The sequence below is a fragment of the Ramlibacter sp. G4-7 genome (assembly GCF_057784995.1).
The window spans coordinates 111,623-166,221 of sequence record NZ_JBYNTT010000009.1 but is presented as its reverse complement, the minus strand read 5'-3'; the positions used below and the strand labels follow the sequence as shown (position 1 = coordinate 166,221).

Below are 54,599 nucleotides of genomic sequence, written 5' to 3'. Positions count from 1 at the left end.
CCCGCTGGCTACTTCGCGTCGATGACTTCGGCCGCCGTGCGGAACGCATCGAGGGCGGCGGGGAAGCCGCAGTAGACGCTGGCGTGCAGGAAGATCTCCTGCAGCTCAGCCGGCGTGACGCCGTTGTTGAGCGCGCCGCGGACGTGGATCTTCAGCTCGTGCATCTTGCCCAGGCCCACGAGCATGGCGACCGTCACGATGCTGCGCGTGCGCAGGTCCAGGCCGGGGCGCTGCCAGGTGTTGCCCCAGGCGTGCTTGGTGACGAGCTCCTGAAGGGGCGCAGTGAAGTCGGTCACCCTGGACAGCGAGGCGTCGACGTAGGCGTCGCCGAGCACTTGCCGGCGGGTCTTCAGGCCAGCCTGGGTTTCGGGGTCGTTGGAGAGTTGCAGCATGGGGGGCTCCGATCAGCGAGGAAGGGGGCGAGCATACGCTCGCGGTTTCGGCGGGGTTAGCTGGTCGCTCCCCACCACCCTGCGAGGCGGCGTGCTGGCGGTCCTGCCCTTCCGTTACCCTCGCGGATCAAGGAGACGAAGCATGCCCCGCTACCCCGCACCCGAACTCAAGGACCTGCCCGAGGACATGCGCCAGCGCATCCTGGAGGTGCAGGAAAGGAGCGGCTTCGTGCCGAACGTGTTCCTCGCGCTGGCGCGCCGCCCGGCCGAGTGGCGGGCCTTCTTCGCCTACCACGACGCGCTGATGCTCAAGGAAACGGGCTCGCTCACCAAGGGCGAACGCGAGATGATCGTCACCGCGACGAGCGCGGCCAACAGCTGCCTCTATTGCGTGGTGGCCCACGGCGCCATCCTGCGCATCTACGAGAAGAAGCCGCTGGTGGCCGACCAGGTGGCGGTGAACTACCGCAAGGCCGACATCACGCCGCGCCAGCGCGCGATGCTCGACTTCGCCATGAAGGTCTGCCTGCGCTCGCACGAGATCGAGGAAGCGGACTTCGAGGCGCTGCACCCGCACGGCTTCGACGACGAGGACATCTGGGACATCGCGGCGATCACGGCCTTCTTCGGCCTCTCCAACCGCATGGCGAGCTTCTCCAACATGATGCCCAACCCGGAGTTCTACCTGCTGGGGCGGGTGCCGCGCGAGAAGAAGGCGGGCTGAACGCAAGAGGCCGCCCGGAGGCGGCCTTCTCACGCAGGCAGCCTCCTCACGGGAAGCGCGGTTGCAGGCGGTCGCCTTGCGGCACCGGGAAGGGGAAACCCAGTTTCACGGACTGGCCCCGCACGCGGTTCTGCGCCTGGCACTTGGACGTGCAGGTGGTCGCCGGCGGCGCGACCTCGATCGCGTCCTCGCCCGTCACGAAGCCCATGCGACCGCCGCTGGCGACGTCCCAGATGGAGCGGCCGCCGCAATGCTGGACGGTCCGCGTGCCGGTCACACGCGAGGGAAAGGTGTTGCTGCACGCGGGCTCGTTGACGCGGGTCGCCACCTGGGGGCTGTCGCGGGCAACGAAGCGCCGGGAGAAATCGTTGGCGATGTTGATCCGGGGCGTCACCACCACCGTGATGTCCTTGTACGGCACCGTGTCGCCTTCCCGCGCGCGGAAGTTCGCGTTGTCGAAGTAGAAGGGCGTCAAGGTCGTCGCGGCTTCGGCCAGCACGTGCGTGATGCGCGTCGCCGTCCCGTCGCTGCGCTGCGGCTCCATCTGGAACACGCCGCCCGTGGCGCAGTCCTTCGCCTGGATCTTCATGGACAGCCCGGTGCCCAGGCGCGTCAGTTCCAGCACCTCGCCGTCGAGGACGAGCTCGATCGCGGAAGTCAGCACGAGACCCCGGTGGTCCGGCGTCTTGCTCGCCCACACGGGCGTGGTCATGCCGCCCGTCATGTCGAGGGGATTGGTGGTGGGCAGGAACTGGTAGTTCTGGATGGCGAACGTGGCCGCCACCACGTCGAAGCGCACGTACTTTCCGACCACGGAGAAGGTGCCGGTCACGCCGGGAATGTCGGTATCGACCGTGCCGCTGCGGCCGAGGACGGTGAAGCCGCCGCCTTCGCAGCCGGCGGAAGTCGCCGCGGGCGCGGGGAGCGCCAGCAGGGCTGCGGCGAGCAGCCCTGCCGATTTGAGCAGCGCAGGCCATCCTGCCTTGCGCGGGTTCGGACTTGTCATGCTTGTCTCCTGGACAACCGCAAGAAGCGCCATGCGGGGCGACGCTGCCAGTGGCGGCGCGACGCCATTCGATGCGCTTTGGTGCTGGTCCGCAGGTGACGCCCGCGCAAGCTCGGCTACGAAATGTGCGGTTTGCCCACTTACCCCGCGTCACCGACGCAACGGGAATAAACAATCGCTCAGTCAAGCAGCCCGCGGAACCACTCCGGCATCGGCACGGACTTCTGCTTCGGGAAGTCCACCCACACCGTGGTGGCGCCGCCGGAGGCATAGACAACACCCGGATCGTCGGCCCGCTCTATCGTCGCCCAGCTCTCGAAACTGCTGCGGCCGGGATCACTCGCGTACATCTTCACCACGATGTCGCCCGGGTACTCGAGCTGCTTGTGGAAGTTGCAGAACGCGTTGACGATCAGCGGCCCTTCGCCCCGGGGATTGACGGTGCAGCCGATGCGCTGGAACCAGTCGAGGCGTGCGACTTCCAGGTAGCGGAAGTACAGCGTGTTGTTCACGTGGCCCATGGCGTCCATGTCGCCCCAGCGGATCGGCATCGCCAGGGTGTGGACGAGCTTTTTCTTCTCCGGCAGTTCCAGCTTCATGCGCGGCTCAGAGGCTGAAGCCGTCGTCGGCGGAGATCACGGCGCCGTTGATGAAGTGGCTGCGGTCGGACGCAAGCATGAGCAGCGCCGAGTCGAGGTCCTCCGGCTTGCCCACGCGCTTGCGCGGCAGCATCTGCACCAGCTTCTGGCCCTGCTCCGTCTGCCAGTGGTGATGGTTGATCTCCGTGTCGATGTAGCCGGGGCACAGTGCGTTGACGTTGATGCCGAAGCGCCCCCACTCCAGCGCGAACGCCTTGGTCATGTGCACCACCGCCGCCTTGCTCATGGCGTACACGCCGATCTGCGGCAGCACGCGCAGCCCCGCCGCCGAGGCGATGTTGACGATGTGCCCGCCGGTGAACGTCCCGGGCGCGGCGCCCCTGGCACGCGCCAGCATGCGCTTGCCGACTTCCTGCGCCACGAAGAAGGCGCCCCGCACGTTGGTGTCGAAGACGTAGTCGAAGTCCTCTTCGGTCACGTCCTGGATGCGCTGGGTGGTGCTGACGCCGGAGTTGTTCACCAGGATGTCGATCGAACCCATCTCCGTCTCGGCATGCGCCACGGCAGCGCGGATGCTCTCCACGCTGGTCACGTCCAGCCCCACGACGTGGGCATCGCCGCCCTCGCTCTCGATCTGCGCCCGCAGGTCCTTCAGCTTCTCGATGCGGCGCGCCGCCAGCACCACGGCGGCGCCCGAGCGCGACAGCACGCGCGCGAACTGCGCGCCCAGGCCGCTCGACGCGCCCGTGACGAAGGCGACACGGCCGGACAAGTCGATGCTGTAAGCCACGGGGAATCCTCTCTCTAGAATGGGTTGGCACGATCGTTCGTTCCCGGACGGCCGCGCATTTAGAATCCGCAGGCTCTGCGGCAACGGACCGCGCGCGCGCTCGAACCATTATCGACGAGACCCCCATGACGCAAGAAGAAATCCTGGCCCAGTTCGGCCCCCGTGAAGCGATGGAATACGACGTGGTCGTCGTCGGCGGCGGACCCGGCGGTCTCGCGACCGCGATCCACCTCAAACAGATCGCGGCCGACGAGGGCAAGGAGATCTCGGTGGTCGTGCTCGAGAAAGGGTCCGAGCCCGGCGCCCACATCCTCTCGGGCGCGATCGTCGATCCGCGCGCGCTCGGCGAATTGTTCCCCGACTGGAAGGCGATGGGCGCGCCGCTGAACGTGCCGGTGACCGAGGACATCTTCCTGTTCCTGGGCGAGAACGGCGCCAGGCGCGTGCCCAACTTCATGCTGCCGCCCAACTTCGGCAACCACGGCAACTACATCGTCAGCCTGGCGAACGTGGTGCGCTGGCTGGCGCAGCAGGCCGAGGCGCTGGGGGTGGACATCTTCCCCGGCTTTCCCGCAGCCGAAGTCCTCTACAACGAGGACGGCTCCGTCAAGGGCGTGGCCACCGGCAACATGGGCATCGGCAAGGACGGGGAGCCGACCGAGAACTTCCAGCTCGGGATGGAACTGCACGCGAAGTACACGGTCTTCGCCGAAGGCGCGCGCGGCCACCTGGGGCGCCAGCTCATCTCGCGCTTCAAGCTCGACGAGGGCCGCGACCCGCAGAGCTATTCGATCGGCATCAAGGAAGTGTGGGAGATCGATCCTTCGCGCCACGAGGCCGGCCTCGCGCTGCACAGCGCGGGCTGGCCGCTGGACGAGATGACCTATGGCGGTTCCTTCCTGTACCACATGGAGGACAACCAGATCGCCATCGGCTTCGTGGTGGGGCTGGACTACGCCAATCCCTACCTGTCGCCCTTCGAGGAATTCCAGCGCTTCAAGACGCACCCCAACATCCGCTGGTATTTCGAAGGCGGCACGGCCAAGCGCCTGGGCTACGGCGCACGCGCGCTCACCGTCGGCGGCCTCCTGTCGCTGCCCAAGACGGTGTTCCCGGGCGGCGCGCTGGTCGGCGACGACGCGGGCTTCCTGAACGCCTCGCGCATCAAGGGCAGCCATGCGGCGATCAAGACCGGCATGCTGGCCGCGCGCGCGGCCTACGACGCCGTGCAGGCCGGCCGCCAGCACGACGAACTCACGGCCTACCCGGAAGCGTTCGAGCGGTCCTGGCTGTACACGGAACTGAACAAGGCGCGCAACTTCAAGCAGTGGTTCAAGAAGGGCCGCTCGGTGGCGACCTTCATGACGGGCATCGAGCAATTCGTGCTGCGCGGGAGCATCCCCTGGACGCTGCACCGCGAGCGGCCGGACCACACCTACCTGAAGCCGGCGGCCGAGTGCAAGCCGATCGTGTATCCCAAGCCCGATGGCAAGCTGACCTTCGATCGCCTGTCCTCGGTGTTCATCTCGAACACCAACCACGCCGAGGACCAGCCGCCGCACCTGACGCTCAAGGACCCGAGCGTTCCCGTGGACGTCAACCTGCACAAGTTCGGCGGCCCCGAGAGCCGCTACTGCCCCGCCGCGGTCTACGAGTTCGTGCAGGAGGACGGCAAGGAGCGGCTGCAGATCAACGCGCAGAACTGCGTGCACTGCAAGACGTGCGACATCAAGGACCCGACGCAGAACATCGTGTGGGTCACGCCGGAAGGCGGCGGCGGGCCGAACTACACGAACATGTAAGCTTTTTGCAAGCGGCGCCGGCCCGGCGCTTCGTTTGCAGCGGCGGCGCTCGGTGTTACTCCCGTGGCGAGCCGATGACGCACTGCGGCATGATGCGCCGTCCAAGACGCATATCCCACCAGGAGACACCATGAAGTACACGAGGCTCTTCGCCGTCCTCTCGGCCGGCCTGCTGGCCAGCTCGCTGGCCGCCGCCCAGACGACGATGAAGATCAGCATCTCCACCGCCCAGAACTCGCACCAGGGCGTGGCGATCGACACCTTCGCCAAGGAGGTCGAGAAGCGCACCAACGGCCGCTACAAGGTCCAGACCTTCTACAACGGCGCCCTGGGCGGCGAGCGCGAATCGATCGAGGCGGTGCAGCTGGGCACCCAGGAACTGGCGTTCTCCTCCACGGGCCCGGTGCCGAACTTCGTGCCCGAGACCAAGATCCTCGACGTGCCCTTCCTGTTCCGCGACAAGGCGCATGCGCGCGCGGTGCTCGACGGCCCGATCGGCCAGGACCTGCTCACCAAGTTCGACAGCAAGGGCTTCAAGGCGCTGGCCTGGGCGGAGAACGGCTTCCGCCACATGACCAACAGCAAGCGGGACGTGAAGGGGCCGGAAGACCTCAAGGGCCTGAAGATGCGCACCATGGAGAACCCGGTGCACATCGCCGCCTACAAGGGCTTCGGCATCATCACCACGCCCATGGCCTTCCCGGAAGTGTTCACCGCCTTGCAGCAGGGCACCGTGGACGGCCAGGAGAACCCGCTGTCGGTGATCATCTCGGCCAAGTTCGACCAGGTGCAGAAGCACCTGTCGCTGACCGGCCACGTCTACTCGCCCTGCATCTTCGTGATGAACAAGGCCGCCTTCGACAAGCTGTCGGCCGCCGACAAGCAGGCCTTCCTCGACGCCGCCAAGGAAGGCACCAAGGCCAACCGCGCCCGCGTGGACGAAGACGACGCCAAGGGTGTCGCCGACCTGCGCGCCAAGGGCATGACCGTGACCGAAGTCGACAAGAGCAAGTTCGTCGCGGCCCTGGCCCCGGTGAACGCCGAGTTCGAGAAGCAGTTCGGCAAGGCCAACCTGGACAAGATCCGCGCCGTGAAGTAACGCGACGGCCACCCAGCCATGTCACAGAAAGGCCCGCACACGCGGGCCTTTTCGCGAAGAACAACGAGGGCCCCGTGAAAGAAACCTTCCTGCGCATCGAGCGCTTCAGCAGCAGCCTGTCCATGGCCGGCGCCTGCGCGATGCTGGTGGTCGCCAGCGCGCTGGGCATGTTCCAGATCGTCACCCGCTTCGTGCTGGAGCAGCCGGCGGAGTGGAGCGAGATCCTGATCCGGCTGGCGCTGATCTGGATGGTGTTCCTCGGCATCCCCACGGCCTTTCGCCACGGCGCGATGGTGAGCGTGGACGTCCTGTACCGCTGGAGCCCGCCGCGCCTGCGCCGCTTCCTCGACTGGATGGTGGCCGCGGCCTCCATGGCCCTGATCCTGGTCATTCTCTGGTACGGCTGGGACTACGCCCAGCGTGGCCGCGTGCAATCGATGGCCGGCCTGGAATCGATTTCCATGTTCTGGGGCTACCTCGCCCTGCCGGTGGGCGCCCTGTTCTGCATCCTGGGCATCATCGGCAACCTGCTCGACCCGATGCGCGAAGAACTGGAGACCGCGCAATGACGTCGGCCATGCTCGCCACCATGGTGCTGTGCTTCGCGCTCAGCGTCTCGGTCGCCGTCTCGATCGGCCTGTCCGCCATCCTGGGCATCCAGGTGGGTGGCGCCAACATGCTCATCTCCGTCAAGGAGATGTTCAACTCCATCAACAAGTTTCCGCTGGCGGCCATTCCCTTCTTCATCCTGGCCGGCAACCTGATGGAAACCGGCGGCATCTCGCGCCGCCTGGTCGAATTCGCCAAGAGCATCGTCGGCGGCGTGCAGGGCGGACTGCCCATGACCTGCGTGCTGACCTGCATGATCTTCGCGGCGGTCTCGGGCTCGTCGGTGGCCACCACCTTCGCCATCGGCGCCATCCTGATCCCGGCGCTGATCAAGCACGGCTATCCCACCAGCTACGCGGCGGCGCTGCAGGCCACCAGCGCGGAGCTGGGCGTGATCATCCCGCCTTCGATCCCCATGATCCTGTACGGCGTGAGCGCCGAGGTGTCGATCGGCGAACTGTTCATTGCCGGTTTCGGCCCGGGCCTCCTGATCGGCGGCGCGCTGATGCTGTTCTGCTGGGCGTGGTGCAAGTACAAGGGCTGGGGCAAGAACGACGGCGACGGCCGGCTGCCCTTCGGCAAGGCCTTCGTGCAGGCCGGCTGGGCGCTGCTGATGCCGGTGATCATCCTGGGTGGCATCTACGGCGGCATCTTCACGCCGACCGAGGCCTCGGCCGTGGCGGTGTTCTACGCGCTGGTGGTGGGCATGCTGGTGTACCGCGAGATCAGCATCACCGCGCTTTACGGCATCCTGCGCAAGTCGGTCATCTCGTCGGCCGTGATCATGTTCATCATCGCCAACGCCGGCCTGTTCGCGTTCCTGATCACGCGCGCCGGCGTGCCGGAGGCGATCGGCCACTGGCTGGAGGGCGTGCTGAAAAGCCCGGCCATGTTCCTGCTGGGCGTGAACCTGGCGCTGTTCATCATCGGCATGTTCATCGAGACCAGCGCGTCCATCATCGTGCTGGCACCCATCCTCGCGCCCGTGGCCGTGCACTTCGGCATCGACCCGGTGCACTTCGGCCTGATCATGGTGGTGAACCTGGCCCTGGGTATGATCACGCCGCCGTTCGGCGTGAACCTGTTCGCCGCCTGCACGGTCGCCAGGATCTCGCTGGACCGCATCATCACGCAGCTCATTCCGTTCGTCCTGGTGGTGCTGGGCTGCCTGATGGTGATCACCTACGTGCCGGGCCTGTCCCTGGGCCTGCGCGACCTCGTCTACAGCAAGTGAATTTCTTTCCATGAAGTACCCCCTCCCCCGCGGCGCCCGCCGCGCCTTCCTCGCGTCCGTGCTGGCGCTGGCCGCCTCCGCTTCGCTGGCCGCCTGGCCTGACGACAAGACCGTGAAGATCCTCGTGCCGTGGCCGGCCGGCGGCGCCACCGACCAGGTCGGCCGCATGCTCGCGCAGCCGCTGTCCCAGGCCCTGGGCGTACCGGTGATCGTCGAGAACAAGGGCGGCGCCGGCGGCGTGATCGGCACCCAGCAGTTCGTGCGCGACAAGGACGTGCACACCATCCTGCTGGCCACCAGTTCCACCAACGCCGCGGCGCCGCACCTGTACGCCAAGCTCGGCTACGACGCGATCGCCGACTTCACGCCGGTGGTGGCGCTGTGCGAGATCCCCAACGTGATGGTGGTGCCCGCCAAGTCGCCGTGGAATTCGCTGGCCGACATCGTCAAGGCCGCCAGGCAGGCACCGGGCAAGTACACCTACGGCTCGGCCGGCATCGGCGGCTCGCAGCACCTGGCCGGCGCGCAGTTCAAGACCGCCGCCAACGTCGACATCCGCCACGTGCCGTACAAGGGCAGCGGCCCGGCGGCCCAGGACCTGATCGCCGGGCACATCGACATGATGATCGACACGGGCTCGCTGGGCAGCATCCGCGGCGGGCTGTTGCGGCCGCTGGCCGTCGCTTCCGAGAAGCGCCTGCCGGCGCTGCCCAACGTGCCGACCTTCAAGGAAGCCGGCACGCCGATGCTCGCCTCGGCGTGGTACGGCTTGATGCTGCCCGCGAACGCGCCGCCGGAAGCCGTGGCGCGGCTGAACGCGGAGGTCAACAAGATCCTGAAGACGCCCGAGATCCACGACAAGCTGGTGGGCATGGGCGCCATCGTCCAGGGCGGCACGGCGGCCGAGTTCGCGAAGTTCTCTGCTTCGGAAGTCAAGCGCTACGAGGCCATCGTGCGCGATTCGGGCGCGCCGAAGGAGTGAGGCTACAATCCGCGCCGTCAGGAGAGAGTTCCGGCTCGACGGAACCGCCGAAGGCGCAACAACGCTCAGGCACCCAGGACTGACAAGCGCCCCGCTTCGGGGCGTCACCTTGCTGGAGAGAGGCCGCGGCGCACCGCCGCGGCCCACCGAAGGAGCAACCCTCGATACGAGGCGAATCTCTCAGGTAAAGCGGACAGCAGGGGCCCGCCCATCGTGTGTACGATGGTCCCTCGCCCCTGTGGAGCACACGTGTCCGCTTCTTCAGAAGAGCTTCGCAAGACTCCCTTGCACGCGCTGCACCTCGAGCTCGGTGCGCGCATGGTCCCCTTCGCCGGCTACAGCATGCCGGTCCAGTACCCCGCCGGCCTGCTGGCCGAACACCGCCACACGCGCGACAGCGCCGGCCTGTTCGACGTCTCGCACATGGGCCAGCTGCAGCTGCGCGGGCCCGAGGCGGCGGCGGCCTTCGAATCCCTGATGCCGGTGGACGTGATCGGCCTCGCGCCGGGCAAGCAGCGCTACGGCCTGCTGCTCACCGACGAGGGCACGATCATCGACGACCTGATGTTCGTCAACCGCGGCGACCACCTGTTCGTGATCGTCAACGGCGCCTGCAAGGACGGCGACCTCGCGCACCTGCAGGAGCGCGTCGGGCGGCGCTGCGAGATCGTGCCCATGTTCGATCGCGGCCTGCTCGCGCTGCAAGGCCCCAAGGCCGTGCACGCGCTCAAGGCCGTGGTGCCGGGCGTGGAGAACCTGGTGTTCATGACCGGTTCGCAGTTCCGCTGGAACGGCGCCGACCTGTTCATCACCCGCAGCGGCTACACCGGCGAGGACGGATTCGAGATCTCCGTGCCCGCGGCGCAGGCCGAGGCGCTGGCGCGCGCCCTGCTCGCGCAGCACGAGGTGAAGCCGGTCGGTCTGGGCGCGCGCAATTCGCTGCGGCTGGAAGCGGGGCTGTGCCTGTACGGCAACGACATCGACACGACGACGACGCCGGTGGAAGCGGCGCTCAACTGGGCGATCCAGAAGGTGCGCCGCACCGGCGGCGAACGCGCCGGCGGTTTCCCGGGCGCGGACAAGGTGCTGGGCCAGCTCGATGGCACGGTGCCGCTGCCGCGCAAGCGCGTGGGGCTCGTCGCCCTCGAACGCATCCCGGTGCGCGAGCACACCGCGCTGCAGGCCGCCGAAGGCGTGGCCCTCGGCGAAGTCACCAGCGGCCTGCTCGCGCCCACCATCGACAAGGCGATCGCCATGGGCTACGTGCCCCCGCACCATGCCGCCGTCGGCCAGCGGGTGCAGGCGCTGGTGCGCGGCAAGCTCGTACCCATGGAAGTCAGCGCCATGCCCTTCGTCCCCAACCGTTACTACCGCGGCTGAAGACCGCCAGACAGGAGAACACCCATGACCGTCAAGTACACGCCCGAGCACGAGTGGATCCAGCTCGAGGACCACGAGGCCGCCGTCGTCGGCATCACCCTGCACGCGCAGGATGCGCTGGGCGACGTGGTCTTCGTGGACCTGCCCGAGGTGGGACGCAGCTATGCGAAGGGCGAGGTTTCCGGCGTGGTGGAGTCCGTCAAGGCCGCGGCCGACGTGTACATGCCCATCGCCGGCGAGGTCACCGAGGTGAACGAGGACCTGCGCGCGGACCCGTCGCTGGCCAACAAGGACCCGATGGGAAACGGCTGGTTCTTCAAGATCCTGATCAAGGACATGAGCGAATTCGACGTGCTCATGGACGAGCCGGACTACAGGAAGTTCGTGAAGACGAACGCATGACAGCGTGTCGTCCCGGCCTCGCGCCGGGGTCCATGAGGCGGTCGGTCCGCCGCCCCGTGGATCGCGGGCCAAGCCCGCAATGACATGGTTCGAGACAGTCGCAGGAACAAGTCCCCCATGCTGATGCAATCCGCCCGGCCGCTCGGCGAGCTGGAAAACCCCACCGAGTTCATCCCCCGCCACATCGGCGTGGACGAGGCCGACGAACGCCACATGCTGTCGGTGATCGGCGAGGCCTCGCGCCGCGCGCTGATCGAGAGCATCGTGCCGCGTTCCATCGCGCGCACGCACGGCATGCAGCTGCCGGCGCCGGTGACCGAAGCCGCGGCGCTGGCGGAGCTGCGCGCCATCGCGTCGCGCAACCAGGTGTTCCGCAGCTTCATCGGCCAGGGCTACTACGGCACCTTCACGCCCGGCGTCATCCTGCGCAACATCCTCGAGAACCCGGCCTGGTACACCGCCTACACGCCTTACCAGGCCGAGATCAGCCAGGGCCGCATGGAAGCGCTGGTGAACTTCCAGACCATGGTGTGCGACCTCACCGCCATGCCGATCGCCAATGCGTCCATGCTGGACGAGGCGACCGCCGCGGCCGAGGCGATGACCCTGGCCCGGCGCAGCGTCAAAAGCAGGAGCAACACCATCGTGGTGGCCGGCGACTGCCACCCGCAGGTGATCGAGGTGGTGCAGACGCGCGCCGCGCCGCTGGGGATCGAGGTGGCTCTCGCGAATTCGCACGAGGAGTGGAAGCAGCGCCTGGCCGGCGACTACTTCGCCGTGCTGGCCCAGTACCCGTCCACCAGCGGCCGCATCGACGACCTGAAGGCGGACGTGCAGCAGGCGCATGCGAAGCAGGCCGCCTTCATCGTCGCCGCCGACCTGCTGGCGCTGACGCTGCTGGCGCCCCCCGGCGAGTTCGGCGCCGACATCGTGGTGGGCACGACGCAGCGCTTCGGCATGCCCATGGGATGCGGCGGTCCGCACGCCGCTTACCTGGCGTGCCGGGACGACTTCAAGCGTTCCATGCCGGGCCGGCTGGTCGGCGTCAGCGTGGACTCGCACGGCAACCCCGCCTACCGCCTCGCCCTGCAGACGCGCGAGCAGCACATCCGGCGCGAGAAGGCCACCTCCAACATCTGTACGGCGCAGGTGCTGCCGGCCGTGGTCGCCAGCATGTACGCGGTCTACCACGGCCCGCAAGGCCTCAAGCGCATCGCGCAGCGGGTGGCGAGCTACACCGCCATCCTCGCCAAGGGCCTGGAGCAACTCGGGCACAAGCCGCGCGCCGCCGGCTTCTTCGACACCTTGTCGCTGCACACGGGCGAGGCCACCGACGCTTTCATCGCCAAGGGGCACGCGCTGCGCGTCAACCTGCGCAAGGACTGGGGCGAGTACATCTGCATTTCCCTGGACGAGACGACCACGCGCAAGGACGTCCAGCTGCTCTGGTCCATCTTCGCCAGGCCGGGCCAGGCCCTGCCCGACTTCGCGCCGTTCGAGAAGGGCATCGAGCCGGGCATCCCGCCGGAGCTGCGTCGCACCAGCGAGTTCCTCACGCATCCCGTCTTCAACACGCACCACAGCGAGACCGGGATGCTGCGCTACATCCGCAGCCTCTCGGACAAGGACCTCGCGCTGGACCGCAGCATGATCCCGCTGGGCAGCTGCACCATGAAGCTCAACGCCACCAGCGAGATGATTCCCATCACCTGGCGCGAGTTCGCCAACGTGCACCCGTTCGCGCCCCGCGACCAGCTGCAAGGCTATGCCGAGCTCGACGAGCAGCTGCGTGCGTGGCTGTGCGAGGCGACGGGCTATGCGGGCATCAGCCTGCAGCCCAACGCGGGCTCGCAGGGCGAGTACGCGGGCCTGCTGGCCATCCGGGCATGGCATGCCAGCCGCGGCGAGTCGCACCGCGACGTCTGCCTGATCCCCTCCTCGGCGCACGGCACCAATCCCGCCAGTGCCCAGATGGTGGGCATGCAGGTGGTGGTGACCGCCTGCGACGACAACGGCAACGTGGACCTGGCCGACCTGAAGGCCAAGTGCGAGCAGCACAGCGACAAGCTCGCCTGCATCATGATCACCTACCCGAGCACGCACGGCGTGTTCGAGCAGCAGGTCAAGGAGCTGTGCGCGCTGGTGCACCAGCACGGCGGCCGCGTGTATGTCGACGGCGCCAACATGAACGCGCTGGTGGGCGTGGCCGCGCCGGGCGAGTTCGGCGGCGACGTCAGCCACCTGAACCTGCACAAGACCTTCTGCATCCCGCACGGCGGCGGCGGCCCCGGCGTCGGGCCGGTGTGCGTGGTGGAGGACCTGGTGTCCTTCCTGCCCGGGCACAAGGCCGGCGGCCTCGCGACGCATCCCGTGGGCGCCGTGTCGGCCGCGCCCCTTGGCAATGCGGCGGTGCTTCCCATCAGCTGGATGTACTGCCGCATGATGGGCGCGCAGGGCCTGACGCAGGCCACCGAAGTCGCGATCCTGTCGGCCAACTACATCAGTGTCCGCCTGCGCGAGCACTACCCCACGCTGTACGCCAGCCCCAACGGCCACGTCGCGCACGAGTGCATCCTGGACCTGCGGCCGCTGAAAGAGAGCTCCGGCGTCACCGCGGAAGACGTGGCCAAGCGGCTGATCGACTACGGCTTCCACGCGCCGACGCTGTCCTTCCCCGTCCCCGGCACGCTGATGGTGGAACCCACCGAGAGCGAGACGCTGGAGGAGATCGACCGCTTCGTCGACGCGATGATCGCCATCCGCGCGGAGATCCGCCGCGTCGAAGCCGGCGAGTGGCCGCAGGACGACAACCCGCTGAAGAACGCGCCGCACACGGCGGACTCGCTGATGGTGGCGCAGTGGACGCGCCCGTATCCGCGCGACGTGGGCGCCGCCATGCACGACCCGAAGGCCGGCTCGGGCCGCCAGCTGAAGTACTGGTCACCGGTGGGCCGCGTCGACAACGTCTACGGGGACAGGAACCTGTTCTGCAGCTGCGTGCCGATGTCGGCGTACGAGTGATGCGCCGCTGGTGCGCAGCGAAGCTGCACACCCTGCATGCACGGTTCGACGGCGATCGAACGGTTCGCTGACCCGCAGGGTGTGCAAGGCGCGGCCTTGCGCACCATCCCATGTTCCAATGGCCGCCGATGGAACTGATCCTCACCGTCGCCCTCGGCGCCGCCCTCGCGGGCTTCGTCCAGGGCCTCTCCGGCTTCGGCTTCGGCCTGACCGCGATGTCCATCTGGGCGTGGACGCTGGAGCCCAGGCTTGCGGCCTCGTTGTCCCTGTTCGGGGCGCTGGTGGGGCAGCTGATCGCCGCCCTCACCGTGCGCCGGGGCTGGGACTGGAAGACGCTGCTGCCCTTCGTGCTGGGCGGACTCGCGGGCCTGCCCCTGGGTCTCTATCTCCTTCCCCGCCTGGACGTGCCCCTCTTCAAGGCCACGCTGGGCCTGATGCTGATCGTCGTCTGCCCGCTGATGTTCTTCGCCGCGCAGCTGCCGCGCGTGCGCGGTGGCGCGGCCGGGGACGCCGTGGCGGGCGCCGCGGGTGGCGTGATGGGCGGCCTGGGGGGCTTCACCGGCGTGGTCCCTACCCTGTGGTGCACCGTGCGCGGCTTCGACCGCGACCGGCAGCGCGCGGTCATCCAGAACTTCAACCTGTCCATGCAGGTGGTCACCTTCGGGGGCTACCTGGCCACCGGCATCCTGGAGCCGCGCATGTGGCCGCTGCTGGCCGTGGTGGCGCCGGCGGTGCTGGTGCCGGTGCTGCTGGGCGCGCGCCTGTACCTGGGCATCAGCGACCTCGCCTTCCGCAAGGTGGTGCTGGGCCTGCTCACGGCCAGCGGCGTCGCCCTGCTGGCCGCCTCCGTGCCGGGGCTGCTGGCGCGTTAGCCCCCTCTTGAAAGTGGCGCGGACGATCCCTAACTCGGGATCGCCCGACGCGCTGAAAGGAGGAAAAGCATGGGTGCCTTGTTCCATTCGCCCGCGGACCTGTTCGCGGAACTCAACCGTATGCAATCGATGCTCGACCAGGTGTTCCCCACGGCGGGATCCGGCATCCGTTCGACGGCCGGCGCCACGTTTCCCGCCGTCAACGTGGGCATCACCCCCACGGCCGTGGAGGTCCAGGCGCTCGCGCCCGGCCTCGACGCGTCCAGGCTGGAGATCACGGTGGACCGCGGCCTGCTGGTCATCGCCGGGGACCGCAAGAGCGAACTGCCGCCGCAGGGCGAGCGCGCCAGCGTCTATGCGAACGAACGCTTCACCGGACGCTTCCGCCGCGTGATCAGCCTGCCCGAGGACGCCGATCCCGCCCGCGTGGATGCGAACTACCGCGACGGCATCCTGCGCATCACGGTGGCCAAGCGCGCATCCTCGCTGCCGCGCCGCATCGAAGTGAACTGAAGGAGACCGCCATGAGCAACACCTTGCAGACTTCTTCCGCCCAGCGCGCCCCGGCCGCCAACGAGCCGGCGCCGCAACAGCGCTTCGTCGTGCCGGCCGTGGACGTGTACGAAGACGAATCCTCGATCACCCTGCTGGCCGACCTGCCGGGCGTGCCCCGCGACCAGCTGCAGGTGCGGGTGGACGGCGACAACCTGGTGCTGGAAGCGACCGCCGCCACGTCCGGTCCCGAGGACATGGAGCTGGTCTATGGCGAGCTGCAGTGCGCCGCCTTCCGGCGCCAGTTCACGCTGAGCCGCGAGCTCGACACGGCCCGCATCGAGGCGCAGTTGCGCGACGGCGTGCTGCGCCTGACCATTCCCAAGGCCGAGGAAGCAAAGCCGCGCCGCGTGCAGGTGCAGGTGGGTTGAGGCGCGAACGGCGCGCCCTCGCGCGATGGCCGGGGCGCGCCGCGCGCGGGCACAATGCCGGCAGCGGCGGATCCCGCCGCGCGAGGGAACACCGTTGGCCCTGAAGGCATTCCTGGTCGAGGACCAGCCCGCCATTCGCGACAGCCTGATCGAGGCGTTGCGCGAGCTCTCCGGCATCGAGCCGGCGGGCTGGGCCGCGACCGAAAAGGCAGCGACCGACTGGCTGCGCGATCCCTCGCATCACTGGGACATCGCGATCATCGACCTCGTGCTGGAGCCGCGCGGCGGCAGCGGCTTCGGGGTGCTGCAGGCGCTGCGGCAGCGCGACCCGGTCAAGAAGGTGGTCGTCCTCACCGCCACCGCGAACCCGCAAGTGCGCCACCGCTGCGAAGCGATGGGCGCCGATGGCGTGTTCGACAAGGGGATGGAGACGGAGGCGCTGCTGGATTACTGCGTGAAGCTGGCGCGGGCGGCGGGCGGGCATTGAGCTTGCACGGCCAGCGCCATCGCGCCCGCCCCCTCACCCTTCCTGCGCCGCCAGCTGCCGCAAGGCCTGCTCGAACACCTCGGGCGGCTGGCCACCCTGGATCAGGTGGCGGTCGTTCACGATCACCGACGGCACGGCCTGGATCCCCAGTTGCTGGAAGTGCCGTTCGGCCTCGCGCACTTCCTTGGCATACCGGTCGCTTTGCAGGATCTGCTCCGCTTCCTGGCGGTCGAGGCCGACCGACGCGGCGATCTCCGCGAGCACCGCGCGGTCCGAAGGATTGCGCGCTTCGCCGTGATAGGCCTGCAGCAGCGCCATCTTCAGGTCCCGCTGCTGCTGCGCCCCCAGCTCGCCCGCCCACGCCAGCAGGCGGTGCGCGTCGAAGGTGTTCCAGATCCGCCCGCGCCCTTCCTTGCGGAACGTGAACCCCACGCCCGCGCCGCGCTCGGCCATCGCCTCCCGGTTCTTCTGCTGCTGTTCCGGCGTGGCGCCGTACTTCTGCTGGATGTGCTCGGTCACGTCCTGCCCTTCGGGGCCCATCTGCGGGTTGAGCTCGAAGGGCTGGAAGCGCATCTGCACCGCCACCTCGCCATCGAGCTTTTGCAGCGCGCGCTCGAGGGAGGCGAGGCCGACGGCGCACCAGGGGCACGCGACGTCGGAGACGAAGTCGATGTGGAGGGCTTTCATGCCCCCATTCTGTCAAGAACCGACAGACCCCGTGATCGGCAGGACGATGCCCGTGATGTAGCTGGAGCACGCCGGCGAGGCCAGGAACACATAGGCGGGCGACAGCTCCTCCGGCTGGGCCGGGCGCTTGAAGTCGGTCTGCTTGCCGAACTCGACGATCTCCTTGCTGCTCTGGTCGGCCGGATTGAGCGGCGTCCACACGGGACCCGGCGCGACCGCGTTCACGCGGATGCCCTTTTCCAGCACGGCGGAGGCGAGCGACATGGTGAAGGCGTGGATGGCGCCCTTGGTCGCCGAATAGTCGAGCAGCTTGGCGCTGCCCCTCAGTCCGGTGACCGAGCCCGTGTTGATGATGCAGCAGCCTTCCTTCAGGTGCGGCAGCGCCGCGCGGGCCATGCGCATGTAGCCGGCGATGTTGGTCATCAGCGTCTCTTCCATGCGCTCGTCGGTGATGTCCTCCAGCGAATGCGCGTGCTCCTGGAAGGCGGCGTTGTTCACCAGGATGTCCAGGTGGCCGAATTCCTTGACGGTCTTCTCCACGGACTCCTTGCAGAAGGCCGAGTCCTTGACGTCGCCCGCGATCAGCAGGCACCTGCGCCCTTCCTTCTCGATGCAGCGCCGGGTTTCCTGCGCGTCGTCGTGCGAGGACAGGTACACGATGGCCACGTCCGCGCCTTCGCGCGCATAGAGCACGGCCACTGCGCGGCCGATGCCCGAGTCACCGCCGGTGATCAGGGCGGTCATGCCCTCGAGCTTGCCGCTGCCCTTGTAGTCGGGCGCCATGAACTGCGGCTTGAGTTCCATGTCCGCTTCCTGCCCGGGCTTGCGCAGGTGCTGCGCCGGCATGTCGCTCGGGTAGTTGCGCTTGCTCGTGCGCGGCGGGCCCTTGTCATGGCCGCCGGATCCCTCGGCGGGCTCCTTGCGGTCCTGCTCGCGCTGGATCTGCCGCTGCTTCTCGGCGGTCGCTTCGTTGCTCTGGCTGCGCGCGTTCTCCCGCGCGCCCGGCTTGTTCTGGTCCATGGAGGCTCCTGTGGCAAACCTCCATCGTGGCGGCGCCTGGGCGTGGCCGGCCGCAGAAACCGCCGGACGCCGCTGTCGGAGCCGGCCTACCGGGGCACGGGCGGATTCACGTGGCCTTGGTGTGCTTCTCGCGGATGTAGCGCTCGACGTCCTCGACCTTGTGTCCCGCGTGGTGCACCGCGTCGCGCAACTGGTCCATGCTCACGTCGAAGACCCGGCACCAGAACTGCACGTCGGTCTGGTTGGTGAGATCGATGAGGCGGCCCCCGTCCGGTGCCTGGGTATTGTTCATTGCGCGTTCTCCTTCAACGCCACCATGATGACGCGAAACCGGGCTGGACGGGAATCAGCCGCGCGTGCTGTCGCGCAGCAGGCGCCGGCGCTCCGCGACCACCGCGTACGCCTGCCGCTCGAAGTGATTTTCCCGGTACGGGTTGCGCCCACGCAGCAGCTGCACGAGGCTGGAACCAAAGTAGGCCGGCAGGAAAAAGGGGCCCCAGCGCTCGTACTGGCGCACGTGGACGTGTTCGTGCAGCCGCAGCTGGGCCAGGGCCGACCGGTCCACGGCCAGGATGACGTGCCCGAGCGTCATCGCGGAAAAGCCGAGCGCGGGCGGCAGCGAGGCGATGGCGCGGCCCAGCCGCCCGCCGAAGACCTCGATGACGCCGTGGTGCTTGCGCCATTTCGCGCCGGCCAGCACCGCGACGCTGCCCAGCAGCAGGCCGAGCACGGTGTACGGTGCCGCCCAGAGGTAGCGCAGGAGCCGTGCCGCCTTGACCATGGGGTGCATTGTGGCGGATCCCCGAATTCCTGCCCGGCCCCGCCCTGCCGGACCCGGCGTCAGACGGGGGCGGCCGCGGCGTCCAGCCGGCGAACGCGCAGGCCGCACAGCATCGCCAGCAGGCCCAGTCCGGCCGCGGCGGCGAAGATCGCCTCGAAGCCCCAGCGCGCAGCGATCGCGCCGCCGGCCAGGACGCCCAGCACGCCGCCGAAGCCGTAGCCGGTCACGGTGAAAAGCGCCTGCCCGCGGCCGCGCAGGCGGCCCGGGAAATGGCGGCTGACCATCGCGATGCAGGCCGTGTGGTGGGTCGCGAAGGTCAGCGCATGCAGCACCTGGGCCAGGAACAGTGCGACCAGCCAGCCGCCCAGGCCCGCCGTGATGCCCATGCGCAGCACCGTGGCGGCGGCACAGACCACCAGCCAGCGCTCCATGGACAAGCGGCCGATCAGGCGCCCCTGGCCGTAGAACCAGGCGATCTCCACGACCACCGACACGGCCCACAGCGCGCCTATCGTCGCCTTGCTGTAGCCGAGCGCGTCCAGGTACAGCGACAGGAAGCCGTACACGGCGAAGTGCGCCATGACGTGGAAGAACAGCGAAGCGAAGAACCAGCGCACCACCGGCTGGCGCAGCACGGGCGCGACCGGTTCGCGCGCGCGATGGCCGGGGTGCGCGGCCTCCTTCACGTTCGGCAGCCACCAGGTGCAGGCCAGCACGCCCGCCAGCGTGGCCGCCGTCCACGCGGGGAAGCTGCCCATGCCGAAGCGCTCGAAGCAGGCGCCGGCCGCGAACACCGTCACCATGAAGCCGGCGGAACCCCAGAGGCGCACGCGCCCGTAGCGCCCCCAGTCACCGGCCACCAGCTGCGCCATGGCCGCTTCGGTCAGCGACATCATGGAGCTGGTGTGCGTGAACAGCAGCAGCAGGACCAGCGCGATCCACCACGCTTCGCCGGGCAGCCACAGGCCCGCCGAAGCGCAGAGCGCCACCAGGGCGCTGAAGCGCAGCAGCTTCACGCGCTCGCCCGTGTGGTCGCTCAGCGCGCCCCAGGCGTAGGGCGCGAACACGCGCGTGAAGGACTGCACCGAGGCCAGCAGGCTGATCACGGTGATGGGCAGCCCCAGGGACTTGAGCCACAGCGGCAGGTAGGGATTGAAGAAGCCGATGTGGGCGAAGTAGGTCGCCGAGAGCGCGGCGAACGGCACGAGCTGGCGGATGCCTGCCGCGGCGCCCGGCCCGGACATTCAGCGGGCGGAGGCGGCGATGGGCGACAAGGGCATGGCCACGTCGCCGCACTGGGCGCGGTGGCGCAGCGCCAGGTCCATCACGACCAGGGCCAGCATGGCCTCGGCGATCGGCGTCGCGCGGATGCCGACGCAAGGGTCGTGGCGGCCCTTGGTGATCACCTGCGTGGCCTGCCCGTCCACGTCGATGCTGTCGCGCGGCGTGATGATGGAACTGGTCGGCTTGATGGCGATGGACACTTCCAGGTCCTGGCCGGTGCTGATGCCGCCCAGCACGCCGCCGGCGTTGTTGGTGGCGAAGCCGTCCGGCGTCAGCGAGTCGCCGTGCTCGGAGCCGCGCTGCACGACGCTGCCGAAGCCCGCGCCGACCTCGACGGCCTTGACGGCGTTGATGCCCATCATGGCGTAGGCGATCTCGGCGTCGAGCCGGTCGAACAAGGGCTGGCCCAGGCCCACCGGCATGCCGCTGGCGGTGACGCGGATGCGCGCGCCGCAGGAGTCGCCGGCCTTGCGCAGCCGGTCCATGTAGGCCTCCAGCTCCGACAAGTCGGCGACCGGCGCGAAGAAGGGATTGTTCGGCACGTGCTCCCAGCTCTCGAAGGGGATCACGATCTCGCCGATCTGCTGCATGCAGCCGCGGAAGGTGGTGCCGTGCTTTTCCTGCAACCACTTCCTGGCGACGGCGCCGGCCGCGACCATGGGGGCCGTCAGGCGCGCCGAGGACCGGCCGCCGCCGCGCGGGTCCCGCAGGCCGTACTTCTGCAGGTAGGTGTAGTCGGCATGCCCGGGACGGAACTTGCGGGCGATCTCGGAGTAGTCCTTGCTGCGCTGGTCCGTGTTGCGGATCAGCAGGCAGATGGGCGTGCCGGTGGTGCGGCCTTCGTAGACGCCGGAGAGGATCTCCACCTTGTCCTCTTCCTGGCGCTGCGTGACGTGCCGGCTGGTGCCGGGACGGCGGCGGTCCAGGTCGGTCTGGATGTCCGCCTCGGACAATTCCATGCCGGGCGGGCACCCGTCGATGACGCAACCGATGGCAGGCCCGTGCGACTCGCCGAAGTTGGTGACCGCGAACAGGGTGCCGAAGGTGTTGCCGCTCATGGGCAAGATTATCGGCTGTTTCTCCCTCTCCCCTCTGGGCGGAGGGCAGGGACGAGGGGCACGCGCGGCCTAGAGCGACGCCGTCGGCTGCGAATCCTCGGAGGAGGGCCAGTCGCGGATGTACGCCTTGAGCATGCGGTTCTCGAAGTTCTGGCTGTCCACCACGGCCTTGGCGACGTCGTACAGGCTGATGACGCCCATGAGCATGCGCTTGTCCATCACCGGCATGTAGCGGGCATGGCGCTCCAGCATCATGCGGCGCACTTCGTCGAGCTCGGTTTCCATGGTGCAGGTCAGGGGGTGGTCGTCCATCGCCGTGCGCACGATGGTCTCGCCCACCGTGTGCTGGTTGGCGACGATGCACGAGATCACCTCGCGGAAGGTGAGCATGCCCGTCAGGTCGCCGTGGTCCATCACGACCAGGGAGCCGATGTCCTTCTCCGCCATGATGTCGATGGCGCGCGCCAGGGGCTCCTCGGGCGACACCGTGTACAAGGTGTTGCCCTTCACGCGCAGGATGTCGCTGACCTTCATGCCTGTCTCCTTCGTCCGGCCGGACTTTCCCCCGGACGGGTTCAGGGGAATATAGCCCACAATCCCGGCCTGCACCACAGGAGGGATGCACCCCATGCCCGGTTACTCCGACCCCGGATTCGACACCCTGGCCCTGCACGCGGGGGCCGCGCCGGACCCCGCGACCGGCGCCCGCGCGGTGCCGATCCACCTGAGCACCTCCTTCGTCTTCGAGTCCAGCGACCACGCCGCCGCCCTGTTCAACCTGGAGCGCTCCGGCCACGTCTACTCCCGCATCAGCAACCCGACCAATGCCGTGCTGGAGCAGCGCGTGGCCGCGCTGGAAGGCGGCATCGGCGCCATCGCCACCGCGAGCGGACAGGCCGCGCTGCACCTGTCCATCGCCACGCTCATGGGCGCCGGCTCGCACATCGTGGCCAGCACGGCGCTGTACGGCGGCTCGCAGAACCTGCTGCACTACACGATGCGCCGCTTCGGGATCGAGACCACCTTCGTCAAGCCCGGCGACATCGACGGCTGGCGCGCGGCGGTCCGGCCGAACACCAAGCTGCTGTTCGGCGAGACGGTGGGCAACCCCGGCCTCGACGTGCTCGACATCCCGACCGTGTCCGCGGTGGCGCACGACGCCGGCCTGCCCTTGCTGGTGGATTCCACTTTCACGACCCCTTACCTGATGAAGCCGCTGGACCTCGGCGCCGACCTGGTCTACCACTCGGCGACCAAGTTCCTGTCCGGCCATGGCACCGTGATCGGTGGCGTCGTGGTGGACGGCGGCAGCTTCGACTGGGAACGCTCGGGCCGCTTCGCCGAACTCACCGCCCCCTACGACGGCTTCCACAACATGGTGTTCTCCGAGGAGTCCACCGTCGGCGCCTTCCTGCTGCGCGCGCGCCGCGAGGGGCTGCGCGACTTCGGCGCCAGCATGAGCCCGCACACCGCCTGGCTCATCCTGCAAGGCATCGAAACCTTGCCGCTGCGCATGGACCGCCACATGGCCAACACGCGCAAGGTGGTGGAGTTCCTGGCCTCGCACGCCTTCGTCGGCCGCGTGGGCCACCCGATGCTGGAGTCGCACCCGAGCCACGCGCTCGCCCAGAAACTGCTGCCCAAGGGCGCGGGTTCCGTGTTCAGCTTCGACATGAAGGGCAGCCGCGAACAAGGCAAGCGCTTCATCGAGGCCCTGCAGCTCTTCAGCCACCTGGCCAACGTCGGTGACTGCCGCTCGCTGGTGATCCACCCCGCGAGCACCACGCACTTCCGCATGACGGACGAGGCGCTGCGCAGCGCCGGCATCGGTCCGGGAACGATCCGGCTGTCGATCGGGCTGGAAGACCCGGCGGACCTCATCGACGACCTGAAGCGCGCCCTGCGTGCGGCGGAGAAGGCCTGACATGGAACTCACCGTCAACGGCGCCCGCACCTTCTGCTACACGGGCGGCAAGGCCTTCGATGCGGCCAAGCCCACCGTGGTCTTCGTGCACGGCGTGCTGAACGACCACAGCGTCTGGATCCTGCAGACGCGCTGGTTCGCCCACCACGGGTGGAACGTGCTGGCGCCGGACCTGCCCGGCCACTGCAAGAGCGCGGGGGAGCCGCCACGCAGCGTGGAGGAAGCCGCGGACTTCGTGCTCGCGCTGCTCGATGCGGCCAAGGTGGAGAAGGCGGCGCTGGTGGGCCACAGCTTCGGTGCCTTGACGGTGCTGGACGCCGCTGCGCGCGCGCCCCAGCGCGTGACGCGGCTGGCACTGGTCGGTGTCGCCTGCCCGATGAAGGTGTCGCCCGCGCTGCTGGAGAACTCGCAGCAGCAGCCGCTGAAGGCCATCCACATGGTCAACGTGTTCTCCCATTCGCTGCTGGCGCCCCCGCCGTCGGCGCTCGGCCCGGGCACCTGGCTGTATGGCGGATCGCGCGCGCTGATGAAGCGCGTGCTGGCCAGCAACCCGCAGGTGAACGTGTTCCACCGCGGCTTCGTGGCCTGCGACACCTATGCCGGGGGCGAGGCGGCGATCGCGAAAGTGCAATGCCCTGTGCTCTTCCTGCTGGGGCGCAACGATGCGATGACGCCGCCCAGGGCGGCGGCCGCGCTGCAGCACAAGGCGCGCGACGCGAAGACGGTGCTCGTCGACGGCGGCCACCAGATGATGACCGAGGCACCGGACGCGGTGCTGTTCGCGCTGCGGGACTTCCTGCAGGACTAGGCCGTGCAGGTCACGCCGCCCATGTCCGCGCAGCGCGCGCGCGAGATCGCGGCGTCCTTCGACCTGCGGGCGCTGCCGGCGGACTTCTACGCGAATCCCTATCCCGTCTACGACGTGCTGCGCACCGACGAGCCGGTGCGCCGGATGCCGGACGGCTCGTGGTTCCTCACGCGGCACGCGGACCTGATGGCGGTGTACCGGGACGCGCACTGCTTCAGCTCGGACAAGAAGGTGGAGTTCACTCCCAAGTACGGTGAAGGCGCGCCGCTGCTGCAGCACCACACGACCAGCCTCGTGTTCAACGACCCGCCGCTGCACACGCGCGTGCGCAAGCTGATCATGGGCGCGCTGACCCGGCGTGCGATCGCCGACATGGAGCCGGGGCTGGTGCGATTGGTGGACCAGCTGCTGGACGCCATCGCGGCCAAGGGCGGCGGGGACCTGGTCGAGGACTTCGCTGCGGCCATCCCGGTGGAGATCATCGGCAACCTGCTCGGCGTGCCGCATGCGCAGCGCGGTCCCTTGCGCGGCTGGTCGCTCGCCATCCTGGGCGCGCTGGAGCCCCGGCTCACGCCGCAGCAGGAAGAACTGGGCAACCGCAGCGTGCGCGAATTCGTGGACTACCTGCGCGTGCTGGTGGCGGAGCGCCGCCGCCGTCCGGGCGACCCGGAGCACGACGTGCTCACGCGCCTGGTCCAGGGCGAAGCCGCCGGCGAACAGCTGTCGGAGTCCGAGCTGCTGCACAACTGCATCTTCATCCTCAATGCGGGGCACGAGACGACCACCAACCTGATCGGCAATGCCCTCTGCGCGCTCCAGGAGTGGCCGCAGGAGAAGGCCAAGCTCGTGGCCGTCACCGGTGACGAGCAGGCCATGACCCTGGCCGTCGACGAGTTCCTGCGCTTCGAATCTTCCAACCAGCTGGGGAACCGGCGGGCGCTGTGCCCGTGCGAGGTGGGCGGCGTGGCACTGCCCCAAGGCGCATTGGTGACGCTGTGCATAGGCGCGGCGAACCGGGATCCGGCGCAGTTCGATCGGCCGGACGTGCTGGACCTGCGCCGGGACGACAACCGCCACCTGGCGTTCGGGTTCGGGATCCACCAGTGCGCGGGCCTGAGCCTCGCGCGGCTGGAAGGGCGGGTCGCGACCGGGCGGTTCCTGGCGCGATTTCCGCGCTACCGGCTGACGGAGGCACCGACGCGGGGCGGACGCGCTCGGTTTCGGGGGTTCCTGCGGGCGCCGTTCGCGCTGGGGTAGTTCGGCCGGCCCCTCAAATCACATCCGCCAGATACAACGCCGACAGCCGCCCCGACTGCCACAACTTCGCCGTCGCCTCGCTCGCCGGCAGCAGCAGGTGCCGCATCAGCGGCTCCAGCGACGTCGATTTGGCGTCGGCCAGCAGCACGTAGCGCGTGCCTACGTTGTCGTCCAGCTCGTTCAGCCGCCCGACCCAGTCCAGCTGAACGAGCGTGTGCAGCACCGGCTCCAGCTGCAGCACGTCGACTCCCATCGCCGCTCCCAGCTCCATGGCCGTCATCCCGCGCCGTGCGCTCGCCTTGGCGTTTTGCAGGTGCTGCAGCATCTCCAGCGCAAGCTGGAACTGCCAGCCGTGCGTGCCCGGGCGCCGGCGCGGGCCCGCCAGCAGGCTGGGGAGGTAGGCGGCGATCACCGCACCCATGAGCACGATCAGCCAGGCGATGTAGATCCACACCAGCAGGATGGGCACGGTCGCGAACGCGCCGTACACCATCGAATAGGTCGGCACCGATCCGATGTACCAGGCGAGGACGCGCTTGGCCAACTCGATGCCCACGGCCGCGAACACGCCACCGGCCAACGCGTGGGCCCGCTTGACCGGCGTGTTGGGGACGTAGCGGTACAAGGCCGTGTACGCCGCGGCCAGCACGGCGAACTCCACCACCGTCAGCAGGAAGGCCAGCAGGTTCGGCAGGCCCGAGACCATGCCCCGGCTGGCGGAGGCCAGGTACGAGGTCGTGCCCAGGCTGGCGGCCAGCAGCACCGGCCCGAGCGTGATCACCGCCCAGTAGATCAGCACGCGCTGGCCCAACGGCCGTGGGCGGCGCACGCGCCAGATGTTGTTCAGCGTGCGGTCGATGGTCAGCACCAGGGCGATCGCGCTGACCAGCAGCGCGGCAAACCCCAGGCCGCCCAGGCGGCTCGCCTTCCCGGCGAACTGCGTCAGGTAGCCCAGCACCTGCCGCGAGATCGCCTCCGGCACCAGGCTCTGCACCAGCCAGGCCTGCAGGTTCGACTGCATCTTGCCGAACATGGGAAAGGCGGTGAAAACCGCCAGCGCCACGGTGAAGAAAGGGACCAGCGCGATGGTGGTCGTGAAGGTCAGGCTGCTGGCCGAAAGCCCCAGGCGGTCCTCGCGGACGCGCTCGCGCAGGGTCTGCAGCGTGGGCAGCCAGGGGAAGCGCGCAAGGTCGGCAAGCAACTGTCGTACGTCCATCGCTCGGTATCATGCCATCTGCATGCACAGCCCCGAAGTCGCCGTTCCCCCCGCCGTCGAAGCCACCCGGTGGACCGCCGTCGCCAGCGTGCTGGGGCTGATCGTCCTGGGGCTCGCCTGGGAGCTCTGGCTGCCCGCCCGTCCCAGCCTGTGGGTGGTGAAGGTGCTGCCCTTGTGCCTGCCGGTCGCCGGACTGCTGAAGCGCCGCATGTACACCTACCGCTGGGTGAGCCTGCTGGTGTGGCCGTACTTCATGGAAGGCGTGGTTCGGGCCAACGAAGGCTGGCCCGCCGCGCTGGAGATCGCCCTGTCCCTGATCCTTTTCGCCGCATGCGGATTGCACGTGCGCATGCGACTGCGGAGTGCCAGATGAACCAAGAGCTGTTGAACCGCCTGCGGGCCGCCGTCGGCGCCGCCAACGTCCTCACCGAGGGCGACCTGGGCGCCTGGGAGCAGGACTGGCGTAAGCGCGTCCGCGGCAAGGCCCTGGCCGTGGTGCGCCCCGGCTCCGCCGGGGAAGTCGCCGAGGTGGTGCGCGCGTGCGCGCAGGCGGGCACGCCGATCGTGCCCCAGGGAGGCAACACCGGCCTCGTGGTGGGCGGCGTGCCCGACGCATCCGGGCGCGAGGTGGTGCTGAGCCTCACGCGCATGAACAAGGTCCGCGCCATCGACCCCGCCAACCTGACCATGACGGTGGACGCCGGCTGCGTGCTGCAGAACCTGCAGCAGGCGGCGGAGGACGCCGGCCTGCTGTTTCCCCTGAGCCTGGCGGCCGAAGGCAGCTGCACCATCGGCGGCAACCTCGCCACCAACGCCGGCGGCACCCAGGTCCTTCGCTACGGCAACACGCGCGATCTGTGCCTGGGCCTGGAAGTGGTGACGGCCCAGGGTGAGGTGTGGAGCGGCCTGTCGGGCCTGCGCAAGGACAACACCGGCTACGACCTGCGCGACCTGTTCATCGGCAGCGAAGGCACGCTGGGGGTGATCACCGGCGCCACCCTGAAGCTGTACCCGCTGCCGGTAGCGACGCTCACCGCCTGGGCGGCCGTGCCGTCCATGGAGGCCGCGGTCACCCTCCTGGGCCTCGCGCAAAAGCACCTGGGTGCGGGCCTCACCGGCTTCGAGGTGATGGGCCAGTTCGCGCTGGGCCTGGTGGACAAGCACTATCCGCAGCTGCGCGTGCCCCTGTTCAAGGACTTTCCGTATTGCGTGCTGCTGGAGAACTCCGACCAGGAGTCGGAGGCCCATGCGCGCGTCGCCTTCGAGCGGCTGCTGGAGTCGGCGCTGGAAGACGGCTGCGTGACGGACGCGGTGGTCGCCGAGAACATCGCCCAGGCACACGGCCTGTGGCACATCCGCGAGTCGATCCCGCTCGCGCAGGCCGACGAGGGGCTGAACATCAAGCACGACATCTCCCTGCCCGTGTCGCGCATCCCTGCCTTCTGCGCCGAGACCGACGCGCTGCTGCAAAAGGAGATCGCCGGCGTGCGCCTGGTGAACTTCGGCCACCTGGGCGACGGCAACCTGCACTACAACGTGCAGGCGCCGGTGGGCGGGGACCTGCAGGCCTTCCTGCGCGACCACGAGGAGCAGGTGAACACGCTGGTGTACGACCAGGTCAAGCGCTTCGACGGCTCCATCTCGGCGGAGCACGGGGTCGGCGGCCTGAAGGTCGGCAAGCTGCCGGAGTACAAGTCACCGGTGGCGATCCGGATGATGCAGGCCCTGAAAAAAGCCCTGGATCCGCAGAACCTGCTCAATCCCGGGCGGGTCGTTCCGGCCGTCGATTGAGATAATCCCGCCATGACCGCCGCCCGCCCCGTCCGCTCGCAGTACGAGGACTTCATGCGCCATGTGTACACGCATGGCACGCCCAAGACCGACCGCACCGGCACCGGGACGCGCAGCGTCTTCGGCTACCAGATGCGCTTCGACCTGAACGAAGGCTTCCCGCTGGTGACCACCAAGAAGGTGCACCTGCGTTCCATCATCCAGGAACTGCTGTGGTTCCTGCAGGGCTCCAGCGACAACAAGTGGCTGAACGAACGCGGCGTGACCATCTGGGACGAATGGGCGCGCGAGGACGGCGACCTCGGCCCCGTGTACGGCGTGCAGTGGCGCAGCTGGCCGACGCCCGACGGCGGCCACATCGACCAGATCGCCGAGGCGGTGAAGACGATCAGGACGAACCCGGACTCGCGGCGGATCATCGTGAGCGCCTGGAACGTCGCCGACATCCCCAAGATGGCACTGGCGCCTTGCCACGCGTTCTTCCAGTTCTATGTCGCGGATGGCAAGCTCTCGTGCCAGCTGTACCAGCGCAGCGCCGACATCTTCCTGGGGGTGCCCTTCAACATCGCCAGCTACGCCCTGCTCACGCACATGATGGCGCAGCAATGCGACCTGGGGGTGGGTGACTTCATCTGGACCGGCGGCGACTGCCACATCTACAGCAACCACCACGAACAGGTGGAGCTGCAGCTCTCGCGCACGCCCTTCCCCTACCCCACGCTGAACATCCGGCGCAAGCCGGCTTCGATCTTCGACTACCAGTACGAGGACTTCGAAGTGCTCGACTACCAGAGCCACGGCGCGATCAAGGCGCCAGTGGCCGTGTGAGCGCATGAAGCTGGGGCTCATCTACGCGTGCGCCCGCAACGGCGTCATCGGCCGGGACGGCACCCTGCCCTGGCACCTGCCGGAAGACCTGGCGCATTTCAAGCGCACCACGCTGGGTGCCCCCGTGATCATGGGGCGCAAGACCTGGGAGTCCCTGCCGCCCCGCTTCCGGCCGCTGCCCGGGCGCAGGAACGTGGTGATCACGCGCGACGCGGCCTGGCAGGCGCCGGGCGCCGACCGCGCCGGCACGCTGGACGAAGCCATCGCGGCATGCGCGGGCGCCGACGTGGCCTGGGTCACCGGCGGCGCCGAGATCTTCCGCCTGGCGATCCCGCGCGCCGACCTTGCGGTCGTCACCGAGATCGACGCCGACTTCGAGGGCGACGTGCATGCGCCGGAGCTCGGCCCCGGCTGGCGCGAGACGGCGCGCGAGCGCCACATGTCGCAAGGCGGCGTCGGCTACAGCTTCGTGACCTACGAGCGCTGACGGGCCCCGCGTTGCGCGCAGGCGTCGCCCGGCGGACGATAAGCCAAACGACCTCTTTCCGCTGACTAGAATCGGCGCAAATCCTCAGAGGAGAACACGGATGTCGGGTGCAGGTTTCCACGTGCACGGCCCCCACGACCACGAGCTCGAACACGCTGCGCAGCATGGGGCCGAGGGCCACCACGGCGTCGGCGGCGGCAGCATGACCAACCAGATCGCCCTGTTCACGGCGGTCATCGCCACGGTCGGCGCCATCTTCTCGTACATGGGCGGGGCCACGCAGGCCAATGCCGGCCTGTACAAGAACAACGCGGCGATCCGCAAGACGGAGGCGTCCAACCAGTGGAACTACTACCAGTCCAAGAGCAGCAAGCAGAACCTGGCGGAGCTGGCGCTGGTGCTGGTGGGCGAGGAGAAGAAGCCGGCCTACCAGAAGGAGATCGAGCGCTACAAGCTGGAGAAGGCGGAGATCAAGCTCGCCGCCGACAAGCTGGAAGCCGAGGCGACCGACTGGGACCGCAAGAGCGACGAGCAGATGCACCTGCACCACCGCTGGGCGCAGGCCACCACCACGCTGCAGGTGGCGATCGCGCTGGCCGCCATGGCGCTGCTGACGAAGAAGAAGTGGATGGAGTGGGGCATGTTCGGCGTCGGCGTCGTCGGCGCGGCGGTCGGCGTGCTGGCCATGCTGCACATCTGAGATGCGCATCACCACCTGGAACGTGAACTCGCTGGCGGCGCGGCTTCAGCACGTGCTGGACTGGACGAGGGCCAATCCGGTCGACGTGCTGTGCCTGCAGGAACTCAAGCTCACCGACGACAAGTTCCCGCTGGACGCGCTGCGCGATGCCGGCTACCAGCACTGCGCCGTGTTCGGGCAGAAGACGTACAACGGCGTGGCGGTGCTGAGCCGGCACCCGGTGCGCGACGTCGAGAAGAACATCAAGGGCTTTGCCGACGAACATGCGCGGCTGCTGTCGGCCACGGTGGATGCGCCGCAAGGGCCCCTCCGCGTGGTCAACGGCTACTTCGTGAACGGGCAGGCGCCGGGCACGGACAAGTTCGCCTACAAGATGAACTGGCTCGGCGGCCTGCGCGAACACGTGCGGTCCGAGCTGGCGGCCCATGAAAAGGTGGTGCTGCTCGGCGACTTCAACATCGCGCCGGAGGACCGGGACTCGTTCGACCCCGAAGGGCTGCGCGAAACCATCCACCACACGAGCGAGGAGCGCGCGCACTTCCGCAGCCTCGTCGGCCTCGGTCTCGCCGACAGCTTCCGCCTGTTCGAGCAGCCCGAGAAGAGCTTCAGCTGGTGGGACTACCGCATGCTCGGCTACCAGAAGAACCGCGGCCTGCGCATCGACCACATCCTGGTCAGCGACGGCGTGAAGGCCCTCGTGAAGGCCTGCGCGATCGACCGCACCCCGCGCAAGTGGGAGAAGCCCAGCGACCATGCGCCGGTGACGGTGGAACTGCACTGAGTGCAGTGCGGTGGGGTTCGGCGACGCTCCCCACCACCCTACGACGCGGCCCCGGGTAGGGTGGCGGCCGCTGGCCGCCGGAACGTGAGCCGCCAGGCGGACCGGCCGCCGCTCCTTACTCCAGCCCCAGCTCCTGGATCTTGCGCGTGATCGTGTTGCGCCCGATGCCCAGCTTCTGCGCCGCCTCGATGCGCCGCCCCCGCGTGTTCTGCAGCGCCGTCAGGATCAGCCTGGACTCGAAGCGGCGCGTGAGAATGTCCCAGACGTCGTGGTGGCCGCTCAGGAGCAGTTGCAGTGCCTCGGCTTCCAGCGCCGCCTCCCAGCCGGCGCCATTGGCGGGCAGCGCAACGGCAGCCGCGGCCACGGGCGCTTCCGTTGCGACCGGCGCGGCGGTCGCTGCGGGAAGCGGTGCGGGCGCAGCCGCCGCCTCCGTCGCACTGCCGCCCACTTCCGGCGGCAGGTCCTTGGCCTCCACCAGCTGCGCCGGCGCCATCACCGTCAGCCAGTGGCAGATGTTTTCCAGTTGCCGCACGTTGCCGGGAAAGGCGAACGTCATCAGCCGTTCCAGCGCGGCGTCGGAGATGCGCTTGGGCTCCACGCCCAGCTGCTTGGCGCTTTGCTGCAGGAAGTGCCGCGCCAGCATGGGCACGTCCTCGCGCCGCTCGCGCAGCGCGGGCAGGCGCAGGCGGATCACGTTGAGGCGGTGGAAGAGGTCCTCGCGGAAGTTGCCTTCCTTGACGCGCACTTCCAGGTCCTGGTGGGTCGCGGCGATCACGCGCACGTTCGACTTGATCGCGTTGTGGCCGCCCACGCGGTAGAAGTGGCCGTCCGACAGCACGCGCAGCAGGCGCGTCTGCAGGTCGAACGGCATGTCGCCGATCTCGTCGAGGAACAGCGTGCCGCCGTCGGCCTGTTCGAAGCGGCCCCGGCGCATGGTCTGCGCACCGGTGAAGGCGCCGCGCTCATGGCCGAAGAGTTCCGATTCGAGCAGGTCCTTGGGGATAGCCGCCGTGTTGATGGCCACGAAGGGGCCGTTGGCGCGCGGCGAGTGCTTGTGCAGCGCGCGCGCCACCAGTTCCTTGCCCGAGCCGGACTCGCCCGTGATCATCACGGTCACATTCGACTGCGACAGCCGACCGATCGCGCGGAACACGTCCTGCATCGCCGGCGCCTGGCCCAGCATCTCGGGAGCGGCCGCCATGCTCTGTTCGGCCACTTCCTCGCGCTGGCTTTCCTCCACCGCACGCCGGATCAGCTCCACCGCCTTGGGCAGGTCGAAGGGCTTGGGCAGGTACTCGAAGGCCCCGCCCTGGAAGGCGGACACGGCGCTGTCCAGGTCCGAGAAGGCCGTCATGATGATGACGGGCAAGCCGGGGTGCTTCTCCTTCACTTTCGTGAGCAGGTCCAGGCCCGAGCCCCCAGGCATGCGGATGTCGCTCACCAGGATCTGCGGGCCGTCCTCGTCGCCGGCGCCGTCGAGGGCGCTCATCACCTCGCGGGCGTTGGTGAAGCTGCGCGTCGGGAGGTCCTCGCGCATCAATGCCTTCTCCAGCACGAAGCGGATGGATTGGTCATCGTCAACGATCCAGATCGGCTTCATGTGCTTCGTTTACCTCAGTGCAGTGTTCTCGTTCCTAGGGCAAGGGGATCAGGATCTTGAAATCCGTCCGCCCTGGCTGGCTGTCGCACTCGATCAGGCCATGGTGCTGCTGCACGAAGGTCTGCGCCAGCGTGAGCCCCAGGCCGGAGCCGCCCTCCCTTCCCGAGACCAGCGGAAAGAAGATGCGGTCCTTGATCGAGTCCGGCACGCCGGGCCCGTTGTCGATGACATGCAATTCCAGTGCCAGTCGATAGCGCTGCTTGCCGAAGGTTACCTGCCGGCCGATGCGCGTGCGGAAGGTGAGTTGCGCGTCGCCGGCCGCCATGCGGTCCTGCAGCGCCTGCGCCGCGTTGTGGGCGATGTTCAGCACGGCCTGGATCAGCTGCTCGCGGTCGCCGCGGAACTCGGGAATGGACGTGTCGTAGTCGCGCACCACCTTCAGCCCGCGCGGGAACTCCGCCAGGATCAGCGAACGCACGCGCTCGCACACCTCGTGGATGTTGACGTCGCCCACGACGTGCGGGCGACGGTGCGGCGCGAGCAGGCGATCCACCAGGGTCTGCAGGCGGTCCGCCTCGTGGATCACGACCTGGGTGTATTCCTTGAGGGAAGCGTCGATTTCCATTTCCAGCAGCTGCGCCGCGCCGCGGATGCCGCCCAGGGGGTTCTTGATCTCGTGCGCCAGGTTGCGGATCAGCTCCTTGTTCGCCTGCGCCTGGTCGATGAGGCGCTCTTCGCGGTCCTGGCGCGTCTGGGCCTCAAGCGGCAGCAGTTCGATGACGAACTCCTCGGGCGTGTCCGTCTGGGCCAGCACCACGTGCACCGGCATCGCCTCGGCCTGCTGGCGCACCAGCCGGGCGTCGTAGCGCAGCGCGGCGTACTCGTTGCCGCTCGCGCCATCGAGCGCGGCGCGCAGCACGTGCGGCTCGGCGAAGAATTTGAGGAAGCTGGCGCCTTCGATGGTGCGGCGCGAGGAGCCGGTGGCGTCCTCGAGGGCCGCGTTGGCGAAGATCACGGTGCCGTCGCCGCGCACCACCGCCACGAGCGTGGCCAGGAGGTCGAAGGACTGGAAACGGAAGTTGGGCGGGAGGGGCTTTTTCAAGCCCTCATTTTGCGGCCGCGTTCGCCGTGTTGGCTGACGGGACAGGCGCGCCGGCGCTGCGGGCGAGTTCCCGCTTGAGGCCGGCGATGTCCTGGTCGGTGCGCTCCAGCGACGCCTTGAGTTCCGCGACGCGATCCAGGTACTTCTGGTGGTTCTTGTGCTCGGGGCCCATCTTCTCGGGCTCGCCGTTGTTGTATTCCCTGGCGATCTCGGCTCGCCTGGCCTCGGCCTTCTTGAGTTCCGCCTCCAGGATGCCGCGTGCCTCGGCGTCGCGGGCCTTCTGCTCGCCGTCACCCACGCGCTGCCCGGCCTGCGGCGCGGTCACCACGTTCACCGGCTTGTTGCCCGTGGCGTTGGGGGAGTTCACGCGCGTGCCTTGCACCACCGTCACGTTGCCGCCTTCGACCGCCTTGCAGCCCTTGGCCTGGGCTTCTGCCTTGTCGTTGGTGTAGGTGTTGCCGCAGCGAAAGATGGTGGTCTGGGCGGAAGCCGAGACGGCGGCGAGGAGTGCGAAGGGAATCAGGGCGTGGCGGATCTTCATGGCGCTTTCTCCTGGGCGCCAAAAGCGCACGGGACGGCCTTTCAGTATGACCCAATCTCTTCAGATTGCCAATTAAGCTCTTGATTCAAAAAGGAAAAGGGCGACATTTGTCGCCCTTTCGCCTGCTCCGGAAGCTTTACAGCGAGTAGTACATGTCGAACTCGATCGGGTGCGTCGTCATGCGGAAGCGCTGCACTTCCTGCATCTTCAGCTCGATGTAGGCATCGATCATGGTGTCGGTGAACACGCCGCCCTTGGTCAGGAAGGCACGGTCGTTGTCCAGATACTCCAGGGCCTGGTCCAGGCTGTGGCAGACGGTCGGGATCTTCGCGTCCTCTTCCGGCGGCAGGTGGTACAGGTCCTTGGTGGCCGCCTCGCCCGGGTGGATCTTGTTCTCGATGCCGTCCAGGCCGGCCATCAGCATGGCGGCGAAGCCCAGGTAGGGGTTCATCGTGGGATCCGGGAAGCGCACCTCGATGCGGCGGCCCTTGGGGTTCGCCACGTAGGGGATGCGGATCGAGGCGGAGCGGTTGCGGGCGGAGTACGCCAGCTTCACCGGAGCTTCGAAGCCGGGCACGAGGCGCTTGTAGCTGTTGGTCCCGGGATTGGTGATGGCGTTCAGCGCACGGGCGTGCTTGATGATGCCGCCGATGTAGTACAGCGCCAGTTCGCTCAGGCCGGCATAGCCTTCGCCGGCGAACAGGTTCTTGCCGTCCTTCCACACGGACTGGTGCACGTGCATGCCGGAGCCGTTGTCACCGACGATGGGCTTGGGCATGAAGGTCGCGGTCTTGCCGTAGGCGTTGGCGACGTTGTGGATCACGTACTTCTGCAGTTGCGACCAGTCGGCGCGCTGCACCAGGGTGCTGAAGCGGGTGCCGATCTCGTTCTGGCCGGCGCCCGCCACTTCGTGGTGGAACACTTCGACCGGGATGCCGACGGATTCGAGGATCAGCGCCATCTCGGCGCGCATGTCCTGCGTGCTGTCGACCGGGGGCACCGGGAAGTAGCCGCCCTTGGTGGTGGGACGGTGGCCCTTGTTGCCGCCTTCGAGCTTCTTGCCGGTGTTCCAGGGGGCTTCGTACTCGTCGATCTCGACGAAGGAGCCGCTCGGGCCGGACGCCCAGCGCACGTCGTCGAAGATGAAGAATTCGGGTTCGGGGCCGAAGAAGGCGGTGTCGCCCAGGCCGGAGGCCTTCAGGTAGGCCTCGGCGCGCTTGGCGATCGAGCGCGGGTCGCGGTCATAGGCCTTGCCGTCACCGGGTTCGAGCACGTCGCAGCTGAGGATCAGCGTGGTCTCTTCGAAGAACGGGTCGATGTTGGCGGTGCCCGGGTCCGGCATCAGCAGCATGTCGGAGGCTTCGATCCCCTTCCAGCCGGCGATGGACGAGCCGTCGAAGGCGTGGCCGGCGCTGAACTTGTCCTCGTCGAAGTGGGACACGGGCACGGTCACGTGTTGCTCTTTGCCGCGGGTGTCGGTGAAGCGGAAGTCGACGAACTTGACTTCGTTGTCCTTCACCATCTTCATGACATCTGCGACGCTCTTGGCTGCTGCCATCAGGTTTCTCCTGGGGGATGGTTGGTTGTTGATGAATAGGCGGCTGGCGGGGATGCAGGTTCTGTGCCAAAGCTGGTGCATGAGGCACCGCGAGCAGCGGGGCGATTCTCCCCGAAACCGCGGCGTTTTCCCCAGGTCAAGCTCGCGTATTCGCTCTTCAGTGCACCTCAACGGTGCAAAACGCGGCGCCGCACTGTCGTGGTGCTTCTCAGCTGCGCACCAGTTCGGGGCCCAACTTGACCTGAAGCTTGCCCAGGCCGTCCAGGAGCAGCAGGTACGCGGCGTCCACGTCCGCCGGAGCGCCCTTGACGCCCAGGTCGATGTGGCGGCCATAGGTCGGGTGATCCACGGAAGGCAGGCTGAAGACCTTGACCCGCGGGTGCTCGCGCTCGACCTGCTCCATCAAGGGGGTGAGCGTCGCTTCCATCGAGCCGAACACGATCACGGATTTTTCGACATACGCGCCCTGCTGGAACAGGTGGGCGTAGTGCTGGTCCAGCACGCTTTCCATCATCGGCCAGGCCATCACCGGGAAGCCCGGGACGAAGTGCACCGTGCCGACGGTGAAGCCGGGGATCTTGTTGTAGGGGTTCGGAATGATCGCGGCGCCGGCCGGGAACACGCCCATGTTCAGGCGGTGGATGTTGTCGGGGCGCTCGGGCTCGTAAGGGACGCCTTGCTCCCTGGCAACGTCCTGCATGCGCTCGCGGATCAGGCGCTCGGCCTCCGGATGGAGCTCCAGGCCGCGGCCGAGCGCCTTTGCCGCGCACTGGCGCGTGTGGTCGTCCGGGGTGGCGCCGATGCCGCCGCAGGAAAAGACGATGTCACCGCTGGCGAAAGCGCGCTCCAGCGTCGCGGTGATGCGCTCGGGCTTGTCTCCGACGTACTCCGCCCATCCCAATTGCAGACCGCGCGCGGCAAGCAGTTCGATCAGCTTGGGCAGGTGCTTGTCGGCGCGCTTGCCGGAGAGGATCTCGTCGCCGACGATGATGAGGCCGATGTCAGGGCGGGCTGGGGCTGTCATCCGCCAATGCTAGCGGGGATGGAGCCGCTTTCGCGGCGGGCAGCGCCCGCAACTGCGCCAGCGCGGCCAGGCAGTAATGCGTGAACCACAGCGACGCGAACGCGAACACCAGCGTGTAGATCCAGATCGCCACCGGAATGAGGATGGGGAAGGCGGCGGCGAAGAACCAGCCCGAGGCCCACACGATGCTGGGCGCCGCGCCCAGGTAGCCGGTGGCCACGCCCATGAGCAGCAGCCACATGCGGTGCTGGCGGAAAACGAGGTGGCGCTCTTCGCTGCTGGCGTGGTCCGCGAGCGCGTCGAAGGTCATCACGCGGTAGGTGAGCCAGCCCCAGATCAGGGGCGGCAGGATCAGGATCAGCGGCGGGATGAGCCACAAGGGCACCGAGACCACCAGGGCCAGCATCGCCAGCACCATCGAGCCAAACGACCAGAAGGCGCTGCCGAGGAAGGAGGCCCCGTGCCTGCGCTCCAGGTCCGGGAAGCGGCGACGCGCCACCAGGCGCACCACCGCGGGCGTCATGAGCAGCGCCACCACGAACAGCACGACGACCACCAGCAACGGGGTCACCGCGAAGATGACCAGCAGCGGAGCCAGGGCGTTCTTCAGGCTGGCCAGGCCCATGTCGGACAGCCAGGTGCCGATGCTCTCCATCCACGCGGAAGACTCCAGCCAGCGGAAGACCAGGTCGATGGCGCTGTCCCAGAAGAAATAGGACAGCCCGCCGGCGATCAGCACCAGCGCAACCAGGGGCAGCAGCGACAGGCCGATGACGCGCGGATGCAGGCAGTAGGCGACGGCGCGCCAGAAGGAATCCAGGAACAGGGACATCAGTTGCGAATGGCGGAGGAATGGCCCATGTACGGGCAAGCCCGCGGGGGATCGATCACGTGCTGGAAGGCACCGAACAAGACGCCGCCCCACTCGCGCAAAGGCAGCCGCGCCGCGCGGAATCCTTCCCGGCCGGGAATGAAGCTAGCGCGCGTGATGGGCGCCTTGCGAATGACGCTGGTGTCGGGGACGGGAGCGGCCATCACGTCGAAGCCCGCTGCCGCGAAGCGGCGCCGGGCGCGAGGCATATGGTAGGCGTGGGTCACCAGGACGATGCGCCTCACGCCGAAGGACGACAGCAGGCACCAGGCAAACGCAGCGTTCTCCTGCGTGTCCCTGGATTCGTTCTCGACCCAACGCGGACCGATGCCGTAGCGGCGCAGCAGCGTGTCCTCCATTTCCTCGGACTCCGCCTCGAAGCCCCGCTCGCCGCCACCCTTGCCGACCAGCGCGAGCGGCACGCCCGTCGCAAGATGCAGGCGGGCCGCGTGGTTGACGCGCGTCGGCTGGCCCGTGAGCACCACGATCGCCTGCGCGTTGCGCTTCACGCGTTCGGGATCGACCGGCGAGGACTGGACCTCCAGCGCCCACAACAGCATGGCGGCCCCTGCCTGCGTGGTCGCGACCCAGGCCCAGAAGGCAGCAACGACGGCCAGGAGACCCAGGGCGAGGAAGGTACTGCGCCAGGCCGGACGCATCGGGCCTAGGCCTTGCCGAACAGCCGCATCACCCCCAGCCACTGCTGCGCCCAGAACCCGCGGCCGTAGTTGCGGCCCTTTTCCACCTGGTCGCGGATGCCGGTCGGGTCGTAGCGAAGCTCGAAATTGCAGGTGCGGAACAGCACGTCCCACCAGGGCAGCAGCACGCCGAAGTTGTGGCCGCCCAGCGCGGGGCTGCGGCCGGATGCGGGCAAGCCCGCCTCGTCCGCCCTGCTCTCGTGGCCGAGGCCGATGCTGTGGTGCAGACGGTGAAAGCGCGGGCTGATCCACAGGCGCTCGCCGATGCGTCCGAAGTGCAGGCGGATGTTGGCGTGCTGCAGGCTCTCGGACAGCTGCGTGATCGCCACGATCGCCACGAACTGCCCCGGCCCCACGCCGATCAACTGCCCCAGCACCACCAGGATGCTGTCGCGCAGGAGGTCGTCCAGCAGGTGGTTGCGGTTGTCGCTCCACATGGTCATCTGCCGCTGCGAATGGTGCAGCGAATGCAGGCTCCACCACCAGTTGAAGGCATGCTGGCCGCGGTGGATCCAGTAGTCCACGAAGTCGAACACCACCAGGTACAGCAGGAAGCTGGCGAACGGGTGGTCGGACACGCCGGCGGCCCATTGGTCGATGTGCACCGTCCCGAAGCCCTGCACCCGCAGCCAGCCGAAGATGTCGTCGAACAGCGGCTCGACGCTGAAGAACAGCGCCACGCGGAACAGCCCCAGCCGGTGGATCAGCGTGTAGAGGACGTCCGTGCGGATTTCGCCCGCGTCGACCGTCGGCTCCACGGGCCGCCAGCGCTGCAGCGGGCCGATGATGGCGAGCATCACGACGATCTGCAACAGGCCCACCAGCAACCACCCGGTGCCGACGTAGCCGTCTTCCAGGAAGGCCGCCAGGCCGAACGAATACATGATGGGCTGCACGGCCATCTCGAACAGCCCTTGCTGGGCCTTTTCGAACAAGTCAACGATCCACTGCATGGCTAGTTAACGCGCGCGACCCCATCCCGGTAGGACGGATGATCGCGCAAGGTGGCAAAACAAAAGCCCCGGGCCTTCAGCCCGGCGATCAGCGGCTCCAGGTCCGCCGGCGCCCAAGGGTCCTGGCGCGACCAGATGCCCAGATGAGCCAGGAGGATGTCGCCCGGCCGGATCTCGCGCAAGGCCTTTTGCAGCAGGGCGTTGTTGCTGTGCGTCTCGCTGGGCAACTCGTCGCCCAGGAAGCCGGCCGGCGACCAGCCGACGTGGATGTAGCCGCAGCCCCGGGCGGCAGCCAGCAGCCTGGGCGAGGTCTTGCCTCCGGGCGCGCGGTACAAGGGCAAGGGTTTCTTGCCGGTGAGTTCCTGCAGGCGCTGCGCGGAACGGTCGATTTCCGCGCAATATTCCGCCGCCGACCAGGTGAAGTCCTTGCCGGCGTCCGGACCGGCGGAGGGACGCATGCGGAAGTTCCCACCCGCGAGGTCCGCGCGCCAGTACACGTGGTCGTAGGTATGCGATGCGAACTCGTGGCCTTCGGCCGCCCTCGCCTTCCACCACGGCGCCCAGAAATTGCCCAGGCTGCCGTCGCCTTCCTGCGTCTTCTCGTTGGCGGCGAAGAAGGTGACCTTGACGCCCTGGCGCTTCAGGACCTCGGCGACCAGGTTCGCCACGCCCATGTGGCCGGTGTCGAGGGTGAGGTACACGGGCTTGTCGCAAGCGGGCTGGGCGAGCGCGGCCGAACCCGCGAAGGCGAGCGCCAGCAGGCTTGCCGCCGACCGCATGTCAGCGCCTCTGGGCGTGGTCCAGCGTCCACACGCCGTGCGGCGACTTGCCCACCTTCACCTGCTTGACCACCTCGCCCTTCTCGGTATCGATGATGGTCAGCCGCTTGGCCCAGCGGGACGTGGTCATGAGATAGCGGCCGCCGGCCAGCACCTCCATGCAGTCCGGGCCGCCCGGCGCCGGATAGGTGGCGACCACCTGCAGGGTCTGCAGGTCGATCTTGCTGATGGTATTGGCCACTCGGTTGCTCAGGAACACGTGGCGCTTGTCGCCCGCGCCCCGGAAGGCGTGGGCGCCGGCGCCGGTCTTGATGCGCTGGACCGATTTCGGTTGCGGGCCGCTCACGTCGAAGACTTCGACCCCGTCGCTGCCGGTCAGGCCGACCAGCAGCGTCTTGTCGTCCGGCGTGCCGAAGATATCCGCCGGCATCGGGCCGGTCTTGATCCGCCACTTGATCTCCTGCTTGGCCAGGTCGATCGCCACCAGCTCGTCGCTGTCCTGCATGGTCGAGTACGCGACCTGGCTCTTGCTGTCGATCCACAGGTGGCTGGGCGTCTTGCCCGTGGGCAGGCGTTTGACCAGGGTCAGGTCGGTCCCGTCCCAGCGGTAGATGTCGACGTGATTGAGGCGGTTGCCGTTCGTCAGCAGCCACTTCATGTCCGGCGAGAACTGCAGGTGGTAGGGATCGAGGACCCCCCGCACGATCTTCTGGATCTCGGCCGTCTTCGGATCGATGAAGGTCACCGAGTCCGCCAGCGCGTTGGCCACCAGGATCGATTTCTCGTCCGGCGTCATGTACAGGTGGTGCGGCTCCTTGCCGGTCGGAATTCGCTTGATCTCCCGCCAACTGACGGGATCGATTACGCTCACGTCGGCATCGAGCGAGTTCAGGACGAAGACCGGCGACTGGGCGGCGGCCAGTCCGGAGGCAAGAAGGAGGCCGGCGGCAAGCCAGGCTCGCCACGAAAGAGGTCGTTTCACTGCGGTTGACTCGGGAGGGGGCGCTTAAGCAACGCGCCTGGGGGGCCGGCGGAGGACCGACGAGATGATCTATTGTCCCCGATCCGTCACGGCAGCAAGATGTTCCGGGGCAAGCCAGGCCCACTGGCCGGCGGCCAGCCCGGACGGGAGCTCGAGCCGTCCGATGCGGGAACGGTGCAGAGCGGTGACCCGGTTGCCCACCGCCGCCAGCATCCGCTTGACCTGGTGGTACTTGCCTTCGGTCAGGGTCAGCCGCAGCGCCTGGGGCGCGGTGGCCTCGCAGGCTGCCGCCCGCACCGGCCTCGGGTCGTCGTCCAGGACGACGCCTTCCAGCAGCCTGCCGACCTGGCGGCCATCGACCGGGTCGGCCGTCTGGACTTCGTAGACCTTCGGCACGTGGTGCTTGGGCGAGCTCATCTTGTGGATGAAGGCGCCGTCGTCGCTCAGGAGCAGCAGCCCCGTTGTGTCCTGGTCCAGGCGGCCGATCGCCTGCACGCCCGGCTGGCTGCCCTTCACCGGCCGCTGGCGCAAGGGCCCGGGCAGCAGCGTGTAGATGCTCGGCCAGGCGGACGGCTTCTGCGAACACTCGTAGCCGGCGGGCTTGTGGAGCATCAGGTAGGCCTTGGCCTGGTAGATCCAGGGCTGTCCTTCGACGGTGAAGGCCAGGCCCTCGGGATCGAAGTCCTCGTGCGGGTCGGTAACCAGAGTGCCTTGGACGGTAACCAAACCTTGCTGGACGAGCCCCAGGCAGGTGCGGCGGGCGCCGAAGCCCTGGGAGTAGAGGATCTCCTGCAGTTCCATGGGCGGGCGAGGCTACCACGGGACGAACGTCCGCCCAGCATCCGACGAACCCGGCCTTAGCACATTCTGAGTAACGGCAATTGCCGGGATACATACAACTGACTACAGTGGCTCACTCTTGAACGGTCCGGGCCGGTGCCGGGACCCTCGACCAATCTCATGGCCAGCAAAAGCACTGAGCGCGCAGAGGATCTGCGGTTCCGCGTCCTGAAGCTGCTCGAGGACGAACCGGACCTGTCGCAGCGGGAACTGGCGGCGCGGCTGGGGGTGAGCAACGGGAAGCTGCATTACTGCATCAAGGCTCTGATCGAGAAGGGACTGGTGAAACTGGGCAATTTCGCCTACTCGAAGCATCACCTGCATTACGCCTACCTGCTCACGCCCGAGGGCATCAGGCGGAAGGCGGCCATGACGAGCGACTTCCTGAAAAGGAAGGTGGCCGAATACGAGGCGCTGCAGGCGGAAATCGCCGCGCTGCAGGCGGAGGGCAAGGACAGGGCGGAAAGCCCCCCGTCCTCGAAGACAGCGCATTGACGAGGAGGAACCTGTATGGACCTGAGCGACAAGACGCTGGCAGTCATCGGCCTCGGCTACGTCGGCCTGCCGCTCGCGGTCGAGTTCGGCAAGCACCGGCCCGTGATCGGATTCGACATCAATCCGAAGCGGGTGGCAGAGTTGCAGGCCGGCGGGGACCATACGCTCGAATGCAGCCGCAGCGACCTGAAACAGGCAACGCACGTTCGCTACACCAGCAATGCCGCGGACCTCGAGAAGGCGCAGGTGTACATCGTGACGGTCCCGACTCCAGTGGACCAGGCCAACCGGCCGGACATGCGTCCCCTGGTCGGCGCGAGCGAGAGAGTGGGACGCACGCTCAAGAAGGGCGACGTGGTCATCTATGAATCGACCGTGTACCCGGGAGCGACCGAGGAAGTCTGCGTTCCCGTCCTCGAGCGTGCCAGCGGGCTGAAGTTCAACGTCGACTTCTACTGTGGTTACAGCCCGGAGCGCATCAATCCGGGCGACAAGGAGCACCGGCTCACCACGATCAAGAAGGTCACCAGCGGCAGCACCCCGGAAGTGGCCGAGGGCGTGAACGCCCTCTATGCGCAGATCATCGCGGCGGGGACGCACAAGGCGAGCAGCATCCGGGTGGCCGAGGCCGCGAAGGTCATCGAGAACACGCAGCGCGACGTGAATATCGCGCTGATGAACGAGCTGACCCTCATCTTCCACCGCCTCGGCATCGACACGAGCGAAGTCCTGGCGGCAGCAGGGAGCAAATGGAATTTCCTGCCGTTTCGTCCCGGGCTGGTCGGCGGCCACTGCATCGGCGTCGACCCGTTCTACCTGACCCACAAGGCGCAGGAAGTGGGCTACCACCCCGAGGTGATCCTGGCAGGCCGGCGCATCAACGACAACATGGCCAAGCACGTCGCGGACGAGACCGTGAAGCTCATGCTGCGCAAGGGCTTCCCCGTTCTCGGCAGCAAGGTCCTCGTGCTCGGCCTCACGTTCAAGGAAAACTGCCCCGACGTCCGGAACACGAAGGTCGTCGACATCGTCCGCACCCTGCAGCGCTACAACACGCATGTGGATGTCTACGACCCATGGGTCGACGTCGCCGAGGCCGAGCGCGAACACGGGCTGAAGTGCCTCGACGAGGTTCCGAAGCAGGGTGAGTACGCGGCCGTGGTGGTGGCCGTCGCGCATCGGCAGTTCACGGAACTGGGCGAGCGGGGCATCAAGGCCTTCGGGCAACCGAACGCCGTCCTCTTCGACGTGAAGAGCATCCTCCCGCTCGGAGCGGCCGACGAGCGGCTCTGATCGACGGCATGAGAGTCCTCGTCACCGGTACCGCAGGCTTCATAGGCATGCACACCGCGCGGCGACTGCTCGCACGCGGTGACGAGGTCGTCGGCGTGGACAACCTGAACGACTACTACGACGTGCGCCTCAAGGAGAGGCGGCTTGCACGACTGCAGGGAACGCCGGGGTTCCGTTTCCACAGGACCAGCATCGAAGACCGCGAGGGCATGGCGCGGCTGTTCCAGCAAGAGCGGCCGCGGCGGGTCATCCACCTGGCGGCCCAGGCGGGCGTGCGCTACTCGCTCGTCAATCCCCACGCGTACGTCGACGCCAACCTGCAAGGCTTCATGAACGTCCTGGAGGGCTGCCGCCACACCGGCGTGGAGCACCTGGCCTATGCCAGCAGTTCGAGCGTGTATGGCGGAAACACCGCCATGCCATTCTCCGAGCACGACAACATCGACCATCCGGTGAGCCTGTATGCGGCGACGAAGAAGGCCAACGAGCTCATGGCGCACACGTACAGCCACTTGTTCCGGCTGCCGACAACGGGGCTGCGCTTCTTCACGGTCTACGGCCCCTGGGGGCGCCCGGACATGGCCCTGTTCCTGTTCACGAACGCCATCCTGGAAGGCCGGGCCATCGACGTCTACAACCACGGCGAGATGGTGCGCGACTTCACTTATGTCGATGACATCGTGGAGGGAGTGATTCGCGTGCTCGACAAGCCCGCAACCGCCGCCGCCGCGTTCGACGCGGCGAATCCTGATCCCGCCACCAGCAATGCGCCCTATCGCGTCTTCAACATCGGCAACAGCCGGCCGACACCGCTGATGGCCTATATCCATGCGCTGGAACAGGCCATGGGGAAGGAGGCGAAGAAGAACTTCCTGCCCATGCAACCGGGCGACGTGCCGGCCACCAATGCCGACACGTCGGAGCTCGAGAGATGGGTCGGCTTCAAGCCCGGCACTCCCGTGGAGGTCGGCGTCCGCCGCTTCTACGAGTGGTACCGGGAATACCATGCGTCGAACTGACCCCGGGCTCCCGAAGGCACCCAGCATGATTCGCGCACTCCGGGAGCTCTACGCACTGCTCAGCCCCGACCAGCGCAGGCAACTGCGGTCGCTGCAGGTCCTCGTCATCGCGATGTCGCTGATGGAGGTGCTCAGCGTGCTGTCCGTCGGGCCTTTCATGGCCATGGTGGGCAACCTGCACCAGGTGCGCGGGGACGGATTCCTGGGACGCCTCTACCGCTGGAGCGGCGTGGATTCCGTCGAGCGCTTCGTGCTGCTCACCGGCGGCGCCTGCCTGCTCGCGCTCGCCCTGTCCACGCTCGTCTCCATGTACACGCTGTGGCGCCTGAACATGTATGGAACGCTCGTGGGCAGTGAACTCGGTGTCCGCCTGTTCGACCACTACATGCGCCAGCCCTGGCTGTTCCATGCCGGGACCAACACCAGCCAGCTGACCAACCGCATCGCCGGCGAGGTCCAGCGCGTGACCTACAACATCATCAATGCCTTCCTCCTGCTCAACGCAAAGGCGCTCCTGGCGATCGTGATGGGGGTGGCGGTGTTCGCCGTGAACCCGGCGATGGGGGCGATGGGCATCGTGCTGTTCACCGCCGCATACATCGGCTTGTACAAGGTGGCCCGCCGCAAGCTGGCGCGCAACGGGCGCAACATCACGGAGTACCAGGCGCGCCGCTTCAGGCTGATGGCCGAAGGCTTCGGCGGCATCAAGGACACCCTGCTCCTCGGAAGGCAGCGCATCTTCACGCGGCGGTTTTCGGAAGCGAGCCGCATCTACGCCGTCGCCAACGGCAGCAGCCAGGTCATCGCGCAACTGCCGCGGTACGCCGTCGAACTGCTCGCCTTCGGCTCCGTCATCCTCCTGGTCATCTATCTCACCCTCGCGCATCGCGGGGACATGGGCGTCGTGCTGCCGATGCTGTCGATGTATGCCTTGGCCGGCTTCAAACTGCTCCCCGCCTTCCAGCAGGTGTACTCCAGCGCGGCGCAGATCAAGGCCGCACTGCCCGCGCTGGACAGCATCAAGGACGACCTGCGCTCCAGCCTGCCTCGGCTGGCCGCCCGCGGTGACGGGCCCGAATCCGCAGACGTGCCGCCGCTCGTTCCGGACAAGGAGATTCGCCTGCACTCCGTGAGCTTCCGCTATCCGGGGAGCAACGCCCCTGCCCTTCGCCGCGTCGATCTGGCGATCCCCGCCAGGAAGGTGATCGGCATCGTCGGGTCGTCGGGGTCGGGCAAGTCGACCGCCATCGATCTGCTGCTCGGCCTCACCCAGCCCAGCGACGGCAGCCTGCTCGTGGACGGCGTCCCGATCGACGCGGGCAATCGCCGCGCGTGGCAGAACAGCCTGGGCTTTGTGGCGCAGAGCGTGTTCCTGTCGGACTCCAGCATCCGCGACAACATCGCCTTCGGCCTGCCGCCCGAGGAGATCGACGACGCCAAGGTGGCGTTCGTCGCACGCCTGGCGCATCTCGACGAACTGGTTGCCAGCCTGCCCGAGGGCCTGGACACCACCGTCGGCGAGCGCGGCGTGCAGTTGTCGGGCGGGCAACGCCAGCGGATCGGCATCGCCCGCGCCCTCTACAACGACGCACAGGTCCTGGTCTTCGACGAGGCGACCAGCGCGCTCGACGGCATCACGGAGCGGATCATCATGGATGCAATCCACGATCTCGGCGGAACCAAGACCGTCGTGCTGGTCGCCCACCGCCTGGCCACGGTTCGCCAGTGCCACTGGATCTACATGCTCGAAGCCGGTTGTGTCGTCGACCAGGGCAGCTACGACGACCTCGTTCGGAACAACTCCGCGTTCAAGGCCATGGCGGAACACGCCTGAGGGGAACACATGCTGACGAACCAGACCATTCTTGTCACGGGCGGGACCGGCTCGTTCGGAAACAAGTTCGTGCCGATGACCCTGGAAAAGTACGACCCGAAGAAGATCATCATCTTCTCGCGGGACGAGATGAAGCAGTGGGAGATGGCCAAGCTGTTCCAGGGCGACCCACGCGTGCGCTTTTTCATCGGCGACGTGCGCGACCGGGATCGCCTGTACCGGGCCCTCGACGGCGTGGACTACGTCGTGCACGCGGCCGCAACCAAGATCGTGCCCACCGCGGAATACAACCCGTTCGAGTGCGTCAAGACCAACATCCACGGCGCCATGAATCTCGTCGACGCCTGCATCGACCGCGGTGTCAAGCGCGTGGTGGCACTCTCGACCGACAAGGCCAGCAGCCCCATCAACCTCTATGGCGCCACCAAGCTCGCTTCCGACAAGCTGTTCGTCGCGGGCAACTCGTACAGCGGCGCGCGCGATACGCGCTTCGCGGTGGTCCGGTACGGCAACGTCATGGGGTCCCGCGGCTCGGTGATCCCGTTCTTCATGGCGATCAAGGACAAGGGCGTCCTGCCCATCACCGATGCGCGCATGACCCGCTTCATGATCTCGCTCGAGCAAGGCGTCGAGCTGGTGTGGCACGCGTTCGAGGACATGGTCGGCGGCGAGATCTACGTCAAGAAGATCCCGTCCATGAAGGTCGTCGATCTCGCGGCGACGGTGGCCCCGGAAGCGCAGCAGGAGATCGTCGGCATCCGGCCCGGCGAGAAGCTGCACGAACAGATGATCGGCCACGAGGACTCGTTCTTCACCTACGAATACGCCCAGCACTTCAAGATCCTGCCGGCGATCAATGGGTGGGGCAGTTCTCCGGAGCGGATCAAGGACGGGAGAAAGGTGCCCGAAGGATTCAGCTACACCAGCGACAACAACACGGAGTGGATGACCAGGGCCGACCTGCGGATGTGGATCCAGGCCAACAAGCACAAGATCGGGAGCATCTGATGATCCCCTATGGGCGCCAGGAGATCATCGAGGCGGACGTCGAGGCCGTGGCGTCGGTGCTGCGCTCCGACTTCCTGACCCAGGGGCCGGCCGTTCCCCGCTTCGAGGCCGCGATCGCAGCCCGCGTCGGCGCCGCACACGCGGTGGCGGCAAACAGCGCCACCTCCGCGCTCCACATCGCCTGCCTGGCTCTCGGACTGCAGCCTGGCGACTGGCTGTGGACATCCCCGATCACGTTCCTCGCTTCGGCGAACTGCGGACGCTATTGCGGCGCGAACGTGGACTTCGTGGAGATCGATCCGCGCACCTACAACATGTCGCCGGACGCGCTGGAGCGCAAGCTGGAGCGCGCGCAGGCGGAAGGGCGCCTGCCGAAAGTCGTCGTACCGGTCCACCTGTGCGGGCAACCGTGCGAGATGGAGCGCATCCACGCACTCGGCGCGCGGTATGGCTTTCGGATCATCGAAGACGCATCGCACGCCATCGGGGGCCGGTACCGCGGGGAGCCGATCGGCAACTGCCGCTACAGCGACATCACGGTTTTCAGCTTCCATCCGGTCAAGATCATCACCACGGCCGAGGGAGGCATGGCGATGACCAACGACCCGCAGCTCGCGCGGCGGATGGACCGGCTGCGCAGCCACGGCATGACGCGCGACCCCGCCGAAATGACGCACGCGCCGGACGGCCCCTGGTACTACCAGCAGGTGGAGCTCGGGTTCAACTACCGACTGACGGACGTGCAGGCGGCGCTGGGCCTGAGCCAGCTCGAACGCCTGGACCAGTATGTCGCGCGCCGGCACGAGATCGCGCGGCGGTACGACCGCCTCCTTGCCGACCTGCCCGTGACGACGCCGTGGCAGCACCCGGATGGCCACAGCGGGCTGCACCTGTACGTCGTGCGCCTGCCGGGTGCAAGCGGGCAGCGGCAGCACGGGCAGGTCTTCCAGTTGCTGCGCCAGGCCGGCATCGGCGTGAACCTGCACTACATCCCGGTGCACCTGCAGCCCTACTACCAGGCCCTGGGCTTCCGCCCCGGCGACTTCCCCGAGGCGGAGGCCTATTACCGGGAGGCGATGAGCCTGCCGATGTATTCCTCGCTCACCGACGCGCAGCAGGACGAGGTCGTGTCCAGCTTGCGCAGGGCGCTCGTCGCATGACCCAGCGGACGGTACCGGCGGGCGCGGACAACGGATGCATCGTCGTGCTGCAGGCCAGAACGAGCTCGTCCCGCCTGCCGGCGAAGGTCCTCCTGCCCGTGGGAGGACTGCCGCTCGCCGTGCTCGCTGCGAAGCGCGCCGGCAACACCGGTCAAAGGGTGGTCGTCGCGACATCCACGCGGTGGGAGGACGACGCACTGGTCCGTACCCTGGAGCAGCACGGCATCGCCACCCACCGGGGCAGCCTGGACAACGTGCTGGAGCGCATGGTGTCGGCTGCCGCCGGACTGCCCGACGATGCCCTCGTTGTGCGCCTGACCGCGGACAACGTGTTCCCGGACGGGCCGCTGATCGACGAGATGCGGCGCGACTTCATCGCGCGCGGACTCGACTACCTGGCCTGCAACGGAGAACCCTCGGGCGTTCCGCACGGGGTCAGTTGCGAGATCACGCGGCTGGGTCATCTGCGCGATGCCCTTCGCCATGCGACCGAGACTGCGGACCTCGAGCACGTCACGCCCTTCGTGATCCGCCGATTCGGCCCCCGCTGGTTCACGAAGTACCTCGAACTGCGAATGGGCCACTTCCGCTGCACCGTGGACAACCACGACGACTATGCCGTCGTGGAGAAGGTGTTCTCGGACGTTCCCGATCCCGTCCAGGCCCCACTGCCGTACCTGCTGGAACGCCTGCGCTTCGCGAAGTACCAGCCGGTCGCGCCGCAACCCGTCCCCCGGCTCGTGCTTGGCACCGCGCAGCTCGGCCTGGATTACGGCATTGCGAACGATCGTGGCATGCCGACCCGGGAGGAATCGCAGGCCATCGTCAAGAACGCCATCGGCAATGGCGTGGCCTGGATCGACACCGCACACGCCTACGGACAGAGCGAAGCCAGGCTGGGCGATGCCCTGGCGAACGGATGGCACTCACGCGTCCAGGTGGTGACGAAGCTGTCGCCCTTGGCGGAATGCACGGCGCAGGCCAGCGCGGCCGAAGTTGCAGCTCGCGTGGACGCCAGCGTCTACCAATCGTGTACGCGGCTGCGCGTCCAGCGCCTGGACGCGCTGCTGCTGCACCGCGCTGCCCACCTGCATGCCTGGCAGGGCGCCGCCTGGGAACGCTTGCGCGAGTTGCGCGAGAACGGCGTGATCGGCACCCTGGGGGTGTCCGTGCAGGATCCCGAGGAACTGTTGCGGGCGATGGAGTTCGACGATGTGGGCTTCGTGCAGGTGCCCTTCAACATCCTGGATCCCCGCTGGATGTCGGCGCGCGAGCGGGTCCTGGGCCGCAAGGCCGCCCGCCCACTTCTCGTCCATGCACGCAGCGCCTTGTTGCAGGGGCTGCTGGGGAGCACCGACCCTGCACGCTGGGCCAGAGCCTGCGTCGCCGACGCCTCGCCCATCCTGCGGTGGCTCTCGGTGCAGAGCATCGAGAACGCGTGCGCGAACGTGGTGGACCTCTGCTTGCGGTATGCGCGGTCGCAGCCCTGGATCGACGGCGTCGTCGTCGGCGTGGAAACCGAGGAGCAGCTGCGCGCCAACGTCGCGCACTTCAATGCGCCGGCGCTGGAGCCCGCCGCCGTCGCGGCCATCGAGCGAAAGCGGCCAGCCTTGCCCGAAGCGACCCTGGACCCGGCGCGCTGGCTGAAGGACCGATGACCATGTTCACCTTGCAGGGACGAACGGCGCTGGTGACGGGCGCGACCGGGCACCTCGGCCAGGAGATGGCGCGCAGCCTGGCCGCCGCGGGTGCCCGGGTCCTGGTCAACAGCCGCGACGCCGGGCGCGCCGATGCGCTCGTCCAGCGCATCCGGGAAGAAGGGTTCGATGCGCAAGCGCTGGTCTTCGACGTGGCCGACCCTGCGTCCATCCGGGCTGCACTGGCGCGCCTGGCGAACGAACCGCTTCACGTCCTCGTCAACAATGCGTACGCCGGCGGCGCCGGGACGATCGCGCACAGCGAGGCGCGGCAGTACGCGGACAGCTACCAGGTGAGCGTCGTCGCCGCCCACGAACTCGTCCGCGCTGCCCTGCCCGCCTTGCGCGCCGCCGTCGCGCGGGACGGTGATGCCTCCGTCATCAACGTGGCATCGATGTATGGAGTCGTCAGTCCCGACCTCCGCGTGTACGAAGGCGCCGAGCGGGCGAATCCGCCCTTCTATGGCGCTGCCAAGGCAGCGCTGCTTCAGTGGACCCGGTACGCTGCGTGTGAATTCGGCCGCGAGGGCATCCGTTTCAACAGCATCTCGCCCGGGCCATTTCCTTCGGGCAAGGTCCAAGCGGCGGATCCCGAATTCACGGAACGTCTCGCGGCGCGCGTGCCGCTCGGGCGGGTGGGCAAGGCCGCGGAAATCGCCGGGCCCGTCCTGTTCCTCGCTTCCCCTTCCTCGTCCTACGTCAACGGCGCCAACCTGGCGGTCGACGGCGGGTGGACGGCCTGGTAACGCGCAAGACGGAGCCGACGTGGACAGCCAGGCCGCCGAACCGAAATTGACACGCATCGCCGCGGATCGCAGGCCCCGCATCGTGTTCCGCACCGACGCGTCGATCGCGATCGGAACCGGCCACGTGATGCGTTGCCTGACGCTCGCGGACACACTCGCGTGGGGCGGCGCCGTGTGCCGGTTCGTGACCGGCGGACAGCAAGCGAATCTCGTCCCCGTGATCCGCGAGCGCGGCCACGCGGTCAGCGTGCTTTCGTCCGGCGCACCGATGTCGCCGCAGCGCCCGCAACGGTCCGACGCTTCCCTGCCGCCGCACGCGGAGTGGCTCGAAAGGGACTGGCAGGCGGACGCGGAGGAAACGAGCGCGCTCTTGCAGCCAGGCGGCGCCGACCTCGTCGTGGTGGATCACTACGCCATCGACTTCCGTTGGGAGCAGCGGCTGAAATCCTCCTGCTCGCGACTGATGGTGATTGACGACCTGGCGGATCGGAAACACGATTGCCACGTGCTGCTCGACCACAACGTCGGACGCATCGATGCCGACTACGGACACCTCGTACCGCCGCACTGCCGCATCCTCGCTGGCCCGCGGTATGCGCTGCTGCGTCCCGAATTCGCCGCGCACAGGCCCGCTGCGCTGGCGCGCCGAGCGCGCACCGCCGGGCTGCGTCGGTTGCTGGTGAACATGGGAGGCGTCGACAAGGACAACGCGACCGGGACGGTGCTCGACGCACTGACCGCCTGCGAGCTGCCAGGCGACTGCCGCATCACCGTGGTGATGGGGGCGCAGGCGCCGTGGCTCCGACAGGTCCGGGAGCGGGCACGGGACATGACACGCCCCGTGGAGGTGTTGGCAGGCGTCGGCGACATGGCGCGGCTGATGGCCGATTGCGACCTCGCGATCGGAGCGGTCGGCGGCACGGCGCTCGAGCGCTGCTGCCTCGGGCTTCCGACGCTGGCGATGGTCATCGCGGCCAATCAACGCGAGGGCGCGCTTGCACTCCAAGCCGCCGGGGCTGCGCAGCTCCTCGCCGATGGTGAGGACCTGCGAACGGACCTCGCTTCGAAGATCGTTGCGTTGCAGGCCGACGGTCGCCTGGCGGCCATGTCGCAGGCCTGCGCCTCCGTCACGGACGGAACAGGCGCAAGCAGGGTGTGGGAGGCGCTTGTCTCATGAACGCGGCAGGCGACTGGCACATCCGGCCACTGGCGGAACCCGATCTGGACCGGGTCCTGGGGTGGCGCAACCATCCCGCGGTCCGCGCCAACATGCTCACCCGACACGAGATCGGGCGCGAAGAACACCGCGCCTGGTTCGCTCGAACCAGCAGCGATGCATCACGCTGCCTCCTTGTCCTGGAGCGGGACGGCGCCGCCCTCGGTTTCGTGCAATTCAGCGATGTGAGTGAGGGCGGCGCTGCCGATTGGGGCTTCTATGCGGCACCCGACGCGCCCCAGGGCACCGGCAGCAAGCTAGGCGAGTTGGCGCTGGCCCATGCCTTCGGCCCCCTGGCCCTGCACAAGGTCTGTGGGCAGGCCCTCGACTCGAACGAAGCCTCCATCCGGTTCCACCTTCGGCTTGGCTTCCGCCAGGAGGGCGTGCTGCGCGAACAGCACCGGGTCGGCGGCGCCTACCGCGATCTTGTCTGCTTCGGCCTCTTGCGCGGCGAGTGGTCGCACAACCCGGGATGAAAGGATTCACCATGCGCGAGATCGCCATTGCGGGACGACCCATCGGCGCGGCGCACCCGCCCTACGTCATCGCCGAGCTCTCCGCGAACCATAACGGCAGGCTCGAGACCGCGCTGCGCATCGTCGAGGAGGCGCACAAGGCGGGCGCAGACGCCGTGAAGCTCCAGACCTATCGGCCGGACACGATCACGCTGGATGCCGACGGGGAGGACTTCCAGATCCACGGCGGCTTGTGGAGCGGCCGGACGCTGTACGACCTGTACCGCGAAGCGCACATGCCATGGGAATGGCATGCCCCGCTGTTCGAGCGCGCCCGCCGCCTGGGCATCACCATTTTCAGTTCGCCGTTCGACCGGACGGCGATCGACCTGCTGGAGAACCTCAACGCGCCTGCCTACAAGATCGCCTCCTTCGAGGCCATCGACCTGCCGCTGATCCGGTACGCGGCAGCCACGGGCAAGCCGCTGATCATCTCGACGGGGATGGCAACCGCAGACGAGATCCAGGAGGCGATCGACGCAGCGCGCGCCGCCGGCTGCCAGGAACTGGCCATCCTGCACTGCGTCAGCGGCTACCCCGCACCCGCCGCCGAATACAACCTGCGGACCATCCCCGACATGCGCGCGCGCTTCGATGTGAACGTGGGGCTGTCGGACCATACGCTGGACAACACCACCGCGATCGCCAGCGTCGCGCTCGGCGCTTCGCTCATCGAGAAGCACTTCACGCTGGATCGCTCCGGCGGCGGCCCCGACGACAGCTTCTCGCTCGAACCGCCGGAGCTGGCGGCGCTCTGCCGGGACAGCAGGACGGCCTGGTCGGCCCTGGGCGCGGTCGACTACGAACGGACGCCGAGCGAACTGGGCAACGTGAAGTTCCGGCGCTCGCTCTACTTCGTGCGTGAGCTCCGCCTGGGAGAACCGATCACCGAAGACGCGGTCAGGAGCGTCCGTCCGGGCTACGGCCTGGCGCCGAAATACCTGGACCGCGTGCTGGGCAAGCGCGCGGCACGCGACATCCCGCGCAATTCGCCGGTCTCGCTCGAAGACATCGGCGGGGACCTGTAGGCCGTGACCGCCGCCTCCCTTCCGCGTCCCGAGCCACCCGCAAGGGCCGGCCGCGCCGCGGGCGACGCCACGATTTCCCTCGTCATCCCCGCTTACAACGCTGCGTCCACCATTGCGCGCGCCGTGCGCAGCGCCCTGGCGCAGTCGCGTCCGCCCGATGAAATCCTGGTGGTGAACGACGGCTCGCAGGATCAGACGCGCGAAGCGGTCCTGGCACTGCAGGAAAAGCATCCGTCCATCTTCCTGCTGGACCAAGTCAACCAGGGCGTTTCCGGAGCGCGGAACGCCGGCCTGAAAGCTGCGAGCGGCACGTATGTCGCGTTCCTCGATGCCGACGACGAATGGAAACCGGGGCACCTCGCCAGCTTTTTCGCGTACGTTCGCGAGGCCGGGACGGTGGACGTCTACTCCTGCGGCAAGCACGGAGAGCGAGTGGCGCCCTCGCGTGGGCAGGAGCGGCATACGAAGCACGGCTATCTGCAGCGCGTCCTCGAGTGCGGCCTCGGCTTCAATACCTCCGGCCTCGTCCTGCGTCGCGAGGCGATCGGCGGGCAGTGCTTCGACACCGGCTTCAGCACTGGCGAAGACGTGGAGTTCCTGCTTCGGCTCCTGTTTGTCCAGGACCTGGAGCTGCACATTCAGAACGTGCACTCGGTCATATGCCACGGCAGCGGGCGCACCGGACTGTCGAACGTG

Annotated in this window: 57 protein-coding genes and 2 riboswitches (1 of these 59 cut by a window edge); of the genes, 34 read left to right on the top strand and 23 right to left on the bottom strand. The window is 68.0% G+C overall.

The window, feature by feature from the left end; all coding sequences use genetic code 11:
- Positions 1 to 8 precede the first annotated feature (8 nt).
- On the bottom strand, positions 9 to 392 hold the full coding sequence (locus AC3EGR_RS14390; protein WP_488547176.1) for a carboxymuconolactone decarboxylase family protein: 384 nt from the start codon (positions 390 to 392) through the stop codon (positions 9 to 11).
- Positions 393 to 534: 142 nt separating this feature from the next.
- On the opposite strand from AC3EGR_RS14390, the gene AC3EGR_RS14385 reads away from it, so the two are divergent.
- Complete coding sequence (locus tag AC3EGR_RS14385; RefSeq protein ID WP_488547175.1) at positions 535 to 1,116, top strand: peroxidase-related enzyme; 582 nt, start codon at positions 535 to 537, stop codon at positions 1,114 to 1,116.
- A gap of 46 nt (positions 1,117 to 1,162) precedes the next feature.
- Here AC3EGR_RS14385 and AC3EGR_RS14380 read toward each other — a convergent pair whose 3' ends face one another.
- The 3 genes from AC3EGR_RS14380 to AC3EGR_RS14370 all read right to left on the bottom strand — a co-directional run bounded on the left by AC3EGR_RS14380 (position 1,163) and on the right by AC3EGR_RS14370 (position 3,511).
- Positions 1,163 to 2,122, bottom strand: a complete 960-nt coding sequence (locus tag AC3EGR_RS14380) for a hypothetical protein (RefSeq protein ID WP_488547174.1) — start codon at positions 2,120 to 2,122, stop codon at positions 1,163 to 1,165.
- Between the two features lie 179 nt (positions 2,123 to 2,301).
- Complete coding sequence (locus AC3EGR_RS14375; RefSeq protein ID WP_488547173.1) at positions 2,302 to 2,721, bottom strand: acyl-CoA thioesterase; 420 nt, start codon at positions 2,719 to 2,721, stop codon at positions 2,302 to 2,304.
- 7 nt (positions 2,722 to 2,728) lie between these two features.
- Entirely contained in the window at positions 2,729 to 3,511 is a 783-nt protein-coding gene (locus AC3EGR_RS14370; protein WP_488547172.1) for an SDR family oxidoreductase, read from the bottom strand.
- Positions 3,512 to 3,636: 125 nt separating this feature from the next.
- Here AC3EGR_RS14370 and AC3EGR_RS14365 point away from each other — a divergent pair, with 125 nt between their 5' ends.
- From AC3EGR_RS14365 to AC3EGR_RS14310, 12 genes are all read left to right on the top strand, one after another.
- Complete coding sequence (locus tag AC3EGR_RS14365) at positions 3,637 to 5,313, top strand: electron transfer flavoprotein-ubiquinone oxidoreductase (protein ID WP_488547171.1); 1,677 nt, start codon at positions 3,637 to 3,639, stop codon at positions 5,311 to 5,313.
- 130 nt (positions 5,314 to 5,443) lie between these two features.
- Complete coding sequence (locus AC3EGR_RS14360; protein ID WP_488547170.1) at positions 5,444 to 6,412, top strand: TRAP transporter substrate-binding protein; 969 nt, start codon at positions 5,444 to 5,446, stop codon at positions 6,410 to 6,412.
- 74 nt (positions 6,413 to 6,486) lie between these two features.
- Positions 6,487 to 6,981 carry a TRAP transporter small permease gene (locus tag AC3EGR_RS14355; protein WP_488547169.1) on the top strand — a complete coding sequence of 165 codons (495 nt, stop codon included), beginning with the start codon at positions 6,487 to 6,489 and terminating at the stop codon, positions 6,979 to 6,981.
- Positions 6,978 to 8,255, top strand: a complete 1,278-nt coding sequence (locus tag AC3EGR_RS14350; RefSeq protein WP_488547168.1) for a TRAP transporter large permease — start codon at positions 6,978 to 6,980, stop codon at positions 8,253 to 8,255. Before AC3EGR_RS14355 ends, AC3EGR_RS14350 begins: the two co-directional genes overlap by 4 nt.
- 10 nt (positions 8,256 to 8,265) lie before the next feature.
- Positions 8,266 to 9,237 (top strand): Bug family tripartite tricarboxylate transporter substrate binding protein, encoded by a 972-nt coding sequence (locus AC3EGR_RS14345; protein ID WP_488547167.1) that lies wholly within the window; start codon positions 8,266 to 8,268, stop codon positions 9,235 to 9,237.
- A gap of 8 nt (positions 9,238 to 9,245) precedes the next feature.
- A riboswitch (glycine riboswitch) is annotated at positions 9,246 to 9,329 on the top strand.
- Positions 9,330 to 9,339: 10 nt separating this feature from the next.
- Positions 9,340 to 9,444, top strand: a riboswitch (glycine riboswitch).
- A gap of 15 nt (positions 9,445 to 9,459) precedes the next feature.
- Positions 9,460 to 10,617 carry a glycine cleavage system aminomethyltransferase GcvT gene (gcvT, locus tag AC3EGR_RS14340; protein WP_488547166.1) on the top strand — a complete coding sequence of 386 codons (1,158 nt, stop codon included), beginning with the start codon at positions 9,460 to 9,462 and terminating at the stop codon, positions 10,615 to 10,617.
- A gap of 24 nt (positions 10,618 to 10,641) precedes the next feature.
- Positions 10,642 to 11,019, top strand: a complete 378-nt coding sequence (gene gcvH, locus AC3EGR_RS14335; protein WP_488547165.1) for a glycine cleavage system protein GcvH — start codon at positions 10,642 to 10,644, stop codon at positions 11,017 to 11,019.
- Between the two features lie 117 nt (positions 11,020 to 11,136).
- On the top strand, positions 11,137 to 14,040 hold the full coding sequence (gene gcvP / locus AC3EGR_RS14330) for an aminomethyl-transferring glycine dehydrogenase (RefSeq protein ID WP_488547164.1): 2,904 nt from the start codon (positions 11,137 to 11,139) through the stop codon (positions 14,038 to 14,040).
- A 128-nt stretch (positions 14,041 to 14,168) separates the two neighbouring features.
- Positions 14,169 to 14,912: a sulfite exporter TauE/SafE family protein gene (locus AC3EGR_RS14325; RefSeq protein ID WP_488547163.1), complete on the top strand. Its 744-nt coding sequence runs from the start codon at positions 14,169 to 14,171 to the stop codon at positions 14,910 to 14,912.
- A gap of 69 nt (positions 14,913 to 14,981) precedes the next feature.
- On the top strand, positions 14,982 to 15,425 hold the full coding sequence (locus tag AC3EGR_RS14320; protein WP_488547162.1) for an Hsp20/alpha crystallin family protein: 444 nt from the start codon (positions 14,982 to 14,984) through the stop codon (positions 15,423 to 15,425).
- A gap of 11 nt (positions 15,426 to 15,436) precedes the next feature.
- Positions 15,437 to 15,835, top strand: coding sequence for an Hsp20/alpha crystallin family protein (locus AC3EGR_RS14315; protein ID WP_488547161.1), 399 nt, complete (start codon positions 15,437 to 15,439; stop codon positions 15,833 to 15,835).
- A gap of 94 nt (positions 15,836 to 15,929) precedes the next feature.
- Complete coding sequence (locus AC3EGR_RS14310; RefSeq protein ID WP_488547160.1) at positions 15,930 to 16,322, top strand: response regulator transcription factor; 393 nt, start codon at positions 15,930 to 15,932, stop codon at positions 16,320 to 16,322.
- 33 nt (positions 16,323 to 16,355) lie between these two features.
- Here AC3EGR_RS14310 and AC3EGR_RS14305 read toward each other — a convergent pair whose 3' ends face one another.
- The 7 genes from AC3EGR_RS14305 to AC3EGR_RS14275 all read right to left on the bottom strand — a co-directional run bounded on the left by AC3EGR_RS14305 (position 16,356) and on the right by AC3EGR_RS14275 (position 21,686).
- Entirely contained in the window at positions 16,356 to 17,009 is a 654-nt protein-coding gene (locus AC3EGR_RS14305; protein WP_488547159.1) for a DsbA family oxidoreductase, read from the bottom strand.
- Between the two features lie 12 nt (positions 17,010 to 17,021).
- Positions 17,022 to 18,029, bottom strand: a complete 1,008-nt coding sequence (locus tag AC3EGR_RS14300) for an SDR family oxidoreductase (protein WP_488547158.1) — start codon at positions 18,027 to 18,029, stop codon at positions 17,022 to 17,024.
- Positions 18,030 to 18,135: 106 nt separating this feature from the next.
- Positions 18,136 to 18,321 carry a DUF3606 domain-containing protein gene (locus AC3EGR_RS14295; protein ID WP_488547157.1) on the bottom strand — a complete coding sequence of 62 codons (186 nt, stop codon included), beginning with the start codon at positions 18,319 to 18,321 and terminating at the stop codon, positions 18,136 to 18,138.
- 54 nt (positions 18,322 to 18,375) lie between these two features.
- A complete protein-coding gene (locus AC3EGR_RS14290; protein ID WP_488547156.1) occupies positions 18,376 to 18,810 on the bottom strand; it encodes a signal peptide prediction in 435 nt (144 codons plus the stop codon).
- Between the two features lie 59 nt (positions 18,811 to 18,869).
- A complete protein-coding gene (locus AC3EGR_RS14285) occupies positions 18,870 to 20,054 on the bottom strand; it encodes an MFS transporter (protein ID WP_488547155.1) in 1,185 nt (394 codons plus the stop codon).
- Entirely contained in the window at positions 20,055 to 21,152 is a 1,098-nt protein-coding gene (gene aroC, locus AC3EGR_RS14280) for a chorismate synthase (RefSeq protein ID WP_488547154.1), read from the bottom strand.
- 69 nt (positions 21,153 to 21,221) lie between these two features.
- Positions 21,222 to 21,686 (bottom strand): CBS domain-containing protein, encoded by a 465-nt coding sequence (locus tag AC3EGR_RS14275; protein ID WP_488547153.1) that lies wholly within the window; start codon positions 21,684 to 21,686, stop codon positions 21,222 to 21,224.
- A gap of 94 nt (positions 21,687 to 21,780) precedes the next feature.
- On the opposite strand from AC3EGR_RS14275, the gene AC3EGR_RS14270 reads away from it, so the two are divergent.
- Genes AC3EGR_RS14270 through AC3EGR_RS14260 form a run of 3 tightly spaced genes read left to right on the top strand, consistent with a single transcriptional unit; the run spans position 21,781 to position 25,141 of the window.
- Positions 21,781 to 23,076 (top strand): O-acetylhomoserine aminocarboxypropyltransferase, encoded by a 1,296-nt coding sequence (locus AC3EGR_RS14270; RefSeq protein ID WP_488547152.1) that lies wholly within the window; start codon positions 21,781 to 21,783, stop codon positions 23,074 to 23,076.
- A gap of 1 nt (position 23,077) precedes the next feature.
- On the top strand, positions 23,078 to 23,884 hold the full coding sequence (locus AC3EGR_RS14265) for an alpha/beta fold hydrolase (protein WP_488547151.1): 807 nt from the start codon (positions 23,078 to 23,080) through the stop codon (positions 23,882 to 23,884).
- A gap of 21 nt (positions 23,885 to 23,905) precedes the next feature.
- Complete coding sequence (locus AC3EGR_RS14260) at positions 23,906 to 25,141, top strand: cytochrome P450 (RefSeq protein WP_488547253.1); 1,236 nt, start codon at positions 23,906 to 23,908, stop codon at positions 25,139 to 25,141.
- Between the two features lie 13 nt (positions 25,142 to 25,154).
- Here the strand turns inward: AC3EGR_RS14260 and AC3EGR_RS14255 are convergent, their stop codons facing one another.
- Positions 25,155 to 26,357, bottom strand: a complete 1,203-nt coding sequence (locus tag AC3EGR_RS14255) for a YihY family inner membrane protein (protein WP_488547150.1) — start codon at positions 26,355 to 26,357, stop codon at positions 25,155 to 25,157.
- A gap of 22 nt (positions 26,358 to 26,379) precedes the next feature.
- Between AC3EGR_RS14255 and AC3EGR_RS14250 the strand changes: the two genes are divergently transcribed.
- The 6 genes from AC3EGR_RS14250 to xth all read left to right on the top strand — a co-directional run bounded on the left by AC3EGR_RS14250 (position 26,380) and on the right by xth (position 30,944).
- Positions 26,380 to 26,730 carry a DUF2069 domain-containing protein gene (locus AC3EGR_RS14250; RefSeq protein WP_488547149.1) on the top strand — a complete coding sequence of 117 codons (351 nt, stop codon included), beginning with the start codon at positions 26,380 to 26,382 and terminating at the stop codon, positions 26,728 to 26,730.
- A complete protein-coding gene (locus AC3EGR_RS14245; protein WP_488547148.1) occupies positions 26,727 to 28,148 on the top strand; it encodes an FAD-binding oxidoreductase in 1,422 nt (473 codons plus the stop codon). The genes AC3EGR_RS14250 and AC3EGR_RS14245 overlap by 4 nt, the downstream gene beginning before the upstream one ends.
- A gap of 12 nt (positions 28,149 to 28,160) precedes the next feature.
- Positions 28,161 to 28,976: a thymidylate synthase gene (locus tag AC3EGR_RS14240; protein ID WP_488547147.1), complete on the top strand. Its 816-nt coding sequence runs from the start codon at positions 28,161 to 28,163 to the stop codon at positions 28,974 to 28,976.
- 4 nt (positions 28,977 to 28,980) lie between these two features.
- Positions 28,981 to 29,463: a dihydrofolate reductase gene (locus AC3EGR_RS14235; RefSeq protein WP_488547146.1), complete on the top strand. Its 483-nt coding sequence runs from the start codon at positions 28,981 to 28,983 to the stop codon at positions 29,461 to 29,463.
- Between the two features lie 100 nt (positions 29,464 to 29,563).
- Positions 29,564 to 30,163: a DUF4337 domain-containing protein gene (locus AC3EGR_RS14230; RefSeq protein ID WP_488547145.1), complete on the top strand. Its 600-nt coding sequence runs from the start codon at positions 29,564 to 29,566 to the stop codon at positions 30,161 to 30,163.
- A gap of 1 nt (position 30,164) precedes the next feature.
- Positions 30,165 to 30,944 (top strand): exodeoxyribonuclease III, encoded by a 780-nt coding sequence (gene xth, locus AC3EGR_RS14225; protein ID WP_488547144.1) that lies wholly within the window; start codon positions 30,165 to 30,167, stop codon positions 30,942 to 30,944.
- Positions 30,945 to 31,059: 115 nt separating this feature from the next.
- On the opposite strand, the gene ntrC is transcribed toward xth, so the two are convergent.
- The 11 genes from ntrC to AC3EGR_RS14170 all read right to left on the bottom strand — a co-directional run bounded on the left by ntrC (position 31,060) and on the right by AC3EGR_RS14170 (position 41,853).
- The gene (ntrC, locus tag AC3EGR_RS14220; protein ID WP_488547143.1) at positions 31,060 to 32,544 is read right to left on the bottom strand and encodes a nitrogen regulation protein NR(I); all 1,485 of its coding nucleotides are present in this window, start codon (positions 32,542 to 32,544) and stop codon (positions 31,060 to 31,062) included.
- Positions 32,545 to 32,578: 34 nt separating this feature from the next.
- Positions 32,579 to 33,646: a nitrogen regulation protein NR(II) gene (gene glnL / locus AC3EGR_RS14215; RefSeq protein ID WP_488547142.1), complete on the bottom strand. Its 1,068-nt coding sequence runs from the start codon at positions 33,644 to 33,646 to the stop codon at positions 32,579 to 32,581.
- A 4-nt stretch (positions 33,647 to 33,650) separates the two neighbouring features.
- The gene (locus AC3EGR_RS14210) at positions 33,651 to 34,187 is read right to left on the bottom strand and encodes a hypothetical protein (RefSeq protein ID WP_488547141.1); all 537 of its coding nucleotides are present in this window, start codon (positions 34,185 to 34,187) and stop codon (positions 33,651 to 33,653) included.
- Between the two features lie 136 nt (positions 34,188 to 34,323).
- Positions 34,324 to 35,745 carry a type I glutamate--ammonia ligase gene (gene glnA / locus AC3EGR_RS14205; protein WP_488547140.1) on the bottom strand — a complete coding sequence of 474 codons (1,422 nt, stop codon included), beginning with the start codon at positions 35,743 to 35,745 and terminating at the stop codon, positions 34,324 to 34,326.
- 208 nt (positions 35,746 to 35,953) lie between these two features.
- Positions 35,954 to 36,769, bottom strand: a complete 816-nt coding sequence (locus AC3EGR_RS14200; RefSeq protein ID WP_488547139.1) for a competence/damage-inducible protein A — start codon at positions 36,767 to 36,769, stop codon at positions 35,954 to 35,956.
- Positions 36,747 to 37,601 carry an EI24 domain-containing protein gene (locus AC3EGR_RS14195; protein ID WP_488547138.1) on the bottom strand — a complete coding sequence of 285 codons (855 nt, stop codon included), beginning with the start codon at positions 37,599 to 37,601 and terminating at the stop codon, positions 36,747 to 36,749. Before AC3EGR_RS14195 ends, AC3EGR_RS14200 begins: the two co-directional genes overlap by 23 nt.
- Positions 37,601 to 38,299 carry a YdcF family protein gene (locus AC3EGR_RS14190; RefSeq protein WP_488547137.1) on the bottom strand — a complete coding sequence of 233 codons (699 nt, stop codon included), beginning with the start codon at positions 38,297 to 38,299 and terminating at the stop codon, positions 37,601 to 37,603. Before AC3EGR_RS14190 ends, AC3EGR_RS14195 begins: the two co-directional genes overlap by 1 nt.
- A gap of 5 nt (positions 38,300 to 38,304) precedes the next feature.
- Positions 38,305 to 39,291, bottom strand: a complete 987-nt coding sequence (locus AC3EGR_RS14185) for a sterol desaturase family protein (RefSeq protein ID WP_488547136.1) — start codon at positions 39,289 to 39,291, stop codon at positions 38,305 to 38,307.
- Between the two features lie 2 nt (positions 39,292 to 39,293).
- Positions 39,294 to 40,070: a polysaccharide deacetylase family protein gene (locus AC3EGR_RS14180; RefSeq protein ID WP_488547135.1), complete on the bottom strand. Its 777-nt coding sequence runs from the start codon at positions 40,068 to 40,070 to the stop codon at positions 39,294 to 39,296.
- 1 nt (position 40,071) lies between these two features.
- Positions 40,072 to 40,992 carry a YncE family protein gene (locus AC3EGR_RS14175; RefSeq protein WP_488547252.1) on the bottom strand — a complete coding sequence of 307 codons (921 nt, stop codon included), beginning with the start codon at positions 40,990 to 40,992 and terminating at the stop codon, positions 40,072 to 40,074.
- A gap of 129 nt (positions 40,993 to 41,121) precedes the next feature.
- Complete coding sequence (locus AC3EGR_RS14170) at positions 41,122 to 41,853, bottom strand: pseudouridine synthase (protein WP_488547134.1); 732 nt, start codon at positions 41,851 to 41,853, stop codon at positions 41,122 to 41,124.
- Positions 41,854 to 42,012: 159 nt separating this feature from the next.
- Between AC3EGR_RS14170 and AC3EGR_RS14165 the strand changes: the two genes are divergently transcribed.
- The 12 genes in view from AC3EGR_RS14165 to AC3EGR_RS14110 are tightly spaced (at most 25 nt apart) and all read left to right on the top strand, a layout consistent with a single transcriptional unit that may run on beyond the window.
- Positions 42,013 to 42,387, top strand: a complete 375-nt coding sequence (locus AC3EGR_RS14165) for a MarR family EPS-associated transcriptional regulator (protein WP_488547133.1) — start codon at positions 42,013 to 42,015, stop codon at positions 42,385 to 42,387.
- A gap of 15 nt (positions 42,388 to 42,402) precedes the next feature.
- Positions 42,403 to 43,680, top strand: a complete 1,278-nt coding sequence (gene tviB, locus AC3EGR_RS14160) for a Vi polysaccharide biosynthesis UDP-N-acetylglucosamine C-6 dehydrogenase TviB (protein ID WP_488547132.1) — start codon at positions 42,403 to 42,405, stop codon at positions 43,678 to 43,680.
- A gap of 8 nt (positions 43,681 to 43,688) precedes the next feature.
- Positions 43,689 to 44,699, top strand: coding sequence for an NAD-dependent epimerase (locus AC3EGR_RS14155; protein ID WP_488547131.1), 1,011 nt, complete (start codon positions 43,689 to 43,691; stop codon positions 44,697 to 44,699).
- A gap of 25 nt (positions 44,700 to 44,724) precedes the next feature.
- Positions 44,725 to 46,533 carry an ABC transporter ATP-binding protein gene (locus AC3EGR_RS14150; protein ID WP_488547130.1) on the top strand — a complete coding sequence of 603 codons (1,809 nt, stop codon included), beginning with the start codon at positions 44,725 to 44,727 and terminating at the stop codon, positions 46,531 to 46,533.
- A 9-nt stretch (positions 46,534 to 46,542) separates the two neighbouring features.
- Positions 46,543 to 47,541, top strand: a complete 999-nt coding sequence (gene pseB, locus AC3EGR_RS14145) for a UDP-N-acetylglucosamine 4,6-dehydratase (inverting) (protein ID WP_488547129.1) — start codon at positions 46,543 to 46,545, stop codon at positions 47,539 to 47,541.
- On the top strand, positions 47,541 to 48,701 hold the full coding sequence (gene pseC / locus AC3EGR_RS14140; RefSeq protein ID WP_488547128.1) for a UDP-4-amino-4,6-dideoxy-N-acetyl-beta-L-altrosamine transaminase: 1,161 nt from the start codon (positions 47,541 to 47,543) through the stop codon (positions 48,699 to 48,701). The genes pseB and pseC overlap by 1 nt, the downstream gene beginning before the upstream one ends.
- On the top strand, positions 48,698 to 50,359 hold the full coding sequence (locus tag AC3EGR_RS14135) for an aldo/keto reductase (RefSeq protein WP_488547127.1): 1,662 nt from the start codon (positions 48,698 to 48,700) through the stop codon (positions 50,357 to 50,359). The genes pseC and AC3EGR_RS14135 overlap by 4 nt, the downstream gene beginning before the upstream one ends.
- A gap of 2 nt (positions 50,360 to 50,361) precedes the next feature.
- Entirely contained in the window at positions 50,362 to 51,144 is a 783-nt protein-coding gene (locus AC3EGR_RS14130; protein ID WP_488547126.1) for an SDR family NAD(P)-dependent oxidoreductase, read from the top strand.
- A 19-nt stretch (positions 51,145 to 51,163) separates the two neighbouring features.
- The gene (gene pseG, locus AC3EGR_RS14125) at positions 51,164 to 52,321 is read left to right on the top strand and encodes a UDP-2,4-diacetamido-2,4,6-trideoxy-beta-L-altropyranose hydrolase (protein WP_488547125.1); all 1,158 of its coding nucleotides are present in this window, start codon (positions 51,164 to 51,166) and stop codon (positions 52,319 to 52,321) included.
- Positions 52,318 to 52,836 carry a UDP-4-amino-4,6-dideoxy-N-acetyl-beta-L-altrosamine N-acetyltransferase gene (gene pseH / locus AC3EGR_RS14120; protein WP_488547124.1) on the top strand — a complete coding sequence of 173 codons (519 nt, stop codon included), beginning with the start codon at positions 52,318 to 52,320 and terminating at the stop codon, positions 52,834 to 52,836. The genes pseG and pseH overlap by 4 nt, the downstream gene beginning before the upstream one ends.
- Positions 52,837 to 52,847: 11 nt before the next feature.
- Complete coding sequence (pseI, locus tag AC3EGR_RS14115) at positions 52,848 to 53,903, top strand: pseudaminic acid synthase (protein ID WP_488547123.1); 1,056 nt, start codon at positions 52,848 to 52,850, stop codon at positions 53,901 to 53,903.
- 3 nt (positions 53,904 to 53,906) lie between these two features.
- Positions 53,907 to 54,599, top strand: partial view of a glycosyltransferase family 2 protein gene (locus AC3EGR_RS14110; RefSeq protein WP_488547122.1) — the 5' portion only. 279 nt of this gene lie beyond the right edge of the window; the window shows 693 of its 972 coding nt (coding positions 1-693); the start codon lies at positions 53,907 to 53,909; its stop codon lies beyond the right edge, outside the window.

Excerpts from the sequence above, each read along its gene's own strand:
- AC3EGR_RS14390 (WP_488547176.1), bottom strand. The coding sequence starts at position 392 with ATGCTGCAACTCTCCAACGACCCCGAAACCCAGGCTGGCCTGAAGACC.
- AC3EGR_RS14385 (WP_488547175.1), top strand. The coding sequence starts at position 535 with ATGCCCCGCTACCCCGCACCCGAACTCAAGGACCTGCCCGAGGACATG.
- AC3EGR_RS14380 (WP_488547174.1), bottom strand. The coding sequence starts at position 2,122 with ATGACAAGTCCGAACCCGCGCAAGGCAGGATGGCCTGCGCTGCTCAAA.
- AC3EGR_RS14375 (WP_488547173.1), bottom strand. The coding sequence starts at position 2,721 with ATGAAGCTGGAACTGCCGGAGAAGAAAAAGCTCGTCCACACCCTGGCG.
- AC3EGR_RS14365 (WP_488547171.1), top strand. The coding sequence starts at position 3,637 with ATGACGCAAGAAGAAATCCTGGCCCAGTTCGGCCCCCGTGAAGCGATG.
- AC3EGR_RS14360 (WP_488547170.1), top strand. The coding sequence starts at position 5,444 with ATGAAGTACACGAGGCTCTTCGCCGTCCTCTCGGCCGGCCTGCTGGCC.
- AC3EGR_RS14350 (WP_488547168.1), top strand. The coding sequence starts at position 6,978 with ATGACGTCGGCCATGCTCGCCACCATGGTGCTGTGCTTCGCGCTCAGC.
- AC3EGR_RS14345 (WP_488547167.1), top strand. The coding sequence starts at position 8,266 with ATGAAGTACCCCCTCCCCCGCGGCGCCCGCCGCGCCTTCCTCGCGTCC.
- gcvT (WP_488547166.1), top strand. The coding sequence starts at position 9,460 with ATGGTCCCTCGCCCCTGTGGAGCACACGTGTCCGCTTCTTCAGAAGAG.
- gcvH (WP_488547165.1), top strand. The coding sequence starts at position 10,642 with ATGACCGTCAAGTACACGCCCGAGCACGAGTGGATCCAGCTCGAGGAC.
- gcvP (WP_488547164.1), top strand. The coding sequence starts at position 11,137 with ATGCTGATGCAATCCGCCCGGCCGCTCGGCGAGCTGGAAAACCCCACC.
- AC3EGR_RS14325 (WP_488547163.1), top strand. The coding sequence starts at position 14,169 with ATGGAACTGATCCTCACCGTCGCCCTCGGCGCCGCCCTCGCGGGCTTC.
- AC3EGR_RS14320 (WP_488547162.1), top strand. The coding sequence starts at position 14,982 with ATGGGTGCCTTGTTCCATTCGCCCGCGGACCTGTTCGCGGAACTCAAC.
- AC3EGR_RS14315 (WP_488547161.1), top strand. The coding sequence starts at position 15,437 with ATGAGCAACACCTTGCAGACTTCTTCCGCCCAGCGCGCCCCGGCCGCC.
- AC3EGR_RS14305 (WP_488547159.1), bottom strand. The coding sequence starts at position 17,009 with ATGAAAGCCCTCCACATCGACTTCGTCTCCGACGTCGCGTGCCCCTGG.
- AC3EGR_RS14300 (WP_488547158.1), bottom strand. The coding sequence starts at position 18,029 with ATGGACCAGAACAAGCCGGGCGCGCGGGAGAACGCGCGCAGCCAGAGC.
- AC3EGR_RS14295 (WP_488547157.1), bottom strand. The coding sequence starts at position 18,321 with ATGAACAATACCCAGGCACCGGACGGGGGCCGCCTCATCGATCTCACC.
- AC3EGR_RS14290 (WP_488547156.1), bottom strand. The coding sequence starts at position 18,810 with ATGGTCAAGGCGGCACGGCTCCTGCGCTACCTCTGGGCGGCACCGTAC.
- AC3EGR_RS14285 (WP_488547155.1), bottom strand. The coding sequence starts at position 20,054 with ATGTCCGGGCCGGGCGCCGCGGCAGGCATCCGCCAGCTCGTGCCGTTC.
- aroC (WP_488547154.1), bottom strand. The coding sequence starts at position 21,152 with ATGAGCGGCAACACCTTCGGCACCCTGTTCGCGGTCACCAACTTCGGC.
- AC3EGR_RS14275 (WP_488547153.1), bottom strand. The coding sequence starts at position 21,686 with ATGAAGGTCAGCGACATCCTGCGCGTGAAGGGCAACACCTTGTACACG.
- AC3EGR_RS14270 (WP_488547152.1), top strand. The coding sequence starts at position 21,781 with ATGCCCGGTTACTCCGACCCCGGATTCGACACCCTGGCCCTGCACGCG.
- AC3EGR_RS14265 (WP_488547151.1), top strand. The coding sequence starts at position 23,078 with ATGGAACTCACCGTCAACGGCGCCCGCACCTTCTGCTACACGGGCGGC.
- AC3EGR_RS14260 (WP_488547253.1), top strand. The coding sequence starts at position 23,906 with ATGTCCGCGCAGCGCGCGCGCGAGATCGCGGCGTCCTTCGACCTGCGG.
- AC3EGR_RS14255 (WP_488547150.1), bottom strand. The coding sequence starts at position 26,357 with ATGGACGTACGACAGTTGCTTGCCGACCTTGCGCGCTTCCCCTGGCTG.
- AC3EGR_RS14250 (WP_488547149.1), top strand. The coding sequence starts at position 26,380 with ATGCACAGCCCCGAAGTCGCCGTTCCCCCCGCCGTCGAAGCCACCCGG.
- AC3EGR_RS14245 (WP_488547148.1), top strand. The coding sequence starts at position 26,727 with ATGAACCAAGAGCTGTTGAACCGCCTGCGGGCCGCCGTCGGCGCCGCC.
- AC3EGR_RS14240 (WP_488547147.1), top strand. The coding sequence starts at position 28,161 with ATGACCGCCGCCCGCCCCGTCCGCTCGCAGTACGAGGACTTCATGCGC.
- AC3EGR_RS14235 (WP_488547146.1), top strand. The coding sequence starts at position 28,981 with ATGAAGCTGGGGCTCATCTACGCGTGCGCCCGCAACGGCGTCATCGGC.
- AC3EGR_RS14230 (WP_488547145.1), top strand. The coding sequence starts at position 29,564 with ATGTCGGGTGCAGGTTTCCACGTGCACGGCCCCCACGACCACGAGCTC.
- xth (WP_488547144.1), top strand. The coding sequence starts at position 30,165 with ATGCGCATCACCACCTGGAACGTGAACTCGCTGGCGGCGCGGCTTCAG.
- ntrC (WP_488547143.1), bottom strand. The coding sequence starts at position 32,544 with ATGAAGCCGATCTGGATCGTTGACGATGACCAATCCATCCGCTTCGTG.
- AC3EGR_RS14210 (WP_488547141.1), bottom strand. The coding sequence starts at position 34,187 with ATGAAGATCCGCCACGCCCTGATTCCCTTCGCACTCCTCGCCGCCGTC.
- glnA (WP_488547140.1), bottom strand. The coding sequence starts at position 35,745 with ATGGCAGCAGCCAAGAGCGTCGCAGATGTCATGAAGATGGTGAAGGAC.
- AC3EGR_RS14200 (WP_488547139.1), bottom strand. The coding sequence starts at position 36,769 with ATGACAGCCCCAGCCCGCCCTGACATCGGCCTCATCATCGTCGGCGAC.
- AC3EGR_RS14195 (WP_488547138.1), bottom strand. The coding sequence starts at position 37,601 with ATGTCCCTGTTCCTGGATTCCTTCTGGCGCGCCGTCGCCTACTGCCTG.
- AC3EGR_RS14190 (WP_488547137.1), bottom strand. The coding sequence starts at position 38,299 with ATGCGTCCGGCCTGGCGCAGTACCTTCCTCGCCCTGGGTCTCCTGGCC.
- AC3EGR_RS14185 (WP_488547136.1), bottom strand. The coding sequence starts at position 39,291 with ATGCAGTGGATCGTTGACTTGTTCGAAAAGGCCCAGCAAGGGCTGTTC.
- AC3EGR_RS14180 (WP_488547135.1), bottom strand. The coding sequence starts at position 40,070 with ATGCGGTCGGCGGCAAGCCTGCTGGCGCTCGCCTTCGCGGGTTCGGCC.
- AC3EGR_RS14170 (WP_488547134.1), bottom strand. The coding sequence starts at position 41,853 with ATGGAACTGCAGGAGATCCTCTACTCCCAGGGCTTCGGCGCCCGCCGC.
- AC3EGR_RS14165 (WP_488547133.1), top strand. The coding sequence starts at position 42,013 with ATGGCCAGCAAAAGCACTGAGCGCGCAGAGGATCTGCGGTTCCGCGTC.
- tviB (WP_488547132.1), top strand. The coding sequence starts at position 42,403 with ATGGACCTGAGCGACAAGACGCTGGCAGTCATCGGCCTCGGCTACGTC.
- AC3EGR_RS14155 (WP_488547131.1), top strand. The coding sequence starts at position 43,689 with ATGAGAGTCCTCGTCACCGGTACCGCAGGCTTCATAGGCATGCACACC.
- AC3EGR_RS14150 (WP_488547130.1), top strand. The coding sequence starts at position 44,725 with ATGATTCGCGCACTCCGGGAGCTCTACGCACTGCTCAGCCCCGACCAG.
- pseB (WP_488547129.1), top strand. The coding sequence starts at position 46,543 with ATGCTGACGAACCAGACCATTCTTGTCACGGGCGGGACCGGCTCGTTC.
- pseC (WP_488547128.1), top strand. The coding sequence starts at position 47,541 with ATGATCCCCTATGGGCGCCAGGAGATCATCGAGGCGGACGTCGAGGCC.
- AC3EGR_RS14135 (WP_488547127.1), top strand. The coding sequence starts at position 48,698 with ATGACCCAGCGGACGGTACCGGCGGGCGCGGACAACGGATGCATCGTC.
- AC3EGR_RS14130 (WP_488547126.1), top strand. The coding sequence starts at position 50,362 with ATGTTCACCTTGCAGGGACGAACGGCGCTGGTGACGGGCGCGACCGGG.
- pseH (WP_488547124.1), top strand. The coding sequence starts at position 52,318 with ATGAACGCGGCAGGCGACTGGCACATCCGGCCACTGGCGGAACCCGAT.
- pseI (WP_488547123.1), top strand. The coding sequence starts at position 52,848 with ATGCGCGAGATCGCCATTGCGGGACGACCCATCGGCGCGGCGCACCCG.